The following is a 57,671-nucleotide window of genomic DNA, read 5'->3' on the forward strand; positions in this document are numbered from 1 at the left end:
TCCTGGGGCTGAAGTCGGTCCCAAGGGTATGGCTGTTCGCCATTTAAAGTGGTACGCGAGCTGGGTTTAGAACGTCGTGAGACAGTTCGGTCCCTATCTGCCGTGGGCGTTTGAGAATTGAGAGGGGCTGCTCCTAGTACGAGAGGACCGGAGTGGACGAACCGCTGGTGTTCGGGTTGTGATGCCAATTGCATTGCCCGGTAGCTACGTTCGGAATCGATAACCGCTGAAAGCATCTAAGCGGGAAGCGAGCCTCGAGATGAGTTCTCACTTTAACTTTGAGTTAACTGAAGGGCCGTTGGAGACTACAACGTTGATAGGCTGGGTGTGGAAGTGTAGTGATACATTAAGCTAACCAGTACTAATTACCCGTGAGGCTTAACCATACAACGCCAAAGTGGTTTTAGCTCAGAAGCTAATATGAACTAGAGTAGAAGTTTTAGAAATTATCAGATTTTTCCAGATTTTAACCAAATTTGCTTGGTGACCATAGCGTTTTGGAACCACCTGACTCCATGCCGAACTCAGAAGTGAAACGAAACAGCGTCGATGATAGTGTGGGTCTCCCATGTGAAAGTAGAACATTGCCAAGCACCTATTTAAAAAATAAGAATACGAACAAATTCAAAGAATTTGCCTAGTGACCATAGCGTTTTGGAACCACCTGACCCCATTCCGAACTCAGAAGTGAAACGAAACAGCGTCGATGATAGTGTGGGTTTCCCATGTGAAAGTAGAACATCGCTAGGCACCAAATTTTAGCCCCAACTCGAAAGAGTTGGGGTTTTTTCGTTTTGAGTCTTAAAAATTAAATAACAAATTATCATTCACTTTTCATTTAAACATAGTGATAATCCCACCTCACTAACCGCGAGCAAAATTTAAAGGTCACAATGAATTATATTCCCCTCAATGAATTCAAAAAGGCTTGGGTGTTTAGGCATCAAGACTTGAAAATTGCCCCGACTGATCTTGAAAAGATTAGACTTATGTCTCCGACACGTTCAGCTGTGCTTTGGTCTACTATGGTTAGTCGTGAAAAAGATCATCCAGACTTTTTCACTGAAAATGAATGGGCTGGGCAACCAAGTTCATGGCAAGAAAACTTGAACTGGGAAAAAGACTGGGAGGCGGGATTAGAAGAGCTACCAGAGAGCATAAATGAATTTCTAAAGTGGGAAAACAATACAACGGTCTATTTTTGCTTAAATAGAGACTGTGTGATTGAAACCCAGTTTGATGTTTTCAAACGTTGTTGGCAAAACTTTATGTTCCTTGCTGATGGTTGTTTATTACTTGGTAAAAAGCGCGATACGGTTGCACAGTTCTTAGAAAATGGTGATGTTAAACTGGGTAATAAACCGAAGGGCTAGCAGTAATACGTTGCACATGCTATAAAAACTGCAGTAACCAAAGAAGGGGATGTCAGTGCAGAGTGTGCAACAAGCTCAGCTATGGAACGATGAAAAAGAGCGGTTAATGTTTGCTGAGCTGGTTAATGTTTTCTACGCCAGAGAAATTCCAGCGCTTGCTGCTGTTCATAATGACCAGAAACTACGTAAATCATTGGCCAGTTTACCCTTCTATGTTGAACGCGCTGCACGGCATATAGTGCAAGGTGATATTCCGCTAGAGTTAGATTCACAAAATGGTGGTTGGCTTGCACCTCAGAAAAAGCTACCCTCTCAAGATCTAGAGCAAAACGCTTCATTTTATAAAAAACATGCTAAAACAGGATTAGTAATTCCTGTGCTAAAAGAGCATACGGGTTATCAGTCTTTGACCTTAGACTGTATTGATCAAGTTGACAAAAATAGTTTTCACAGCAACTTAAGTGGATGGTTTTTCTTTTCAGGCGCATCTCAATCCAACCCTAATCTTCAAGTACTAAAGCCAAGCAAACAGGTCATGACAGCAGCGTGCTGTGGTCATCAATGGCAATTTAATAAAGCAGTGCCTCCTAGAAGGCTTAGTTTGCGCGAGATGCTATTAGCCAGTATGATCAATTGGAAAAATGTTCGTTCTATGAAACGTAATGTTTGATTAATTTGTTATTGGGAAGTGCAGTTTTGCGTATATTTCAGTTTCTACTTCTTAGCCTTGCGCTATTTCTTCAGTATAAATTTTGGTTTGGCCATAATGGTATGCAAGATTATACGCGCTTGAAAAGTGTTGTAGACACGCATGAGATAGCGAATGAGAAATTAATTAAACGAAATAAGCTATTAAAAGCAGATATTGACGATCTTAAACTTGGTTTAGAAGGCGTTGAAGAAAGAGCAAGACATGAGCTTGGTATGATCAAGCCAAATGAAACCTTCATTAGAGTCTTACCGAATAAATAACATGAATAATTCTCCTATTATTGCTGCTGTTGTACCAGCTGCAGGTGTTGGCAGCCGTATGCAAGCAGAGATCCCAAAGCAGTATTTAAAAATAAATAATAAGTCTATTTTAGAGCACACAGTGGATAAGCTCAGCTCTATGAGTGAGCTTAACACCATCATGTTAGCGATTAATCCTGAAGATACGCTATTTAATTCTCAACAGTTTAGTACGATCAAAGTGCAAACTACTGAAGGTGGTAAAGAGCGAGCAGATTCAGTTTTAAATGCACTAAATGCACTTGAGACGCTAAACCCTGATTGGGTTTTAGTACACGATGCTGCAAGACCAATAGTGCAAATCGAAGATATACAAAAGTTGATTGCTAGCTGCTTTGAAAAGCAAGAAGGCGGTATACTTGCAGCTAAGGTCAAAGATACCATTAAACGTGGTCAACAATATAGCGAAGAGACCGTACCTCGTGTCGAATTATGGCAGGCACTTACACCTCAGTTATTTCCCTATCAGGCACTAAAAGATGCTCTGAAGACTTGTTTATCTGAATCAAAACTTATTACGGATGAAGCTTCAGCCATGGAGCTACAGGGTAAGCCAGTGTTACTCGTTGAAGGCCGCAGTGATAATATTAAAATTACCACGCCAGAAGATTTACGCTTAGCCGCGTTTTTACTAAAAGAGCAGGAAGAAGAAAATGATTAGAATTGGTCACGGTTTTGATGTACATAAATTCGGTGGTGAAGGCCCGTTAACGATCTGTGGTGAGAAAATTCCTTTTAAGCAAGGCTTTATTGCTCACTCTGATGGTGATGTTGCTATTCATGCTCTATGTGATGCTTTGCTCGGTGCAATGGCACTTGGCGATATTGGTAAACACTTTCCAGATACGTCTGCTGAGTTTGAAAATATAGACAGTCGTATTTTACTCAGACAAGTTATGGAACAGGTTACAGCGCTAGGCTATAAGCTCGGTAACTGCGATGTCACTATTGTTGCGCAAGCACCAAAAATGAGACCGCATATTGATAACATGCGTGCCAACCTTGCTGCTGATTGCCAGGCAGAACTGACTGAGGTAAATGTGAAAGCTACAACGACAGAAAAACTAGGCTTCGAAGGTCGCAAAGAAGGCATTTCAGCTCATGCAGTTGTGTTATTGGTTAAAGCATAATGGAATTGCACTATCTGTATGGCAAGCCCGAAGCAGTAGCTGATTTTAAAAGTCAGCCAGAAGATTTCATTGTAGATGAAATACTGGATATCGAACTGACCGGCGAAGGTGAACATGTCTGTTTGCATATTATTAAAAAACAGATAAACACCTTAGATGTCGCTAAGAAAATCGCAAAACAAGCTGGAACACATGTAAAAAATGTCAGTTATGCGGGACTCAAAGATCGCCATGGTGTTTGCAGTCAGTGGTTTAGTGTACCTGTTCCTATCAAGAAAGACGTTGATTTTACAGAACTAAACGATGACTTTATTTTTGTTACTCAGCAAAAGCGCCATAATCGAAAACTAAGAACAGGCTGTCACTCAGGTAACCGCTTTACGATCACACTAAGAAACATTGATAAGCCATTAGATATTTTGTCACGTATTAATGCAGTGCGTCAGGGCGTACCAAACTACTTTGGTGAACAACGCTTTGGCCATGATGGTCACAATCTTACTATGGCTGAGCGCATGTTTGCAGGTGAACATATTCGCGACAGAAAATTACGTAGCATTGTTATTTCTGCTGCGCGCTCACACATATTCAATCAACTTGTGAGTATGCGAGTAGAAGAACATGGCTTAGCTAAGACCTGGCATAGAGAAATCTTTATGCTAGAAGGCTCTAATGCGTTCTTTGAAGATGATATCAGCGATGAGAACATTGCAAGGTTAACCTCTGGAGACATTTGCTTGTCGGCGCCTCTGGTCGGTAAAGGTGAAAAAGGGTTAATTGCGCAGGAAAAAGAGTTTCTTGAAGCCTTTAGTGCTTGGCATCATGGTCTTGCCGAATTAGGATTAAAAAATGAGCGCCGCGCTCTACGATTGATCCCCATAGATCTAGAAGTGAAAACTTTGTCGTCAGACAGTATTGAATTACGTTTTGCACTACCTAAAGGGACATTCGCAACAGCAGTTCTTAGAGAGCTTGTTAATTACGTTGATGTGAATAAAAGCGCATTTGCAAATAAGGAAGAACGATGAAGATTTTACTCAGTAACGACGATGGAGTTCATGCAAAAGGAATATCCATATTGTATGAAGCCTTGAGCAAAATTGCCGATGTGACCGTTATTGCCCCTGATAGAAACTGTAGTGGCGCAAGTAACTCTTTGACATTGTTAAATCCATTGCGTGCAACACAATTAGACAATGGTTTTTACTCAGTAAATGGCACGCCGACAGACTGTGTTCACCTTGGTGTGAATCAGCTTTTAGATGAAGAGCCAGATTTAGTTGTGGCAGGCATTAACAATGGGGCTAACTTGGGAGATGATACACTCTATTCAGGTACTGTAGCTGCAGCCACAGAAGGGCGTCACTTAGGGTTACCTGCAATTGCAGTTTCTCTATGTTCAAAAAAAGAAGCGTATTATGAAACCGCAGCTGAAGTGGCGGTGAAAATAATCAAACAATTAAGTTCCCATCCGCTTCCTAAAGATCAAATTATCAATATTAATGTGCCAGATATTCCTTTAGCTGAATTAAAAGGGATCAAGGTAACGCGTTTAGGTGCACGCCATAAAGCCGACACTATGACTAAACAAATTGATCCTTGGGGGCGAAGTGTTTTTTGGTATGGCTCGCTTGGCTCTGAAAGTGATGCAGGCGAAGGCACTGACTTCTATGCTGTTAATCATGGCTATGCTGCAGTGACTCCGCTTAAGGTTGATATGACAGCGAATGAGAGCATCGATGCAATGTCTTCTTGGCTGGAAGGGGCCAACTAAGTGCTTGGCAATTATGCCCGTAGTGCAGATGCTTTAGCTGAGCAATTAAAAGCATCGGGAGTACAAGATAAAAAGGTGTTACAGGTAATCAAAAATACCCCTAGACACCTTTTCATTGATGATGTGCTAAAACATAAAGCCTATGAAAATACGGCATTGCCCATAGGTAATGGGCAAACTATTTCTCAACCATTTATTGTTGCAAAGATGACAGAAATTTTGCGACAAGTTGGTGTAAAAGGTAAGGTTCTTGAGATAGGTACAGGCTCTGGTTATCAAAGCGCGGTGTTAGCACAAGTGTTCGAACAGGTGTTCAGCGTTGAGCGAATTAAATCACTGCAGTGGCAAGCAAAGCGACGTTTACATCAACTAGACTTATACAATGTCTCCATGAAACATGGTGATGGTTGGCAAGGTTGGCAAACCAAAGGGCCATTTTCTGGGATTATTGTCACGGCAGCGGCAAAATCACTACCTCAAGCTTTACTTGAACAACTCGAAGACGATGGCGCTTTATTGCTTCCCATAGGGGAAGAAGAACAAGTATTAACGCTTGTGGTACGAAAAGGCGAGCAATTTATAGAGCATAAAATGGCACCAGTACGCTTTGTCCCGTTAATAGCGGGAGAAATTTCACTATGACCTTGCCTAACCTCTTCTTATCTTGTTATTTTTAATAAGTTAATCGTCAACTTTACTGGGTAAATGAATGCAAGCAGTGAACATGTTCATTATTTTGTTACTAATTGTGTTCATTGCAGGATGCTCATCAACGCACACACCTGCCCCCGTCACTTCTTTGACTTATGCTGATTCATTATCATCAAGAAAAATCATTATCAGAAACAATCGGTACACGGTGCAAAAAGGCGATACGCTGTTTGCTATTGCTTTTACCGCTAACAGGGACGTACGTACGATTGCAGCCCTAAATAATATCAAACCACCATACACAATTTTTCCAGGTCAAAAGTTAGTACTAGCTAAACCTAAAACGCGCAATAAAAAACGCACTCCACGCAAAGTTGTTAAAACAGAGACTATTGATAAGAAACAAAAAAATAACAACTTGGTAAAAAAAGATCTTGCGAAGCCAAAACAACGGGAGTATGTTCAAAAACAAGCCACTCAAAAAGTAAACACAGCAGCATCGAAAAAGAATGGCAAAATTGATTGGCAATGGCCGGCTCAAGGGCAAATAACCAAGCGCTTTTCTAACAAAGAGCAAGGTTATAAAGGCTTGCAGATCAAAAACAAATTAGGAACATCAGTAAGTGCGGCAGCAGCAGGGACAGTCGTATACGCAGGAAGCGCGTTGAGGGGGTATGGTAATTTAATCATCCTGAAACACAGTGATGATTACCTAAGTGCCTATGCTCACAACGATCGACTACTTGTTCGGGAGCAGCAAAGAGTTAAAGCTGGGCAGAAAATTGCCGAAATGGGAAATACGGATGCAACGCAAACGGCTTTGAGGTTTGAGATTCGCTTTAAAGGCCAAGCGGTAAATCCTAAGAAGTATTTACCATAAATGCTTTTATTACTGACTGTATGATGGATTAATACCACTCACTCGCTTGGGAGGATGATATGGCTCAAACAGCAAAGAAAGAGACTAAGAAGCTAGTCACTGCAGAAGCTGAAGTTGATGAAGCAGTACTAGATGACGAAAAAATGGAACTTTTGGAAGATGTCGAAACGGAAGATGATGTTTTTGCAAAAGAAGAAACCGTTAAGAATTTAGATGCAACCCAGTTGTATTTAGGCGAAATTGGTTTTTCCCCTCTATTAAGTGCCGAAGAAGAAGTTTATTTCGCGCGTAAAGCACTTAAAGGCTGTGAGGCTTCTCGCAAACGCATGATCGAAAGTAACTTGAGATTAGTGGTTAAAATTGCCCGTCGCTACAATAATCGTGGCCTTGCACTTCTTGATTTAATAGAAGAAGGCAATTTAGGCTTGATCAGAGCGGTTGAAAAATTTGACCCAGAACGAGGCTTTCGCTTTTCAACTTATGCAACGTGGTGGATAAGACAAACCATAGAACGTGCAATTATGAATCAGACTCGTACGATTCGCCTTCCTATCCATGTTGTTAAAGAACTTAACGTTTACCTTAGAACAGCTCGTGAACTGACACAAAAGCTTGACCATGAGCCAACTGCAGAAGAAATTGCAGAATGTCTTGACCGCCCAGTTGAAGACGTCACTAAAATGCTTCGCCTGAACGAAAAAATTACCTCTGTTGATACACCTATAGGCGGTGAGAATGATAAAGCGCTACTAGATATTATTGCAGACGAAAAGGGACACGGTCCTGAAAATGAAGTTCAAAGCAATGATATCAATAAGCATATTGTTGATTGGCTCGGTGAGCTTAACCCTAAACAACGTGAAGTGCTAGCAAGACGTTTTGGCTTACTGGGGTATGAACCTTCAACACTAGAAGATGTTGGCAGAGAAATTGGTTTAACACGCGAGCGTGTAAGACAAATTCAAGTTGAAGCCCTTAGACGTTTAAAAGATATTCTACAGCATGAAGGCCTAAATATAGATAGCCTTTTCGAGCAACAATAAGCTTAATTTAATAATAAAAAACCACTTCAACTGAAGTGGTTTTTTATTATTTATAATTGACAGATTAATTGAGTAAGCCTTTTAATTTATAAAGTAACTCATGTGCCTGGCGAGGAGTCAGATCATCAGGATCAATGTGCGCAAGTTGTCGTTCAACTTCTGACTCTTGCATAACAGGCTCTAATGGTAATTGACCTTGTGACTGAGCGGTTGGCTTTTGTTCGTCAATCACACTTTCATGTTGCTCAAGACGTTTTAACTTCTCTTTTGCCATGGCTAAAACGGGTTTTGGCACACCCGCGAGCCCTGCGACCTGCAGACCAAAACTTTTACTCGCAGCCCCATCTAATACCGTGTGCTTAAAGGCAATTGTATCGTTGTGTTCTACTGCATCTAAATGCACGTTTACAAGCCCTGTTTGTTGCTCTGCCAGCTCCGTTAGCTCAAAGTAATGTGTTGCAAAGAGGGTTTTAGCATTGAGCTTACTCGCTAGGTAGTCAGCGGTTGCATAGGCCAGAGATAAACCATCATAGGTGCTGGTACCACGGCCGATTTCATCCATTAATACTAGAGAGTTCTCGGTCGCATTGTTAAGGATCGTGGCGGTCTCGGTCATTTCTACCATGAAGGTTGAGCGACCAGAAGCAAGATCATCACTCGCGCCAATTCTTGTAAATATACGGTCAATGTGGCCGATACGCGCTTCACTCGCTGGTACATAAGAGCCAATGTGCGCCATCAAAGTGATAAGCGCCGTTTGACGCATATAAGTCGATTTACCACCCATGTTAGGACCTGTAATGATCAGCATTTTGCGTTGTTCATTGAGTTTCACTGGATTGGCAATGAATGGCTCTTGACTAACATGCTCAACAACCGGGTGACGACCATCAATGATGTCGATGCCACTTTCTAGCGTTAACTCAGGTTTGCAGTAATCGAGCGTTTGTGCACGCTCAGCTAACGTATTCAATACGTCTAAGTCAGCGAGTGCTGCAGACATTAATTGTAGTTGCTCTAGGTAAGGCGCAATATATTCGAATAACTGCTCGTACAATTGTTTTTCAAGTGCAAGGGCTTTGCTTTGACTGCCTAACACTTTGTCTTCATGCTCTTTCAGTTCAGGAATGATATAACGCTCGTTATTTTTAAGCGTTTGGCGACGAATATATTCAGGTGGCACAAGGTGAGAGTTAGCGCGGCTGATTTCGATGTAAAAGCCATGCACCTTGTTGTAGCCAATTTTAAGTGTGCTTATTCCAGTGCGCTCACGTTCACGCACTTCTAATTTTTCAAGAATATCGGTTGCACCTTGGCTCAGTGCTCGCCACTCATCGAGTTCAGCGTTATAGCCAGTTGCAATTACGCCACCATCGCGGATCAGCACGGGCGGATTATCAATAATCGCTTGCTCTAAGAGTGACTGTAGCTTAGGTAATACAGGCGATTGATCGCAAATCTGCTTTATACGTGGATCGTCTGCCTCATCGAGTAAAGCATGCAATGGTGCAAGGGCTTGCAAGGCACCGCGCAAACGCGTTAAGTCGCGAGGTCGAGCAGTACATAGCGCAAGACGCGCCACTACACGCTCAATATCGCCAATATGTCTTAAGCTGTCATAGAGCTCCATACAAATTTGGCTGTTGATCAAGCTGGCAATGGCATTTAGTCGGGCATTTAATTCGTTGCGATCACGTACCGGTGTATGAATACGACGCTTTAATAAACGTGAGCCCATCGGTGTCGCGGTTTTATCTAATACTTGTGCTAGGGTGTTTTCGATCCCGCCAGATAGGTTGACTGTGAGCTCTAAGTTTTTACGCGTTGCCGCATCTAAGATCACCGCATGTTCGTTCTTCTCAAGGGTAATGGCACGAATATGTGGCAGAGCAATGCGTTGTGTATCTTTAACATATTGCATCACACAGCCAGCAGCGATTAAGCCTGTATGTGCTTTTTCAACGCCAAAGCCGATTAGATCTTGTGTACCAAACTGCTGGCAAAGCAAATGTTTAGCAGTATCTAAATCAAATTCCCAATCAGGGCGACGACGACCGCCTTTGACTTGCTCAAGTAAAAATAGATTTTGGAATGACTCAGGGTAGAGTAATTCTGCGGGTTGTAGGCGCTGTAGCGTCGAAACCAGTGCTTCATCGGTGTTTAGTTCAACAATGTTAAAACGGCCTGAGTTGATATCAAGATAAGCGACGCCGTATTGGCCTTGTTTATTCTGATAAACGCTGGCAAGTAAGTTGTCTTGACGCTCTTGTAACAAAGCTTCGTCACTGACCGTACCCGGTGTGACAATACGTACCACTTTTCGCTCAACTGGCCCTTTGCTGGTGGCAGGATCGCCAACTTGCTCACAAATCGCTACTGACTCCCCCATCTGCACTAGGCGAGCAAGATAGTTTTCAACTGCATGATAGGGCACACCCGCCATTGGAATAGGTGCACCGCCTGCCTTACCGCGATGGGTCTGTGAAATATCGAGTAGTTGTGCTGCACGAATCGCATCGTCAAAGAACAATTCATAAAAGTCACCCATGCGATAAAACAGTAAAATGTCTTGATGATCCGCTTTGATCCGCAGATATTGCTGCATCATGGGAGTTTGTTGTTTTATAGTATGTTCTGAATATAAATCTATCGACATGCAATGACCTAAAAGGATAATGATGGAGCTACAGCAACAAGTGAGTACTCTAGCGTCAAAGTTGGGCGCTATTTTAGCTGATAAACGACTGACGATCACTACCGCTGAATCATGTACAGGCGGAGGAGTGAGTTATGCGCTTACCGATACATCGGGCAGTTCACGATATATTGACCGCTGCTTTGTCACCTACAGTAATGAAGCTAAGCAGGTATTGCTGGGGGTAACTGAAAGTACCTTACAGGAACACGGTGCAGTCAGTGAACAAACCGTGTTAGAAATGTGTGCAGGCGCTGCAAAAGCTGCCAATGCAGACTTTGCTATTGCAATTTCGGGAGTCGCTGGGCCTACAGGAGGCAGTGATGAAAAACCGGTAGGTACTGTGTGGTTTGGCCTATTTTTGTCGGGAAAACAGCATACCTATCATTGTGTTTTTACTGGAAATAGAGCAGAAGTTAGAGAGCAAGCTATTGTTTTTTCTTTAGAAAAATCAATTGAGCTATTAAATTCATAAAAATATGCTTGATACTGTAATTTCATACAGTATACTTACTGGCATTACGCAAGATTGGAGAAGCAAATGAACGACAATAAACAAAAGGCACTAGATGCCGCGTTATCACAAATTGAACGCCAATTTGGTAAAGGTTCAATCATGAAACTAGGTGATAGCCAAGCGTTAGACATTGAAGCAATTTCTACTGGCTCACTAGGTATTGATATCGCATTAGGCATAGGTGGTTTACCAACTGGTCGTATTGTCGAGATTTATGGTCCTGAATCATCAGGTAAAACAACGCTTACTCTTCAAGTTATTGCCGAAGCCCAAAAGCAAGGTAAAACATGTGCATTCGTTGATGCTGAGCATGCATTAGATCCAGTCTATGCAGAAAAGCTGGGTGTTAATGTTGACGAGCTGCTTGTTTCTCAGCCTGACACGGGTGAGCAAGCATTAGAAATCTGTGACATGCTAGTTCGTTCAGGTGCAGTAGATGTAGTGATTGTTGACTCGGTAGCAGCACTAACACCTAAAGCTGAAATTGAAGGTGATATGGGTGATGCACACGTTGGTCTTCAAGCGCGTCTAATGTCACAAGCTTTGCGTAAGCTAACTGCTAATATCAAACGTTCAAATACGCTTTGTATCTTCATCAACCAAATTCGTATGAAAATTGGTGTGATGTTCGGTAACCCAGAAACAACGACAGGTGGTAATGCGCTTAAGTTCTACTCATCAGTACGTATTGATATTCGTCGCATTGGCTCGGTGAAAGATGGCGATGAAGTAGTGGGTAACGAAACACGAGTTAAAGTTGTTAAGAACAAAGTTGCACCGCCATTTAAGCAAGCTGAATTTATTATCATGTATGGTCAAGGTATCTCTAAAGAAGGTGAATTAATTGACCTAGGTGTGAAGCACAAACTGGTTGAAAAATCAGGTGCATGGTACAGCTACAACGGCAGCAAAGTAGGTCAAGGTAAGTCTAACTCAATTAAATTCTTAAAAGAGAACGTTGAGATCGCTAACGAGATTGAAGGCAAGCTAAGAGATATGCTTTTACTTCAAGCGACTATCCAGCCTGAAGAAGGTGAAGATAAAGGTCTAGCGGAAGGCGCAGAGCTTTAACCGCCAACTAAATTCAGAATATCAAACAACATCTCCAAAGCCTGCTTAGCAGGCTTTTTTTGTTTTTATACCTTGTTGATTCTTTTTACTACAGATTGCTGGTGAATATGCCGCAGCTATACAAGTGTTAAGAAAAGTGCATAGGTAAACACCTATTCAGATTAAAGAAATTTTAAATTGGTGGTTTATCTTTTTTATAATCTCTTTAAACTTATAGTGTTTCTTATTTAAAAATAAGGTTACCGTAAGTCTATGAAAATACACCTTGGTCGTCGCGCATTTTCAGCCATGGAACTACATACTTTGTTTCATGGATATATTTACGGTGATGAAAAGCAAAAGCGTGAACAGCCAAAGCACTGGCACTTCTGGTTGCCTTTGATTGCTTATTATACCGGTGCTTATAGCGATGAAGTTGGCAATTTAACCCTTGATGATGTGGTAAAAATTGAGGGCGTGCATTGTTTTAAATTTGCGACACACCAGAAAATTCAATCTAGAGTAGTGCCTATTCATACTGCACTTTGGCAAGCTGGATTAGAACCGTATCTAGAGTTTGTAAAAAGCCAAAACGAACAGCGTTTGCTGTTTGACCTGCCAGCAAAAACAGGACGCTACAGCGAAAAAGTGCGTATTTGGTTTTCGGGTGAAGGCAAGCGATTAGGGTATTTACAAAAGTGCGATATTCCAAGTATTGATCAGCAAGGCCACAAAACGTCAGTAAGTAGCCTACGTTTGAACTTCGAACAGCAAATTCGTATTTCAGCCATTCAACACTTAAACAAACCTGCATTTCATTATTTATTAGGTCTAAAAGATAATGCTCTATTAAAAGAACCTACCCCACAGTTGTTAAAAAAGATCATTGCACCCGTGCGCGTGATCAATTCATCTGTGCATTGGCAGCGCTTTTTAGAAAGGCATTGATTTTTGTTTTTAGGTTAGTTGACATGTTTTAGTGATTGTCGGGCTAAAGCCGCGACCTACTGGTGAAAGAGAGCTTTTAGCGTAGGTGGTCATTTATGGCGACAATTTATTTAGCAATCAGGCCATAGCTAACTCTGATTTACCACCTAGCCAGCGGGCTACAAGCGGCTTCACTGTCTCAGGTTGTTGCTGCATCAAGGTAAAAGCCAGTGCGCGAACTTGAGGTAATAAGTGCTTATCACGAGTTAGGTCTGCCACTTTAAACTCGGCTAAGCCGGTCTGTTTAGTGCCAAGCACTTCACCTGGGCCGCGAATTTCTAGATCTCGCTCAGCAATCACGAAACCGTCATTACTGTCTCTCAGAACGCCTAGACGCTTTTGCGCAGTGACAGACAGTGGCGCATGATAAAGTAGTAGGCAATGCGATGCGATGGCACCCCGGCCAACACGCCCTCTTAGCTGGTGGAGTTGGGCTAATCCTAAGCGTTCAGGGTTTTCGATAATAATTAAACTGGCATTGGGGACGTCGACCCCAACTTCAATCACGGTTGTCGCAACTAATACATGGTATTCACCAGCTTTAAAAGCCGCCATGATCTCTTGCTTTTCTTGTGGCTTCATTCGGCCATGCACTAGGGCTATTTTTAATTCTGGCAGTAATTCTTTTAATTGCGCAGCGGTGTCTTCAGCAGCTTGGCATTGTAAAACCTCAGATTCATCGATAAGCGTACATACCCAATAAACTTGGCGCTGATCTTCTATACAGGCACTTTTCACCCTTTGTATCACTTGCTCACGGCGTGTATCAGGCACTGCAACTGTGGTGATTGGCGTGCGCCCCGGAGGCAGTTCATCAATGACAGACGTTTCTAAGTCTGCATAAGCGGTCATGGCTAACGTTCGCGGAATAGGTGTGGCAGTCATAACTAACTGGTGCGGATAGCAGTTATTAAATTTCCCCTTTTCTCTGAGCGCTAAACGTTGATGCACACCAAAACGATGCTGCTCATCTATGATGATCAATGCCAGATTATGAAATTCGACTTGCTCTTGGAATAGCGCATGGGTGCCGATCACCATCTGGGCTTTGCCAGAAGCGATGCTTTCCAGTACTTGTATGCGCTCTTTGCCTTTGGTTTTGCCACCTAACCAAGCGGTTTCTATACCTAAGCTACTGAACCAATTTTTAAAACTAATGCCATGTTGTTCAGATAAAATCTCAGTCGGTGCCATTAATGCCACTTGATAACCCTTGGCAATGGCAGTCAAAGCACTGAGCGCAGCAACTAAGGTTTTACCAGAGCCCACATCACCTTGGACTAAGCGCATCATAGGATAGGGCTGTTGTAAGTCTTGCTTTATTTCTGCCACGACGCGACTTTGCGCATTGGTTGGACTAAACGGTAGCTGAGCTAAAAATTCAGGTTCGAGTTTATTCGTCGGTGGTAAGGATACCGCTTGTACTGCCTGACCTTTCTGGCGCAGTTGCAATAAACTGAGGTTTTGCGCTAACAGTTCTTCAAATGCTAAACGCTGCTGCGCGGGATGCTCCCCCAATTCGAGTAAACTCAAGTCGGTATCTTGAGGTGGTCGATGAAGTTGTAATACTGCGTCTTTTAAACTCAGTTGATTAGGGCGATATTGCTGCGGTAAATATTCTTCTAAATCGTATTTATCGAGTAAGTCGAGTGCTTTGTTGGCAATGCTACGAATACTCAGTTGCTTTAGGCCTTCGGTTGTTGGGTAAACCGCGGTTAGGGTTGCGAGGTTCGGATCTTGCGGCTCAGTGGGACAACTGCGAATATTGTATTCTGGGTGAGCCATTTCAAGCCCAGCCCGTCCTCGTCTTACCTCCCCGAAACAACGGATAATTTTACCGGGTGACATGGCATTCTTTTGTGCAGCATTAAAATTAAAGAAGCGTAGCGTAAGTCTACCGGTCCCATCGTTAACGTGACAAACCAACATGCGACGTTTACCGAAGGTAATATCACTGTGCTCAATTTCAGCTTCAATACTGACATGAGTATGCGGCATTAACTCATTAATCGTATAAGTGCGTGCGCGGTCTTCGTAGCGAAGTGGTAAATGAAATAGCATGTCTTGCACAGAAGCAATGCCTAATTTAGCTAAACGTTCGGCAACTTTAGGCCCAACACCTTTGAGCTCAGTGATCGGGTAGTTGGCTAAATTAGGACTCGACATACTATTCCTTAATGATTTTTATATGACTACTTTTGCTTGAACTTAAGCGTGTTCCAGAACGCTTCATCTGCGACAATTTCACCTTCATCATCGAGTGCAGGGTAAGGTAAGCCTTTCTCCACACAGCGATTCGCAATAATAGGATGGCAGCCTTCAAACAGGAGTTTGTGTTTAACCTCAGAATCTAACATATCGTTGCGATCGTAAAGGCCTGCTTCTTCACGCTGTCTTTGTGCTTCATATAAAATCAGTGCTGCAGCCACCGATACATTGAGTGATTGCACCATACCAGCCATTGGAATAACAATGTGCTTATCGGCATGGGCAAGTGCTTTATCTGAGATACCTAAACGTTCTTGACCCACGATCACAGCCGTTGGCTTGGTGTAATCAATTTCGCGGAAATCAACGGCTTCATCGCTGAGGTTAGTTGCCAACAATTGAATGCCAGGGTTCTGCTCGCGAATTGCAGCAACCGCCTGATCAATATCATCATGCATGTGGGTCTCAACCCAGTTTTTACTGCCGCCAGAGGTGTTGTTGGTTAAACGACGCTGATCTTGTGGCCATACAGCATGTACATGGTGGCAGCCTACAGCGTCAGCTGTGCGCACAATGGCAGATAAATTATGATGTTTATGCACTTCATCTAAACATACCGTTAGGTCGGTTTGGCGTCTGTCTAAAACCTGCTTTACGCGATGAAAACGTTTATTGTCCACGGTTACTACTCTAATTCTCAAAATTGCGCCGATTATACGCGTTTATCGCGCTTAGGGCATTACTTCACGGCAAATTGGGTTTTGCAATGAAATCAGTGTTTCTGTTGATTGAATTGCTTCTATGGTTTGTATTTTATTGATCAGAACATCTTGTAGGTGATCGATTGAACGTGCCATGACTTTAATAAAAATACTGTAGTTGCCTGTGGTGTAATAAGCCTCTACAACTTCGTTAAAGCCTCTTAGCTGCTCAATGGTGCTCGGGTAGTCACCCGCATGTTTTAGGTTAACCCCGATAAAACAGCAAACGTCATAACCAAGTTGCTTTGGATCTATGGTGACTTGCGTACCAAGTATGATCCCCGCTTGCTTCATCTTCTCAACTCGAACGTGAATAGTTCCCGAACTCACAGCAAATCGTTTTGCTAATTCGGCATAAGGTGTACGCGCATTATCCATTAATGCGTGCAAAATCGATTTATCGAGATTATCGATCTGATAATTTTCCATGCTTTTAAAGGCTCATAATTTATGAATCATTAAAATTTACCTGAAATTTTTAATGAAAAATATAGCGTAAAGGTATTTTTGTTGTTGGATCTTGTTTTTATGTTCGAATTTGTTGACGATGGATTTAACAGCACAGAGCGAGCTGGGTTGCAGACTCCGTGTAATCGAATATTGGGAATGAGGAACCAAATATGAAAACAAGTTATCTAGAAACACAAAAACAGATCAGCGCCGTGAAACGTTTTTTCTCGGAGCAACTAGAAAGCCAGCTTGGCTTGTTAGAAGTTCAAGCGCCTATTTTGGCTAAAGTAGGTGACGGCATTCAAGATAACTTGAGCGGCACAGAAAAAGCGGTTTCGGTTAAGGTAAAAACATTACCAGAAGCGAGTTTTGAAGTGGTGCACTCACTGGCTAAATGGAAACGCAAAACTTTAGGCGATCATGGTTTTGCTGTCGGTGAGGGGCTATATACGCATATGAAAGCGTTGCGTCCTGATGAAGATAAATTATCTCCAATCCACTCTGTCTTTGTTGACCAGTGGGATTGGGAAAAAATCATCTGCGCTGACAGTGAGCGCTCTCTAACAAAGCTTAAATCTACTGTTGAAACATTATTTTCAGCCATTAAAGCAACTGAGAAAATGGTGGCGAGCGAGTATGGCTTAACGCCATTTTTACCAGAAAAAATTACTTTTGTGCACAGTGAAGCATTGCGCCAAATGTACCCTGACTTTACCGCTAAGCAGCGCGAAAAGGCCATTGCACAAGAATATGGTGCGGTATTCTTAATTGGTATTGGCGGTGCATTAGGTGACGGCGAAATTCATGATTTGCGTGCCCCTGACTATGATGACTGGTCTACAGCCACTTGTGATAAATATCAGGGCCTGAACGGCGATATCCTAGTTTGGAACCCAGTGCTTGAAGATGCGTTTGAGATCTCCTCTATGGGTATTCGTGTTTGCCCTGAGTCGTTAAAGCGCCAGTTAGCGATTACTTCAGATGATGCGCGTTTAGAGCAAGATTGGCACAAACAGCTGGTGGCGGGTGAGATGCCGCAAACCATAGGCGGTGGTATTGGACAATCACGCTTAGTGATGTTGATGCTACAAAAACAACATATTGCACAAGTGCAAGTAGGCGTGTGGGGCGATGAATTAAAGCAGCAAGTTGAAGGTGTGTTGTAAGCTCGGTAGCACCGACTTTACGCCGGGTTTTGTTTAGCTAGCGAGTTCTTAGGGTAAAGTTAGCGAGTTGACATGATGAATTGTAGGCGCAGGTTTACCCTGCGCTTTTTTATGCGCGACATAAAGCCGTGACCTAAAGGTGTAAAAGGGTCATTTGGTATGTCTTTATTTATGAAAATAAGTTTTATGAACCACCTAACAAAAACAAATGGAGTTTAAAACTCAATCTTTACTTCATTATCGACGAGCTTGGCTGTACAAGGAGGGTATTGTCTTTGTGTTTTATAAACGCGATCAAAAATATGGATCTCTACATCACTGTTTAAGGCTTTATTAACCGTTAATTGGGTATTGTCGAGTAAGTCATGTAAGTGGTGATCTAACTCGCTGAGCTGCTTTTCTAGTTGTTCAGCTTGTTGGCAATAATGTTGCTGAGTTGCCAAAATCTTTTGCATGATTGTTTTTTTCTTGTCAGCGTCTTTTAAATGGTCTGCTTTTTCTACCGCTTGCTGAAGGGCATTTAGCTGCTCTTCAACACCAGAGAGTTCTTTGACACATTCATCAGTTTTGGCCGTTAAAGCCATCCCGCTGCGCGCCAAGAAAATATTCATTTTGGTACCAGTTGATGTGCCAATTTCTCCTGCAATCACTTTCTGTGCATCAATGATTTCACCACCGATTAACTTACCGTTTGGTTTGTCACCATCGCCAATGGTAATAGCATCAAATGCTTTTAGGTCACAGTGGTTGCTTTGTTTGTGTACAGTAATGTTATTTGCTTCAAGGTAAGCATATTGGCCATGAGAGACCTCAATATTTCCCCCAGCTATAAGCTTACAGGTAAGTTCTTCATCATTGTGTTGATGGTCGAGATGACCAATAGCAGCTTGCTTTACTTCAATATTTCCCTTTGTTTGTATTTCGGCTGACTCTACGCTGCCAAGGATTGTGACATCACCTTTGGCGATAATTTTCATTCCTGGTGCAACACTTTTGCTGACGATCACACTGCCATCAAATTCAATGTGACCACTTTTAACACTGACTTCATCGATGGTAAAAACATCGTCCACTCTCAAGCCATTATTGATTTCGCTTGGGCAGCCCGATAGTGTAGCAATCAGTTGTAGAGGGTTTTTAGTGGAGATTTCGGTGCCTTCACCTGCTGTTAACTGAAAAGTATTACCTGGTTTGGCAGGTAAGATCTCTCCTAAAACGTTAAAGCCATCAGTGCCATTTGTAGCAGGAATTTGTGTTGCTAATAATGTACCTTTTTCGACACTTGCTAAAGCGCCAAAGTCGCGCATGTCGACGCTACCATCTTCACGAAGTTTGGGTTGTTTTAAGCGTTGTTTTAACGTGCAAACATGCAGTTTTAACGTGGCAGGCTCGCCGTTGGTTGGCATTCTTCCCTGTGCAAGCATTTCTGAAACTTCATCTCCGGGCTGAGCTAGATGTTGCTTCTTAAGTAAATTCTCAAGGTAGACATTTTTGAAACCACGGGTAACGCCAGCGGCAATTAGTGCTTTTTTAGCCTCTTCGAGCGAAATGGCCTTACCGCCATAGGCGACTGTAATTGTACCAACTGCTTGCATTTTCTCTTCACAGACATCGACTTTAAATGTGGCGTCATGCTTAATGGCGACCGCTAAAATCTTTTCTGTTTGATCGCCTTTAAAATACGCTTTAATACTCTCGTGATCGACTTCACATTGCGCAAACGGCGACTGTTTTAAGGCATCAAGAATAAAGCCTTCGCTCGGAGGCGCGGCTTGAGCGATGTCCATTAAAATTTTGCCATTGTGTGCAAGTTTAAACACGTTATCTACCTTATAAAGCGAAAACCTAATACTTTTGTTTAGTTAAATTTGTTTTAACTACCTCCAGATTGCTTAAAAGTAAGACATTAGTCAAGTGTGTAAGATCAAAGGTTTGGGTGATAGCTAAAGTAGCAAGCAGGGAGGAAAATGAAGCTGGGGAAAAGTAAAACTGTGGGCACAATGAAGATGTCATGCCCACAGTCAAAGTGATTACAACGTGAAGCTAAGCTGTAAACCAGCGCCTAAGTCGTTCTCACCAGATGTTTGTGCCATTAAGTCTAGGCGTACAACACCAAATGGGCTTAATCCAAAGCCAACACTGTAGCTGTCTTCTTTATCACCATTGAAATCGTGACGGTAACCAGCACGAATTTGTACCCAGTCAAACGCATTTAACTCTAAACCAAGACGTGCGAATTGGCTTTCTTCAGTTAGGTTTGAATGTTGAGGTGCGGTTAAATCAACATCAGCAGCAAGGGTAACGATGTCACCGTTGTAAGAGATACCAGCAATATACTCAGGCCCAACTTTGTAAGAAGGCGTGATACCTTGGCTTGTTACAGAGTCGTAGTCATTTTCGATGAGGTTTTTAGCCACGAAACCAACCGTGACTCTTTCAGTTAGCTCAGTTGCTAAGCCAATATCGAAGTTGAAGTTATTTTCTGTTTTCGTGTAATCGTTTGCATCAAAGTCATCTTCGTCAAATTCATTTACTTTTGATACGTAGTTAAATGAATCAACTTGTTGGAACTTAGGTGTGATGCTCCAATATACTTGCTTATCAGAAACAGTAAACTGATTTGCATAGGCAAAGCCGATTTCGCTAATTGCTGCACCTACAACTTGTAAGCGAGAGTTTAGCTCTTCAAGTTCTTCAGGCGTTTGTGCATTTGCAATTACATTTACATCATCACCAGAAATGAATAGATTTGCATTTGCGTCAATATCTGTATTTGCATAAAGCGCAAAACCACCAATACGACTAGGTGAAGCAAGGGCCATTGCGAGGTTTGCTTCAATATCGATACCACCGTTTAATTTATCTAAATCAGATGCTAGTTGCTTTCTAGCTCTATCTAATTGATCAACGGTAACATTACCGCCAGATTCAGCTAGTTCTAATAAGTCTGAAAGCTCGTCGAAGCTATCTTGGAAAGTATCGATGTGGTCACGCAACTCTTGCTCGTCTCGAACAAATACGTTAGCAGAAGGTAAGATTAACCCGAAGTCGTCAGTCTCATCAGAGTGGCGATTGATCAATGCTGGGTTAATTAACACTGAAGATAGGTAGTCTGCAGAAGCGACACCGACATTACCCATACCTTGAGAGCGAGTATCAGCAGCAGACACAGCCGCAGACGTTGCACTTGCTAAAAGTGCTAAAGCAATACGTTTTTTCATCTATGAAAACCTTGTTGTATTGAGAGCAGAAAAGTTACGCTTATTCTAGCAGCTTCATTGGCGTCGCATAAAAATTTTCAGTTAAAAAAATATGAAAGATTAATTGATATCAACCTTCTTAATAACTAGAAAGTAGTTAGCTCAGGCTCGAATGCGAGACAAAGGGCGTCGAGCCGTTGGGCTTCATGGATGAATAATTGGCAGTGCCCATCTCATGGTAACGAATTATTCAGAACCAGTTGGGTGAGAGCCGCCCTAAAATAGCGAAAGCGTGCAGCTATTTTAGGCTCGAACGCGAGACAAAGGACGTCGAGCCGGGCGATGCTTCATGGATGAATGATTGCTAGTGCCTATCTCATAGTAACGAATTCTTCAGAACCCGTTGGGTGTATCGCCACTACAGAATCAAAGTCTGCTTTAGTCGCGCCCATCTTCATTGCCACAGCAAAACCTTGGATCATTTCGTCAACCGCAAAACCAATACCGTGTAAACCAACGATTTTCTCGTCTTCGCCCACACAAACTAGTTTCATTTTGCAAGGTTGGCGATGTTGCGTCACAGCGGTGTACATAGCAGCAAACGTAGAAGTGTACACTTTCACATTTTCTTCTCCGTACTGTGCGATCGCTTGTGGCTCGGTTAAGCCGATTGTGCCGATAGGTGGGTGGCTAAATACCACTGTTGGTACTAGTTCATAATCCATTTTTGCATCTGGCAGTTCAGGGTTAAATAAACGCTCAGCCAGCATACGACCTGCTTTTACGGCTACAGGCGTCAGTTCAATACCGCCTTCCATAATGTCGCCCAGTGCATAGATCCTCGGTACAGAGGTGTTTTGGTATTCATCGGTTTTAATAAAACCACGCTCATTGGTTTCAACATCAGTGGCTTGTAGATTGATTAAATCAGTCACTGGCTCACGACCAATCGCCCAAATAACTTGGTCAACCGTATGAGTGTCGCCATTTTCTAAATGCAAGGTCACAGAGCCATCAGTTTCTTTTGTCAGCGCTTTTGGTGTGGCGTTGGTATGAAGTCTAGGGCCTTCTTTTTCCATCACTTCAGTGAGTGTTTCAACAACCAAGGGGTCGAAGCTACGAAGTGGTGCATGTTTACGGACAAAAAGATGTGTCTCAGTACCAAGACTATTTAGAACACCAGCAAGTTCAACTGCAATGTAGCCTGCACCAATTACAGCAACACGACGTGGTTGCTTATCTAATTCGAAAAAGCCGTTTGAGTCGATACCATATTCTGCGCCTGGAATGTTCGGAACAGAAGGGCGACCACCTACCGCGATAGAAATATGATCAGCCGTATAGTGCTCACCGTTCACTTCGATGGTTTTGTTATCAACGAATTTAGCAAAGCCGTTGATCACGGTTACGCCATTTTTTGCTAAATAACCTTCGTAACCTTTATGAATTCGGCCAATATAGGCTTCGCGGCTCTCTACTAACTTAGCCCAATCGAAGTTTTTAAGTTCAACATCAAAGCCGTAATCTGGTGCGTAAAGCTTAATTGCTTCAGCGACTTGTGCGCCGTGCCACATCACTTTTTTAGGTACGCAGCCGACGTTTACACACGTGCCGCCCATATGTTTAGCTTCAATTAAAGCGACTTTTGCGCCACGCATTGCCGCACGGTTAGCCGATGCAATACCACCGCTACCGCCACCAATGGCAATATAATCAAAATGTTGAGCCATAAAAACTCCTTAAAAATTGGTTTTATGTTCTAAGCTATTCTGTAATAGAAAGGCGAAGTATCAAGAATATTTCAGTCTAACTTGTAATTGCGGCATTTGCCCCAATTTCAATGCTAATACGGTAAATATATGACGAAAGCGCATATTTTATAAGAACAGATTAAAGGAAAGAGCATTTATGAGTAACCCACTGATCGGCCTAGAAGGTTTACCGCCATTTTCGAAAATTCAACCAGATCATGTAGTGCCAGCACTAAAAGCGGCAATTGAACATTGTCGTAAAACCATTGACGAAGTATTGGCAAAACAAGCATTCACTTGGCAAGGGCTGGTGGTGCCACTTGAAGAGGCGGATGACAAGCTTTCTCGTATGTGGTCGCCAGTATCACACATGCACTCAGTGGTTAACTCTGAAGATTTACGCAAAGCTTATGATGAGTGTTTACCACTTATTTCAGAATATTCAACCTATGTGGGTCAGCATCAAGGTTTATATGAAGCCTATAAAGCGTTAAAAGACTCAGAAGAATTTGCGTCACTGAGTATTGCCCAGCAGACCTCAATTAATAACGCGCTACGTGATTTCACTTTGTCGGGTATCGCGTTAGATAGTGATAAACAAAAGCGTTATGGCGAAATTTCAGCGCGTTTATCAGAGCTCGCTGCAAAGTTTGGTAATAATGTGATGGATGCGACACAAGCATGGCAAAAACATATCACAGATGAAAGCCAACTAGCGGGCTTGCCCGAGTCGGCAATTGCCTTAGCGGCGCATACGGCACAAAGCAAAGAACTTGAAGGCTGGGTGTTTACTTTAGATATTCCGTCTTACCTGCCTGTGATGACTTACGCTGATAACCGTGAGTTACGTGAAGAAATGTACCGCGCATTTAGCACTCGCGCTTCCGATCAGGGCCCGAATGCCGGAGAGTTTGATAACTCAGAGTTTATGGCTGAAGAGCTAAAGTTACGTCATGAATTAGCTCAGCTACTAGGTTTTGACAGCTTTGCAGATAAATCATTGGCAACAAAAATGGCTGAAAGTCCGGCGCAGGTTTTTGAGTTTTTAAATGACTTAGCGGCTAAGTCTAAACCACAAGCTGAACAAGAGTTAAAAGAGCTACAAGCATTTGCTGAGTCTGAATATCAAATGACAGATTTACAAGCCTGGGATTACGGTTACTTTGGCGAGAAGTTAAAGCAAGCTAAGTATGCCATTTCAGACGAACAGTTACGTCCATACTTCCCGGCAGATACAGTATTAAAAGGCTTGTTCACCACAGTTAATAAGCTATTTGGCATTAAAGTTACAGAGCTTTCTGATTTTGATACTTATCATGAAGATGTTCGCTTTTTTGCTGTGCACGATAAAAATGATGCTCTTCGTGGCCACTTCTACCTAGATTTATATGCTCGCGAGCACAAACGCGGTGGCGCGTGGATGGATGACTGCATGGGTCGTAAAATTCGTGCCAATGGCGAGCTGCAAACACCGGTGGCATACTTAGTATGTAACTTCAATAAAGCCGTCGGCGACAAGCCTGCTTTATTCACTCACAACGAAGTGACCACTTTATTCCACGAGTTTGGTCATGGTATTCACCATATGTTGACGCAAATCGACGCTTCAGCGGTTGCGGGTATTAATGGTGTTGCTTGGGATGCCGTAGAGTTACCAAGTCAGTTCTTAGAAAACTGGTGCTTCGAAGAAGAGGCGCTGAGCTTTATCTCTGGTCACTTTGAAACTGGTGAGCCATTACCTAAAGAGTTACTTGATAAATTATTGGCTGCGAAAAACTTCCAGTCGGCCATGCAGATGTTACGCCAGTTAGAGTTTAGTTTATTCGACTTCCATATTCATGCTGATTATAAGGCCGAAGAGGGTTGTCAAATTCAGTCTACTTTAAATGAGGTGCGTAAGCGTACAGCCGTGGTTAAAGCGCCTGAGTTTAACCGTTTCCAACATGGCTTTAGTCATATTTTTGCAGGTGGCTATAGCGCGGGTTATTACTCTTACAAATGGGCGGAAGTTTTATCGGCAGACGCGTTTTCTCGTTTTGAAGAAGAAGGCGTGTTTAACTCACAAACTGGACAAGACTTTCTGCAGAATATTCTAGAAAAAGGCGGTTCTGAAGCGCCAATGGAATTATTCAAGCGCTTTAGAGGTAGAGAACCACAAGTTGACGCATTACTCCGTCATAGTGGAATAGCGTAAGATTTTTGTAGCGCGGGGTAGACCCTGCGCCAAGATTGCAAATTTGCATAATAATTACTCAGAGTTTGATGTAGTTTTAAAAATAAAAGCGTCTTCGGGCGCTTTTATGCTTTTTGGGGTTCGCAAAATTATCATCTCCAGCTATGCTATTTAAAGACATGATTTATTAAGGGAAATGGTATGAGCAGACTGGTGCTGGCTATCGATGACGACAAGTTAGTGCATAAGATCATCGAAGACGCGTTGGCTGAAAGCTGTAAATTGATCCGAGCTAAAAATGGTGATGAGGGGTTGCGGTTAGCCCTTAAATATCAACCCGATATTATTCTTCTTGATGTAGAAATGCCTGGCATGAACGGCTTTGAAGTATGTGAAAAGCTAAAAAAAGCGTCACAAACCAAAGAAATTCCAGTGATGTTTCTTTCTTCTCGCACAGATATCTCTGAGCGTATGCGAGGTTATAACTCTGGTGCTGCAGACTACATAGTAAAACCTTTTAACCGAGAAGAGTTGCTTGCCAGAATCAATGTACTTGATGACTATCGTCAAGTGTCTCAGCGCCTTAAACAAGATATGGAGCAAGCGCAGATCACCGCCGAAATTGCGATGACAGATTCGGGTGATATGGGTCGGATTATGCGTTATGTTGGTCAGTCGTATCACGCCCATGATCTAGAAAGTTTATCGAGCTTTTTCTTCGAGTTCTTTGTGCCTTTACAGCTAGAAGTCGCGGTCGCATTTTGGCATAAACAAGGTGAGGCGTTTAAATCTGCTGAAGGTGCTATTCAGCCTATTGAGCAAGAACTGTTAGAGCAAAATCGTGAAGGTAGTCGTTTTGTCGACTTTGGTCGTCGTACCATTATTAATTACCCTAAAGTCTCTTTGCTGATCAAAAATATGCCGACCGAAGATCCTGGTATGTACGGTCGTTACAAAGACTTGCTGCCACATATTTTGGAGGCGACGAATGCCAAAATTCAAGATATGGAAGAGAGTGAGCAAGCAATCGAGCAAGTAGCGCACATAGGTCAAGTATGTGATGACATTGCGCAGCAGTTAGTTTTTTTAGATATGCACCACAGCACGCAATCAGATAACTTCCGGCAATTACTGGTCGCTGAAGAAGTTGCAAATTTAGAGCAATTAAAAGAAGTTTCTCAGCATTTCGCCTTTTTGAACGAAGAGATTGATGTCATCAAACAAAAACTCGCTTTGCTCACAGAAACGCGAGAGGCACTTCATACTAGTCTTAATAAGTTGAGTCAGCCTTGGAGTGAAGACCAAGTTGCTTCTCAAGATGATATTGAGCTTTTCTAATCCTCTGCTCTTAATTAAGTATTATGAGAGTTGGTATAAATAAGCGTTTCAACGTTATAATGGGCAAGCTGTTCTATAAGGAGTTTGCCCTTGCTAATCTATACCCCCTATCCTGAAAATCGTCCTTACCTTGATGACATCGAAAAACGCTTTGAATTAGCCAAATGGGCAGAGCAGTGTAATGCCAATGATGTGCCAAATAAAAGCTTGTTTAAGTTGCAGTTTGATGAGCATGGATTGCAGTTATTCAAAAGTGATGAACCAAAACTCGGTGCCATTCGAGTAGACTTCGTAACTGGAGCTAGTGCACACCGACGTAAATTTGGCGGTGGCAAAGGTCAAGCAATTGCTAAAGCTGTGGGGCTAAATAAAGGTGCGATACCGCATGTACTTGATGCCACCGCAGGTTTAGGTCGAGATGCTTTTGTATTAGCTGCACTAGGTTGCAAAGTGACCCTGCATGAGCGTCACCCTGTGGTTGCAGCATTACTTTATGATGGCCTTCAGCGTGCTTACCAAGATCCTGAAATAGGTGAGTGGATGAAGGCGCAAGTGGGCATGGCATTTGGTTCTAGTCACGACCTGTTAAATAGTACTGAGGTAGAACCAGATGTGGTGTATCTAGACCCTATGTTTCCACATAGAGAAAAATCGGCACTGGTGAAAAAAGAAATGCGTGTGTTCCAATCTTTAGTTGGAGACGATCATGATGCTGATGATTTGTTACCTTTTGCCATGAAATTGGCGAGTAAACGCGTTGCCGTAAAGCGCCCAGACTATGCGCCATTTCTCGATGAACAAAAACCGAGTATGCAAATCACTACTAAGAAAAATCGCTTTGATGTTTATGTTAAAGCTGCGATGAAATAAAGCACAAGTCGACCTTAACATAGGTAGAAAGTATGTTTTTAACTCAAATTGCATTTTGAGTGAGCAAGTTACATCAAACTGTCATAAAAGTTTAATACGCTAGCGCCGAATTTAGGAACCAAGGGGGTTGTATGCGTGTTTCTGTTTTTACTCGGTGGTTAGCTGTTTTACTTACTTCGGCAAGTTTGTTTTTAGCCGGCGTATTGTTTTGGGCGTCGAATTTATTAAATACCTTAGATCAGCAGAATACAGGATATAACCAACTCAAAAATACTGTGCTGGTTGAGCTATCAGGAAGCGTTGAAAGCTATCTTAGTAGCGGCGATAGTCAGTATTTAACTGAGTCTTCAGACATTATCAACAAGCTCAAACAAGCATATATTGGTCAATTACCTGATGAACTTGCTACGACGATGAGCAATAAGCTGGATACATTGGATGCTGATATTAACGGAAAGTATCGTGCGATAGGTAAATTATCTGGTAACGAAATGGCTCTATTAGATAATGCCTTGAGACAAATGAGTGGCTCAGCATCATCTTTAATTAGTTATGCATCTAAAGCAGATGACAGCCCTGTCAAAAAACAATATTACGCGTTAGCGTCTGATTACTTTCAAGCAGTGAACCAACTGAGTATTTTTACCTATCACTTATCAATCAACCCGGATGCAAATACGCAAAAGAGCCTACAAAATACCATTTCGACTTTGCAATCTATCGCCAATAAAATCGAGCGTTTAGAAAACCTAGGGGTTATGAGCGAAGTCGACGAAGACGCGTTGTTTTTTGGCGAAGAAGCAGAAGACTTAGCCGATGAAATCAAATCAGAGCTTTCTAGTTGGGCGAATCGTTTTGGCAAAGACGTACAAAATACCTTTGCGCAATCACAATCTCGTCAAGCGGGTACAAAAGCACTTCGAGCAGATATTCAAACTATTATTGATATTGTGCTATCGGCTGAAAGTGACTTAAAAGCCAGTCAAGACGATTTAAAATTGAATGTTTTGGTATTATTCAGTGTGGCAATTGGTTTGTTAATTTTACTCGCTGCAGGTGTTTATTTTGTGCAGTTAAACCAAGTACTTAATCCATTGCGACAGCTTAGAGATGGTTTTGCTGATTTGATCAATTCAAATGAAATGAAACAAATCCACAGTAAAAACCCTGACACTGAAGTGGGTGAGATAGCTGGTTACTTTAATCAGCTCATTCAGCGCCAACAACTAGAAGCACAAGAGCGCCAAGAAATGCTGACTTTAGTGAATGAGTTTATGGCCCAGATGAGCGAAAGCCTGTCACAGATCAGTCAGCAATCTGAGAACACTTATAATCAAGTCGAGCAAACTCAGGGGCTATTGCACAATATTAGAGATTTAGGCGAGCAAGCCAACGATATTAATACTCAGGTATCTGATAATGCCAATAGTACCTTTGAAGCCATGTCACACAGTGTGCAATTTGCCGATGCCATGCTTGAAGCGAGCTCTTCAACAGAGCAGCGTGTAGAGCAAGGGCAAGATAGCTTAAATGAATTATTAAAGGGTGTTTCAGACGTAGGCACAGTGGTTGAAATGATCCGTACCATTGCGGAGCAAACTAATTTATTAGCACTAAATGCAGCCATAGAGTCGGCGCGAGCGGGCGAGCACGGTCGTGGCTTTGCCGTTGTTGCCGATGAAGTGAGAAAGCTAGCACAACAAACGCAAGATTCCTTGTCTGACATTCATCAGCAGTTAAACACCCTAGGCGAAAACTCTAAAAAAGTATCTGAGCAAATGGGCGCGTTATCACAAGATGCGCAAGCCCAAACAGAGCATGCGCAAGAGTTAAAACGTAATTCTGAAGGGGTTGCAGAAAGTGCTCAGACAGCGAATCAAGTTGCAAGTCATGCCATGGAACTTGCTCAACAACAAAGTGGTTTGGTGGATGATTTCAGTCAAGCTATGTTGAGTATGAAAGACCAAGTAAATAGTTCTAGCCAGCAAGTGAGTGAGATCCAGTCGAAGTTACAGCAGCAAATGCGACAAGTGAGGCAAAGTCTCGGTTTGTCATAAAAAAGCGCGATATAAAATCGCGCCTACAATCTGGTTGTGTGGTAGGTCGGGGCTGTAGTCCGACAAAAGTAGCTCAGGGCAAAACCCTGTCGCGATAAATGACGACCTACATCGTACATATTAATTTGATCTGTAGGTCGGGGCTTTAGCCCGACAAAAGCAGCTCAGAGCAAAAAATTCTGTCGCCATAAATGACGACCTACATGGTACATATTAATTTGATCTGTAGGTCGTGGCTTTAGCCCGACAAAATCAGTTCAGAGCAAAACCCTTGTCGCCATAAATGACGACCTAGACTAACTGCACTTTATTCAGCATCACTCCAGATTTTTGCATGGTCTTTTCTATTTGCTCAATGGTCATAGGGTCACGACTCACGCCAGATTGAAACCAATTAAGCGTTTGCGCGTTATGTCTGAGTTTAGGCGTGTTATTCAATACACTATACAAGTAGTTTTCAGCGAATAATTGATGGCTTGTAATATCATTTGAGATAGCCAGCATACCCGGATGAACATGATGCATGTGTACACCTGACTCAGGAGAATGCGCAATAAATCGAGAGGCATTGTAAGCGAGTAAACGTACCTTATTTGAGATAGTTTCTTGTATGTCGCGCATCGCAAATAGGTCATCAAGCCGATTACGATATTTCTCCAAAGACTGTGGTTCAAATAAAACGTTAGCTAATCCATTTTGCGGGGAATGTATCACTCCTTCTTTATCTGTCAGTTGATCTAAGAACAGAATATGATCTGCTTGCCTTGCCTGCACCTGTACTTTCACATCTGGTAGCGCTTTGGGCATAGTCAGAGTCGACCAGTTACTATTATTAGCAACATTCACAAGTTGCGCTTTATGAAACTGCTTATCTGTTTGAGGATCTGCAATCGCTTTAAGCAATGGCGAATTACTCGCAAGCCCCTCTGGCGCATGATAGGCAATAGTAATGTGTTTTCTGTTGATGCCTTTTGATTGTAAGCGTGTCAAACAAGCGCTTACTAATTTATGATCAACACTATAAGGGAATGCTTTTTCACTCACTTGCCCTAAGATAATGAGTACTTTATCTGTTTCAGATTGTCTGAAATTAAGCGCATCCGTTAGTTGGTTGAAGAGCATATTGGTTTGTGCTTGCTCCAATAGCCCTGCATTTTTTAATTGTGCGGTGGCAACCGCGCCATTGTGATTGTTAAACACGTTGTCGAGTGCAAAGCTAGGCATGCTGCTGGCTAACAATCCCATTCCTGCACCGGTGCCTTTTAAGAAAGCACGTCTTGATAGTCCTTTGTTATTTGATGGTTCCATAATATTTAAACCTTTTCGTAAATACTGAGATATTCCGGCAGCATAGTGCTTTCTTCGAGCGGAATAACCTTTTGCACTTTGTAGCCATAGATCGCCATTTCTCTATGCCATGCATCTAAAGATTGCAGTCTGTTTCTATGCGTTTGCGCGCTCTGCCACGAGCGACCATGTAGTAAGTTTTGCCAATCATTAAATACCGAGACCAGATGTTTCTGTGCGGTGTGTTGCACGTCGAATATCGGCATGATTAACTTGCCACCAGAGGGCATGTGCTGCTTCATATTGAGCATCATGTGAGTAAACTCATTGCTTGAATAGCTGTGAGGGCCATTATAAATAGCGGCTAACTCAGCCTTAGGCGCATTTATATGACTTGCTTGAGTGAATAGCTCTGTTGGATGAATTACTCCAGTGAAATCCGCTCGTGGCAATGGTGTATATTGCTCGCTTAAGGTGTGCGTCATGGTATAAGTTGCACCATTAAAAAATGGCAAGTGATTGATTGGATCAAACTCACTATTGGGTAGACCAAAGCTGATATACCCAGAGAACCGTTGATGCTGAATTAACTCTGCCAAATATTGGCTGAAGCGCACTTGCTGATCTTGCAAACGATGCATATTAAGCAACTGTATATTGAGGTTACTGCTGGCTAGAATAGCCGACAAACGCTGGTATATCAGCGCTTCATCTTGCATGTTTGCCGCACACTTTAATGCTTGAGTGTGTATTTCAGCATCTTGATATAAGTGCAGTTGCTTTGCTAATAATGCAGTAAAATCATTAAATAAATACTTATTTAAATACAATGCATGGTAGCTATTTGATTCATTAAGCAAGGCCCTTATCCAAGGCGAAGCAAACGCATCAAGACTGGTTAATCCGGCAGCAGCAAAACCGCTTTTTAAAAAAGCGCGTCGCGACAATGTCATCCTTTTACCCTTGTGTTAACGTGGCCGGTATGATGTTTTACCGGCCGGTTTTGATTAAATACCTAAAAAGGCACGGTTTTCAGCTGGGAGATCTTTCATTGGGATCTGTGCTGCAATCACACAAGGTTGATCATCGCGGGCATGTGCATGTTGCAGTGCACCGAGTAGATCTTCATAGGTATTGACTCGAAGGCCAATGCCGCCGTTGTATACATGCGGCATATTTTCGTACTTCCAACCATTGAGCATCACGTAATCTAACGGTGCTTTACCAGGCTCAGTAAAGAACGAACCGTCAATTAAGAACTGCTCTATCGCATATGAGCCATTATCAACAATGACAATAATGGCTGGGATATTGTTCTGTACAAAGGATGAGAATGCCTGTGACACCATTTGGAATCCACCGTCACCAGTTACAATAAGTGGTCGTTTACCCGTTGCAAAATAACTACCAATGGCGGCGGGAGTGCCCTGACCAATTGAAAGCCAAATCGGGTTCGCTAAGAAGCACTGTGTATCGGTCACAGGTATATCCGCACCCGGAAAGCTTGCCAAACAGGTATCTAAACTAATGTAATAAGGCGCATGGGTGGTATTTAAGAAATCCCCGATGGCAGCAAAAATTCCATCATGCCCCAAAATGCCTGAATATGGATCGTTGGCAAATTTGCTTTGCCATTGCTCTCGGCGTTGCTGATAACTTAATCCGGCGACACTGGGTACGGTGTTACCCTGTGAGTTAAGGGATGGCAACGTATTGATGGCTTCTATTGCTGCGCCCAAAGAGAGTTTTGGCAATACATGACTGCCTACCATGGCTTTATTAAATGCCACACGGATCAGCTTTTCTTTCAGTGAGATAACCATATAACGGTGATCAATGCCAAACAAGCAGCCAAGTGCAATCACACAGTCAGATGATTCAACACCTTGTGTTATGGTTGAAGGCGCTAAATCACTGTCATACACACCGCAAAACAGAGGGTGTGATTCACTTACTAAAGACTTAGACAGCAAGGTGGTATAGAAAGGCAGTCCCTGAGATTCAACAAATTGCATTGCCTCATCAATTAGACCAAATCTAACTAGTTCAGCACCCAATAACACCACAGGCTTTTGGGCATGCGCTAGTCTGTCTTCAAGGGCGCGGACAAACTGTTGCTTACCCGCAGTGTGGCGTTTTGCTGAATAGCTTAAGTTCGCAGAGAAGTGACCAATAGGCTTTTTCCACAAATCTTGAGGGATCTCGATATACACAGGACCAGATTGCTCTAACGCAGTGATCAGCAAAGCATCTATTCTATCTGCAGCACCGTCTAATTCACGGATCTCTTCAGCGGCGAGCGTCAGCTCTTTGAACACGTGTAAATCGGTTTTACCAAACCCCGTTGAGTGCGAGAATAACACATCGTATTTGGCCTCAAGGCTTAAGTCTTTATCGGTTGGACCGCCGTTGATCACCGCCAGAGGCACGCGCTCTGTTAATGCACTGGCAATGCCGTTAGCCATACTTAACGTACCAACCCCATACGCAACTGAAACAGCACCTAAGGCGCCTTGTCGGCCATATCCGTCTGCGGCATAACCTGCTTCTAGTTCATTAACGGTATTGATGAAGTGCATGTCAGGATCGGCAACTAAGCTGTCGATAAAATCTGAACATGATGTACCCGGCACACCAAAAACATGGTGACACCCTAATTGTTTAAGTCTGAGTGTAATAAACTCAGCGACTGTATAAGACATGATATTTCCTTATTACCAAAACTTATCTTTGGCTTACTACTTTAATTGGTAAAAAATTTAAGCGTGTTTGTGAATGTATTGCACGGCCTCAAGCGCTGAGACTAACGCGCCTTGGATCCAAGAGTGATAGACAGAGCAATGCTCACCCGCGAAGCATAAGCGCTGCTCAGGTTCACGCATGAGTGCATAATAATCTTGATGATCTCTGGGGTTGAAAAAAGCATAGGCACCCGCTGAGTGAGTATGGTTACTCCAGCTCCATCGCAAGACACTTAAAATGTCATCTCGAGTGATATAGGGGTGTACTTTTTTCAGCTCGGTGTAAATCAGCTCTTTTAGCTCGAAGTTATTGAGCGTATCAATACGGCGTGCGTGTTGACCCCAAGTATAAGAGGCGAGTAGGTAACTTGCCGAGTTTGATACCGAAGTATCTTTAGCAATGGCATTATCAGCTGGATACCAAGTGTGTCCTAGACCGACATCATAGATGGTGCTACCACCATAGATCCCTTCTTTAAGCTCCCAAAAACGATTTTTTGTTCTGATCAACACTTTAGTGGCTGAATCATAGTGCACTTGTGCAAATGCACGCGCTTTCTTTGGGTTTATGCTGTTATGAAAGTCGATTTTGCCTAATACGCCAAAAGGCAGCGTACAAATAGCATAATCAGACTCTATGGTGTGTTTGTTTCTATCTCTTGACTGGTAACACACAGATACTTTATCGGCTTGATTGTTAATATCGACGACTTTGGCACCCGCCAGAAAATTAACTTTACCTGCAATACTTTGATAAAGACGTTGTGCGAGTAAATCTGTACCGCCGACGATTTCGTCAAAGCCCTCAAACCAAACTCGCTCAAGTTGCTCGCGCAAGTGCTCTGAAAAAGCAGTATGTAGTAAGGTCGAAACCCCATAAGTTGACGAGACATACTCAAGGGCTTCTGAGCTTAATCCCACTTGTTTAAAGGCATCTTTTAGCGACATAGCATCAAGTGTTTTCAGTCTGTCAGTACTTAACTCTTTGTCATATAGGGACTGCTTTTCTTTATCCGATAAAGAATTGAGTACTTCAGTGACTGCAAGATCCCACATATCATCTACGCTCATGTTGCGCTCTTTAGGGGTCAGATCGAAGGCCTGTTTTAAGCGTTCAAAACCTTCAGCACTCCGAGCGACTTTTTGGCCACGGATCATCGCGTGAGCTCTGGCATTATCCTGTACAAATGGTCTCAACTTTAAGCCCATTTCAGCGATGTAATGACGTGATAGCTGATGATGTGTTGGAATACGCATTGCGCCTAATTCGGCATAAAGCGTATCAGATTCTCGTAAGGTTCTAACGCGACCACCGATATGGCCAGGATCAGCCTCAATGATGGTCACTTTTGCACCGAGTCTTAGTAACTCGTAGGCGCTGGTTAGTCCCGCAATACCACCTCCAACAATAGTAACAGAAGGCGTTTTCGGTAAACTTTGGGCAGCAAGTGCCCTGACACTTTTCAATAGCGCCATAGGCTTGCCACTATGGGCAAGAGTATTATTCATCATTAAAAAGTCCTTTTAACGATTGATTGAGTTTATTTAAAAATTAAAGTGTTAACGCTGATTTAATCGCATCTGCCAAAGCTACAGGTTGTGTGATCATAGGCAAATGACCAGACGTAATACTGTAGGTTTTTGTCGCACCTATAGATTGAGCAATCTTTTGCTGTGTCGCATATGAGATGATTTTATCTTCTTTTGCAAACACATAGGCTTTTGGAATTGCGTCTAACTTAGTTTTGTTTAAGTACACTTTGCCTTCGCCCGTGACAGCAGGTTCATCGACAGATTGTGACCAAACTTTTGCCTTAAGAGAGTGAGATTGGGTGTTGGTAAAAGACGCAACATATTCAGCTTGGTTGGTGATTTTCATCCAGCCATCTTTATAGGTGACTCCTTTGAAGTAATTGTCTTCATCGTCTTTGTTTAGCAGTGCAAAAGGTTTAGCGCCTTCGATAGGCGCAACGGCACTGACATAGATTAAGTTACTGATCTCAGCTTTATTGCATGATGCGAGCGCTTCGTGAGCAACCGCGCCACCTTGACTGTGCATAACCCAAACCTGAGGCTGGGGTAGTGCATTAGTTCGCTCACACAGTGCATTTGCCGCGTGATTTAAAGTAATGCTTGATGGCGTAACAGTATGATCACGTCCGGGTAAATCTAGAATATGTGATGCAATTTGTGCACTTTCCAGTTCAGTTGCAACAGGCTGCCAAGCAGAGCCTCGCAAATGCGCGCCATGAATAAATACCACAGTGGCAGTAGCTTGCTCAGCGCTTAGAGCAGCCGCAGAAAGCGGTGTTGAGTTTGACGAAATACTATTACAGGCCACTAAACTGGCTGTGGCATAAAAAGCGATAAAGGTATTTTTTAACTTCATCCTAAGTCCTTCCTAATTCTGTAAGTAAAAAACGCGGGCATCTTAGCAATAAAAAATACGAAAAATAACAGTATAAAAAATAGGGACTTTTGCTTTTTAAATGCGTTAATCGAAAAAATTCAAAAATGATTTAGGTCTGCCGAAAGAGTTGAGAATTTTTATGCTAAACAGCAGTTTAACTATTCTCTTTGTTCGTGAGGTGAGCGCATTATACTTTTGTCGAATAAAAATAATTATTGTTTCTTGTAGTTAAATGGACTGTCTTATTTTTACTCAAAACGGCCTGCAATAATGTAAATATTGCGAGAGTAAGTGCACAGTTATGATTATTTCTTATCTGTCAAATTAACCTTTATCTTTCTCCCACTATTGAAATATGCAGTATTAAAGAGTTTTCTTATTGGGCACTGTTGAGGGGAGTTAAATAGTTTTTTTTATAATTTTTTTAATTATTCTATTAATTATCTTTTTAAACCTTAAACATTTTTACTAAGTTATCTTCTTTTGTAAGTTGATATCAATTAAACGTTCTATTTCTTCTGATTCATGCTCTGTAAAAGGACTATCGAAATTATCTTGGTTGATAAGCACTTTCTTTCTCAGGTCTTCAGAAATGCGCTTGTTGGCTATTTTTATCTGTTGGGTAAATTGCTCAACCGTGATTCTGTTATAAATAAATTGTCCAGCTTTCGGTTGTATCAAAGAGGAGGTGAGTAAGTCATCATGTTCTAGCAATGTAGCATGGCGAAAGATTGCCTGTGATTTTGAAAAGCAGGCTGTTTGGCTTCTCAATAATGCAGCATCAGGTATAGCCTTTATTCTGGTCGCATTTGCATTTTTTTGCCAAGTGACCCCGCATAGGCTGATATTGAATGCTGATTTTTGATTCGCAGTGTTCTTGATGGCAAGAGGAGAGTTTTCTGGCAAGAGTGAAATGTTATTTATTAGATCAGGCAGTGCTTGCATTGATAACTTTTCAAGTGTGATAGAACCACCATTAGATTCATATGTCAGCTTGAGGGTATTTTCTATGTAAAAAACTTTACCTGTGTCTTCCCATAAAGAAATAGTTTGTGGCTTTTCAGGTATTGTTTCATTGGGTTTATCTATCTTTAAAGCTTGTTTTATTTTCTTTAAAAACATATCGGTTTATCGCTTAAATATTTTATTACGCATCTCAATGTTAGTTAGATTAGTCTGAGTAAATAATTTTAGAAGTGATCTAATACCCAGCTCTATTTATATTGAGTTTAAAAAAGAGGTGCTGTTATGAATTACTTAAATACGCTCTCAATTGAAAGCTTACTACTTCTTAGAATTGCATTTGATAACAAAGGTGATGTCGTAAACCTTCATCAAGATATGATGGACTTATACCTTTTCCCAGAGCGCTTAGAGAGCAGTTATAAAGATGAGTGGCAAGCTTATATTAAAAGAGCGTTGGCAAAGGCTGAGATTAATGAAGCATCTTTGATGGAGATAATGAAAAACAGATGCACTCAAGAGACAGACCAAGTTAATGTGCTAAAAGCACGTTTATTGAGTGCTAAATCTGAGTACTTAGAGCTAAGCCAAGCATTAAGAGACGCTCAACAACAACAAGACAGCGACAATGTTAAAACAATAAAAACGCCTCTACATAATTGGTTAGAATGGGTTATCACTTAGTCGGCTTTAACTTTGCTTGCTCTAATTGCAATACAATCTTCTACTATTGATTTAAATTTTGCTTTTTATAACTGCTGGGCGTTAACTGAGTATGTTTTTTGAATGCACTATAAAACGCTGACTTAGAGTTAAAGCCCACTTGCATAGCAATATCTAAAACCGTTAGTTCTGACTCTAATAGCAACTTTTGTGCAGCTACAATGCGTTTATGATTCACATAATCAAAAAAGTTAGTCGCTAAGGTTTCATTGAGCGTTTGCGAGATATAGTTAGGCGACGTGTGAATGTGCTTGGCAAGTTTTGGTAAAGAGAGGTTTGCGTCTAAATAAAGGTTCTCTGAAGTCATCGCCACTTCAATTTTCTTCGCAATATTTTCTGCCATTTCCGCAGTGAGAGCTGAGCGTTTGTATTTTTGGGAGGAAATATTTTCAGATTCTTTAACTTGGCTGTTTTCATTATCCATAGCTAAAGACGCTTGATATTCAACGTCGACCGACTCGGTAGAAAATAGCTCTTCAAAGCCTGGTTTTTGTCTTAACCCCCAAGTAGCGACAAAGCAAACTGTAATGAGCAAAACAAACTGAAAAATATCTTGTGTATATTCACTGGCGATAAACAAATTATCGAGTAATAAATTGATTGCAGCGATAGCCCAAGCAACGCCTACAAACAGCAGTAAACCACTTAACCATCTGATCTCTTTGGCTTCAGTTGAAGCAAATACCTGCTTTAATTGAGTTCTGTAGCGTTGTAATCGCTTGACGATTTTAATCAAGTAGAAAGCTGATTGTGCAATCCAGCCCAACACCAGCACAAAAGTAATAATTAGTAATCCATAGATAAAGTTTCTAAACAGTGCCGATGTCTGTTCGAGTATCGCTGTGTCGCCTTTGCCAAGCAGGTTGTAATGAATATCTGCGGGTAACAAAAAGGTGATAAAGCTAATCAATAACCCAAGCCCTGGTAGAGCCAAATGCCGCGCATCGGCTTTTTTAAATCGCCAAGGCGCACTGTCTGTTAAGCCTTTTACATATAGCCAAAAGCAGGGCGCGATAATTAATAAAGCGGGTAATGCCAGCGTTAAGGTTGAAAGCTGTAAAGCGGGTGCGAGTACTTTTAAACTTGGCTGACAAATGACAATCGCGATACCAATAAAACTTAAAGCGAGCGGAAAATAAGTGTGGTTTTTGTCGGCTCGAACAACCAGTAAGTTTGCGCTAAAGAATAAAACACTCAAAGTCGCAATATTAATTGCCAGTAAATTTAAATCAGCGGCTGGCATATAAGTAATCCTTTTTTATCCTTACTTTACAGTTGGTTAGCTTTTTCTTCATGGTGTTCTATTTCTCATGCCTATTTAGATTAAGGTCTGCGACAAAGTCTTAATCAATAGGCTAGAACGACACATTAGCATTGATATTACAAGATTGCCTCAAGCACAGCGAGAAACAAGGCAATGTTATGAACACACACACATCAAATAATAAGCAACAAGATCTGCAACTCTTAGACTCAAAAAATCATGCTGATTCAACCTCTAGTACGTACAATAAAATACCAAGCAATTGGAAAGTAGTCAGCCTGTTATTCTTCTTAATTGGCCTGCCCGCTATACCTGCAATTTTTATTGTCGCACTGGTCTTACTCGGCCCAGATGCAATCGCTGATGCATCAAGTTTGATTAATGCCCGTTATTTTGAACTCCCAGCTGCAATTTTGGTGCATGGGGTAAGCGGTATTGTTTTCTTCTTTTCATTACCCACTCAGTTCTCAACTCGATTACGCATAACTCAACCTAAGATGCACAGAGTAATGGGGCGCTTGGCAGTTGTGTCTGCGTGCTTAATGGCAATGTCTGGTGTGTGGATGCACCTAGTATTTTCACCAACAGACATAGGTACACGATTTATCTTGCTGGTGCTTGTCGCCATCGCTATTTGTATTAGCTTCAGTACAGCTATTGTGTTTGCAATGAAGAAAAACATCGCCGCCCACAAGGTATGGATGACACGTGCCGTCGCAGTGACTTTAGCTGTGGTAACACCGCTATTTTTAGAAGTAATTTTAAGTTTGTTTATCGATGTTGCGAGCCCCATGGGAGAGCTAGCAATGAGTGTTTTACACGACTACGACCGTTTAATTGGGTTGGTTTTAAATGTGCTGGTGGTAGAGGCGTGTATGAGCAAGAAGCAGGTTAATGCACGCTTCAAAGCAAAAGCTTTGTGTAGACCTCGTGGTTAAGCAGCGCGCTTTTACCATCTCTCTGGTAAATACTGTGTGAAATACAAAGGCATCACGATATTGGTTTGTTCTAACACTGAAGAGCCTTGTGTACCCGTTAACTTAAAGGTTTTACTTGGAGCACATTTTTCAATATAGGATGCCAACGATTTTGCTCTTGTACGTTTACCACTTTTAACTTCAACAGGGACGATATCACCTTCATCGGTCGCCAAAATAAATTCGATTTCGGCGCGGGCGTCATTCCAAGAATAGCTTGGGTCAACGCCAATAGCAGTAAACTCTTGTTGCACAAAGTTTTCAGCCACATAGCCTTTGTATTCATAGTTTTGTTGCTTAATCTCTTTATAACTACTGCCCAGCATATGATTGAGCAGGCCCACATCAAACAGAAACAGTTTAACCATATTTTCTTTTTTATAGGCCGCCAGCGGAGATTTCGGTAATCCTTCAATGGGGTAGTTTGGCAAAGCTAAGCGGCAGCAGTTGAGCCAATGGATCGCGGTTTCAAAATCGCTATAACGAGATTTACGCTCATGCACATGCTTAAATTTAAAGCGTTTAACCGACTCATCGCTGACAAGTGATAGCTGTGCTGGAATGCTATTAAATACCGATTCAATCAGTGTGGCATCGACCTTGCCCGCGTACTTACCGAAATCGCGGCGATAACCCTCAACTAAATCGGCATGAATTTTTGTGACTTTTTCAACGCGCTCTAAAATGCTTGAATCCTTATACTGATACCAAGCAGAAACGGCTTCAGGCATACCACCGGTAAAAAAATAGTCGGTTAGTTTATCCATCAATTTAGTGTGTACCACCGGTGTACTTGCTTGACTATCAAATGCTTTGATCAGTGCTTGCTCGTTGGATGCATAAATAAATTCTTGGAATGTCAGTGGTCGTAAATTATATTGCTCTACCTTGCCTACAGGGAAGGTATTGAGCAAACCAATGTTCGAACCGCTGGCTGCGACAAAATAGGACGGTGCTTTCTCGGCAAAATACTTCAGCGAAGTAACGGCTCGTTCACATTCGCCAATTTCATCTAATATCAACAAGTCTGTTTCTGGGTTGAATGCTTGGTTGGTTAACAATTCAATATTCATTAGTAGCTCGTCAGGTGACAATGAGCCATCGAACGCCTCTTTGTAAGCAGGGTTTTCAAGGAAGTCGATACGAAGGATGTTGGCAAAGGTGTTACCAAACAACTCTTGCAGCAGATAGGTTTTACCTGTTTGTCTTGCGCCATCAATTAATAATGGCTTGCGCACAGATAGGTTTTTCCATGCCATTAAGTCGTTAAGTAAGTTACGCTGCATTGTTATTTCCCGCCAATTAAGACTGTTAATTGCCTGTAGTATAACTCGACTTACACTTTTATGCGCATAAAAGTGCGAAACTTCACATTTTTATGCGCATAAAAGTGTGGTGTCGTTCTAGTCGAATATAAAATAGTCCCTTAATCGTTCCCTTTATTCTTTGCTGATACCCGCTTTTTGGACAAAGCCTTAATTCACTGCGCTTTGGGGCAGTAACATTTATGCCCAGTGATTTACAGAGTGAAGCTAGCAGAGATTTTTTACGTTCTATTCGGATAGGCGCACACGATTGCTGTAGCTGTGATTAGTCCACTACTTTTAGAGGTGATTATAAGTGTGTTTATCAATGATGTGAGCCTGATGGTGAGCAAGCAATTAGTGTTTTACACGACTACGACCGTTTGATTGGGTTAGCTTTAAATATGCTGGTGGTAGAGGTGTGTATGGCTAAAAAGCGCTTTCATTTATCTGTAGAAAATATGAAATTTGTCACTCAGCTTAAGTAAAACTGCGAATATTGTTTAATAAATTTTTAGTTGTTTTGTCACTAAAGTTCTTGAGTATATTCAGCGCTGATTTTCAGCATGTTTTTTTAATTTAAGGATAAAAGCAATGAAAAAACTAGCATTAACTTTAGCGCTATGCTTGGTTTCTATAACTTCTGTACAAGCAAAAGTAGTCACTTGCGAAGATAAAATTGACTCAATTACAGTTCAACCAAACAATGATGTGTGGATTTGGTTTGAATATGAAGATACCGCAAAATTAAAGGCAAACCACTCTCGCCGTTATGAGTTACTTGGCCGAGCATATATTGCAATGGCAAATAAAGAGACGGTGCGTTTTAAAATCGATAATGGTGAGTTGAGGTCAACTAAGTGTCACGATTTAGACACTGGTTTTAGTACTTTAATTGACATCGTAAATTAATTTCTAGAATCCAGATTTTAGGATTTAAAACGAGTTTGCTTCGATTAGTACTAATTTATAACTGAAGAAAACTAAAAAAGCCCAGATAATCTGGGCTTTTATGTAATATGCTAAAGTCTTACAGCGTTATTCAATATTCTGGATCTGCTCGCGCATCTGCTCAATTAACACTTTAAGTTCAACCGCTGCATTGGTGATCTCAGTATTGATTGACTTTGACGCTAGGGTGTTTGATTCACGGTTAAACTCTTGCATCATAAAGTCTAAACGACGGCCACATGCGCCACCTTTCTTTAAGATCTTGTTTGTTTCTTTAACGTGAGACTTTAAACGGTCTAGCTCTTCAGCGACGTCTTGTTTTTGCGCAAGGTAAATAAGTTCTTGCTCAAGGCGGCCTTCGTCGATGTCTGTTTTAAGTTCATCTAAACGGCTAGTTAGCTTGTCGCGCTGCCATTTAGCCACTTCTGGCATATGACCTTCAACAATCGCTACTTGCTCGATGATGGCATCGAGACGTGTCGTGATCATGGCTTCAAGGTTTTCACCCTCACTTGCACGCGCCGCTTTGAAATCTTCAACCAGTAAATCAAAACCAGCAAGTAGCTCGCTGTTTACTGCGTCTAAATCGATTTCTTCGGCTTCCATCACGCCCGGCCAACGTAAAATATCAACTGGGTTGATGGTACTTACCGCTTGGTCGCCATTGCTCTGTGACTGAACCCACTGGGCACTTTTAATTAACTGTTGTGCCAGAGTCTCGTTGATAGACAATTCGCCAACATGGGCTGGGTTGGCTGCAAACTTTAAGAATACTTCAACCTTGCCGCGTTGTAGGTGCTTGCGAAGGCGTTCGCGTATTACCGGCTCCATACCGCGAAATTGTTCAGGTGCTCGGATAAAGGTTTCTAGGTAACGCTGATTAACTGAGCGGATTTCCCAAACCCCTGTGCCCCATTCACCTTTAACTTCTCGGCGTGCGTAGGCGGTCATACTGTGGATCATGTAAAGATTCCTAAAATCATAAAATTAAAACCGATGGCATTATAGCCACAGGGCTGGTCAGTTTGAAGTGCAATTTCTGCCCAGTCACAAAATCATCATTTTTGTTGAGAGTAAGTTATAGCTCGAATTAACACAAATGTCCGTGGCAAGATAACGCATGACCCTTTATAATATTGAAAATTTTGAATATAGGGGAACGTGGATGCGTCCAAGTGAAAGAACAGCAAATCAAATTAGGCCTGTGACCTTTACCCGTAACTATACTATGCACGCCGAAGGCTCTGTGCTGGTTGAGTTCGGCAACACAAAAGTACTTTGTACAGCAACGGTTGAAGCCGGTGTACCTCGCTTTATGAAAGGCCAAGGTAAAGGTTGGATCACAGCTGAATACGGTATGTTGCCACGTTCTACTCATACGCGTAATAACCGCGAAGCAGCGAAAGGCAAGCAAGGCGGCCGCACAATGGAAATTCAACGCTTAATCGCGCGCGCGCTTCGTGCAGCGGTTGATTTAAAAGCGCTTGGCGAAAACACCATTACAATTGATTGCGATGTGCTTCAGGCTGACGGTGGTACGCGTACGGCATCTATCAGCGGTGCATGTGTGGCATTGGTTGATGCGCTGACTAACATGCGTGCGAAAGGCATGATCAACAATAACCCGCTGAAGTTTATGATTGCGGCGATTTCTGTGGGTGTTTACAAAGGCCAAGCGATTTCTGATCTTGAATACCTAGAAGATTCAGAAGCTGAAACTGACATGAATGTGATCATGACAGAAACAGGCAAGCTGATTGAAGTACAAGGTACAGCTGAGGGCGAACCGTTCTCATTTGAAGAATTAGATGAGCTGCTAGGTTTGGCGAAGCATTCAATTCGCGAAATCATCGATATTCAAAAACAAGCATTGGCATAATTTAAGTAGGGTTAAGTTGACATGAAAGCATATCAAAAAGAGTTTATTGAGTTTGCTCTAGAGAAGCAGGTATTAAAGTTTGGTGAGTTCACTTTAAAATCTGGCCGTACTAGCCCTTATTTCTTTAACGCGGGTCTGTTCAATACAGGTCGTGATCTGGCGCGTTTAGGTCGTTTTTATGCAGCTGCACTTGAAGATGCTGGCATTGAATATGACTTACTATTTGGCCCAGCGTACAAAGGTATTCCAATTGCAACAACGACTGCAGTTGCACTGGCTGATCACTACAACAAAGATGTACCGTATTGCTTCAACCGTAAAGAAGCAAAAACCCACGGTGAAGGCGGTAGCTTAGTAGGTTCTCCACTTGAAGGTCGTATCATGTTAGTTGATGACGTGATCACAGCAGGTACTGCAATTCGTGAATCAATGGAAATCATTGCTGCAGCAGGTGCTGATCTTTCAGGTGTTTTAATTGCCCTAGATCGTCAGGAAAAAGGTAAAGCTGAATTATCTGCAATTCAAGAAGTTGAACGTGATTTTGGTACACAAGTGGTATCAATCGTGAAACTTGCTGACCTAATTACTTACCTAGAAGAGCAAGGCTCAATGGGCGAGCATTTAGAAGCAGTTAAGGCGTACCGCGACCAGTACGGCGTAGCCTAATACTCGTCGTCTTTCGTATCGTACGGGTGTTGGCTTCACATATATCGCCCAATCACATAGGAAATCTATGCTCATGGGTCTCATATGTTTGCCGCCTACGTACAATACGAAATACTTAGAGTTTGAACCTGTTCTATGTGCTGTTATAAATGCGTTTGTTTGAGAGAATAGGTACAAATATAAGATAGAAGATGCCAGTCTAAGACTGGCATTTTTTTTATTCATTTTGCCCACATTAAGTTTAAATAAAGTAATATGGCAAACCATATATTCTTCACCCAAGGTCTTGGTTTATGAGCAACAACAATAATAAACACATTCATATTTTAGGTATTTGCGGCACATTTATGGGCGGCATTGCGGCCATTGCTCAGTCTTTAGGTTATAAAGTGACAGGCTCAGACCAAAACGTTTATCCACCTATGAGTACTCAGCTTGAAGAATTAGGTATTGAGCTCACTCAAGGTTACGATCCTAAACAGCTAAATCCAGCGCCTGATATGGTGGTGATTGGCAATGCCATGAGCCGTGGTAATGCATGCGTTGAGTATGTGTTAGAGAAAGGCTTAAATTACACCTCGGGTCCTGAGTGGCTAAAGAATCATTTACTGCGTGACAGCTGGGTGTTGGCAGTGGCGGGCACACACGGTAAAACCACAACGGCGAGTATGTTGGCCTGGGTTTTAGAATACGCAGGTTTGCGCCCTGGCTTTTTAATCGGTGGCATAGTGCAAAACTTTGGGGTGTCGGCACGCGTGAGTGATACGCCGTTTTTTGTGATTGAAGCAGACGAATACGACACGGCCTTTTTTGATAAGCGCAGTAAGTTTGTACATTACCTGCCACGTACGCTGATCATGAACAATCTAGAGTTTGATCATGCTGATATCTTTGCGGATCTAAACGCCATTCAAACGCAGTTCCATCATCTTATTCGTACTTTACCGGGTAAAGGCAAAGCCATTTATCCGGCGGATGATGCACCTTTACAAGAGGTGGTTGAGCGCGGCTTTTGGAGTGAGCAAGAAACTTTAAAAGGCGATTGGGATTATCACTTACTCTCAGCTGACGGCTCGCTATTTGAAGTGCTTTTACATGGTGAAGTACAAGGGGTTGTGAAGTGGGATGCAATTGGTGAGCACAATGTAAAAAATGCCATGATGACCATAGCCGCAGCACGTCATGTGGGCATTCCAGTAGATGTATCAATTGATGCCTTAGCTGAGTTTATATCACCAAAACGCCGTATGGAGTTGATCGGTGAAGTAGCTGGTATTCGTATTTACGACGACTTTGCACATCACCCAACGGCAATTAAAACCACTTTGGCAGGCTTAAAAGCCAAAGTAGGCAGTGATGAGGTCGTTGCAATTTTAGAGCCTCGTTCTAACACCATGAAAATGGGCGTACACAAACAAACCTTGTTGGCGTCACTTGAACAAGCTGATAAAGCGTATTTATTCGAACCTGAAGGGTTAGATTGGTCGCTGAAGGCCCAAGCCCAAGAAGCAGGACGAGAGTGCGATAGCACGATTGAGTCTATTATTGAGAAGGTGTGTGCAAACGCACAGGCAGGCCAGCATATTCTTATCATGAGTAATGGTGGTTTTGCAGGTATCCATCAAAAATTATTGGCAGCGTTGCAGGCTAAATTTAGCTAGGTTGCCAACGTCGAGCTTAAAGGTTTAAAAATGAAACAGTATAAAGAGGCCATTACACTGGCTTTTAGTGGCGCATCGGGCGCACCTTATGGTCTTCGTCTACTCGAAGTGCTGGTGGCAATGAACTACCAAGTCTATGTACTTATTTCGAGCGCAGCGCGCGTGGTGCTTGATACCGAATCAAATATAAAGTTGTCTGGCAATGAGCAAAAATGCACTGAGCAGTTAAGTGAGCTGGTAAAAGCAGGGCCTGAGCAAGTAAAAGTATTTGGTAAAGATAACTGGTTTAGCCCGGTGGCTTCTGGTTCAGCGGCACCGAAAAAAATGGTGGTTTGCCCGTGTAGCGCAGGTTCTGTATCGGCGATTGCGGTGGGCGCATCGGATAACCTATTAGAGCGTGCGGCTGATGTAGTGATTAAAGAGCGTGGACAACTGATTTTAGTGCCTCGCGAAACGCCATTTAGCTCAATTCACTTAGAGAACATGCACAAACTGAGTCAGATGGGCGTGACCATCATGCCTGCGGCTCCGGGTTTTTATCATAAGCCTGAATCAATCGACGATCTTGTCGACTTTATGGTGGCGCGAATTTTAGACCACCTTAATATCGAACATACACTCACTAAACGTTGGGGTTATGGAGACGACAAATAACATGACCATCGCATTAAATATTCAAGGCTTACGCAAAGTCTATAAAAATGGCGTCGAGGCGGTAAAAGGTATCGACTTGCAAGTAGAGCAGGGCGATTTTTTCGCGCTGCTTGGCCCTAATGGTGCAGGTAAATCAACCACCATTGGCGTCATCTCATCATTGGTAAATAAAACCGCAGGCACAGTTGAAGTTTTTGGTCATTCAATTGATACAAAACTGGAAGACGCGAAACAAGAACTAGGTCTTGTGCCGCAAGAGTTTAACTTTTCCCAGTTCGAAACTCTGAACCAAATTTTAGTGAACCAAGCGGGTTACTATGGTGTGCCACGTAAACTTGCCCATGAGCGTGCCGAGAAATATTTAAAAAAGCTGGGCCTGTTCGATAAGAAAGACAAGCAAGCGCGTACGCTTTCGGGTGGTATGAAACGTCGCTTGATGATTGCGCGCGCATTAATGCACGAACCTAAGTTGCTTATTTTAGATGAGCCAACCGCGGGTGTAGACATTGAACTACGTCGCTCAATGTGGGATTTCTTACGTGAAATCAACGAGCAGGGGGTAACGATTATTCTGACAACTCACTACCTTGAAGAGGCGGAGTTATTGTGTAAAAACATCGCCATCATCGACCAAGGTACGATTGTTGAAAACACCACAATCAAAGCTTTACTTGCTAAGTTAGACAAAGAAACCTTTGTGCTCGACTTACAGTCACCTGTGAAGCCCGTTATCTTAGAGGGTTATGAGTTCGTTATGACTGACGACCACACATTAGAGGTTGAAGTGGCAAAATCTCAAGGGTTAAACGAGGTGTTTTCACAGTTATCAGCGCAAGGTAATACTGTGCTGAGTATGCGAAATAAAGCCAACCGATTAGAAGAATTGTTTGTAAGTTTACTAGAGCAGGGGCGTGAAGCATGAGTTTAAGTCGTTATTCAGTCGCGTTAAAAAGTATTTGGATAAAAGAATGTATCCGCTTTTTACGTATTTGGGTGCAAACCTTAGTGCCACCTGCGATCACCATGACGCTGTATTTTGTGATCTTCGGTAGTTTAATCGGCTCGCGCATTGGCGAGATGGGCGGCTTTAGCTATATGGAGTTTATTGTTCCTGGTTTGATCATGATGTCGGTGATCACCAACTCCTATTCAAATGTGGCATCAAGCTTCTATTCGACTAAATTCCAAAAGAGCATTGAAGAGCTGTTAGTTGCACCTGTGCCAAATTACATTATTGTGCTTGGTTACATGGGCGGCGGTATGGCTCGTGGCATGCTAGTAGGTTTAATCGTCACAATTGTGTCTTTGTTTTTCGTTGATATTCAAATTCATAATGTGTTTGTGATCATTGCCACTGTGGTACTGACATCGGCGGTTTTTGCGTTAGGTGGCCTTATCAACGCTGTTTATGCAAATAGCTTTGATGACATCAGTATTATCCCAACGTTTGTCCTGACGCCACTGACATACTTAGGTGGGGTATTTTACTCTATCACGCTGTTGCCTGAGTTTTGGCAAGGTGTGTCGCAAGCAAACCCGATCATTTATATGGTGAACGCATTTAGATTTGGCTTTTTAGGTGTGTCAGATGTCAGTATTTACACCTCATTTGCGGTATTATTAGTGCTAATTACTGGTTTATTTATTACGGCACTGACATTAATTCGCCGTGGAATAGGATTACGTCACTGATGAGTGAAGCAAATTCGAGAAGCATTGTTTCAAACCAACCTGGGCTACATGAAAAGCTCGATGAAATAGTACAAAAACACCTAGCGGCAGAGTTTAAAAAGCCCATTGCCGAACATACGCAAAAAGCGTTTGATGAGGTCAATGAAAAGGTTCAGGCTTTTAACGGGCCTTTGATTTTAGACTCATGCTGCGGAGTAGGTGAAAGCACCGCCAACTTAGCTAAGCTGCACCCAGATGCCTTGGTGATTGGTATCGATAAGTCGTCGCATCGCTTAGATAAACATGATGTGGAATATAAGCAAACTGAATCAGGGCATTATATTTTAGTGCAAGCTGACCTAAACGACTTTTGGCGCCTTGCGCTAGAAGCTGGTTGGCAGCCAACGCACCATTACTTGTTATATCCAAATCCTTGGCCAAAAGCCAAACACATTGGCAGGCGTTGGCATGGTGCACCCGTCTTCCCATTTATTGTGAAATTAGGCGGTATATTAGAAGTACGCTCTAATTGGGATATTTACGTTAAAGAGTTTGCACGAGCACTTGAGCTATCAGGCCACCCAGTTGCGGTTGAAGCTTACGAGAGTGACACAGCTATCACGCCGTTTGAGCGAAAATACTGGGCAAGCGGGCAATCAAGTACGCGTTTGAAACTAGATTTATCTCGCTAAGGTAATACCAATTCGCAATAACACTTAATCATTTTGAGGGATTTAAACCTGATGAAAGCCGCGTTAAATATTCCTCATTTAGAACAACTAAATAACGAAATATTTGCCTAGCTAGCAACAAGTTTTCTTGCCTCAAAATAGACCTCTTAGTTAAGCGGGTTGGTATAGGCTGTTTTCAAACTCATTAAAAAAGGGCTGTCTAGCCCTTTTTTACATTGAGACTCAAAGGTCTATGCACTCGCCTGATATGTCGCATGCTCTTCTGGGCATTTGATATGCGGCGTGGCCTTGCCAATATAACCCCCTTGTAAGTAAGTAACACCAGCTGCACTGAGTAGTTCGTACTGTACTTCGGTCTCTACATTACCGACGATCAAGTGCATTTCTCTGTCTTTACACAAACGTGCTAAATGCTCGATAAAAGATAGCACCTGTTCATCACTTTCTAAGTGTGAAGAAATGCCATCATCGAGCTTGATAGCATCAATGCTGAGTTTCATCACTCTACTTACGGTCAGCAAACCACTGCTCACTGAGTTCGCCAAAATTTTCACGCCCTTACTCTTTAATATATTGATGGCAACCGCCATGGCATTAAAGTTATCTAGAATATCTTGTTCATCAAGTTCGAAGGTGATTAAGCTTGGTTGCGGGTAGCGGCGCAGCTCTTGTGTAATAAAGTCAATTAATTGAGGATCAGAGGCGTCTTGGTAGCTTAATCCAATCGACCAAGCTGTACGAGATTTTCTAAAGCGAGTTACACATTGAGAAAAAATATGTCGTGTGAGTTGCCCTTCCATGCGGGATTGTTTCACCACTTCAGAAAAAGCGTTGTCGGTAATGATACCGCCTTGCTCATCGAGTACACGGGCATTACATAAATACTGGCAAATATTGTCATGGTTCGGCGCGCAGCGCGGGGTAAAATAAACAACGACACGATTTTGAGAAAAGGCATCATTAAGTGTTTTAGCCATTGCTAGGCGAGCATGTTGCAGCTGTTTAGCCTCGTGCTTATCAATACTGTAAATACACACTAACTCTTTTTGCTGAACCGCTTGTCGACAAGCAACATAGGCGTTTTCTAAAAGTAGAGATTTATTCCCTTCTGCTATGCCTGCATTAAGCTGAACATAAAGGTGAGGCCGACTTAACACGGGAGAACTGGCAGGAAACTGTTGTACCAAATTACTTAAAAAGTGTTCGCCACGCTCACTGTCACAAAATAACACTAACTTTGATGTTGCGAGCCGATAAACATACACTGAGCTGGATTGTGCAGCAAAATAACTCATCACTTTACTCATCACCTGATCGCCCACATTTGCACCATAAAAGCTGACAATATTCTCTAGCTCATGTATCTCGACGATAGCGAGGCTTAAGTGCTGGCTTTTGTGCTGTTTGATATCGTACTCAAGAGCAATGCGATTACCAAAACCTGTGCGAGGATCTGTGGTGAGTGACTTTCGATGTAAGATAAAGTAAAAGCTGGCCACCAAAATAGCGATGAAAAAGAAAAAGCTGCCACTGAGAATGGCACGCGTGACGCTGGCATTGAGCTGCGCTTGTACAGAATCCATTGTTATGTCAGCACCTACGAGGTAAGTTTTACCTGTATTGCTCATATAGGGCACAAGAATTGTTTTAAAACGCCCCCACTGGTCTTCTGAAATCTCAAATACAGGCTCAGTGGAGCGAAAAGCACTTTTATTTATGACTGTCGCTTCTGGATAGGGGTCCAAAAAGCGAGTAAGCATGTTCGTTTGTACATCTTCTTTGGTATAGCTTGATGTTGTAAAAAGCACAAAAGGCTTTTCATACACCATGCTATACACGTACTCGACATTGAGCGTATCAGCCAAAAGCGAGAGTTGTTTGCTTAAACGTTGGTATTGTTCAGGTTGAATTGTTGCTAAATCAGCATGATACTGTTCACCAATTAAAAGCTGTGCACTTTTAGCCGCATGTAGCAAGCGTTCATCAATATCGCTAATAATTGCTGTGCGCGTTGTTTCGTAGGTGTAATAAACATAACCTACTAAACAAGTTAGAAATATAAAAAAGCCTGCAAAGAGAATATTTGCTGGCGAGGTCCTTCTGATCATTGTTAGTCCTTATTCTAAAAAGCAAAAAAGCTTTTAAGAGTGATCATCATTTTTCACAAATATTAGGCAAATATCTGACTTAAGTCCACTTCAAGATTGCGTCTTTTACACTAGTATAGAAAGCGCGTTTAAGTTTTATGGCGCAAAACGAGACTTTAATGAAAACTTAAAGTACAGTTAGCGGTTTAGTCATATAAGAATTATAAGGCCAGTGAGGATATTTACATCTATCGTTGGCTTGTTTAACTAGGTAGAAACATGGGTCCTAAGCGTTGTGCTGTAGCTTCTGATGAAACTTTAATGCGTATATTTACGGTGCCGGAAGCGCCAGATTCAACTTTAAGCAAGATTGAACTGGAAATCTCCAATAATTTGGTGGGCTTTTTAAACGAGAATATTGCTGCAATTGAAAAACCTTTGCACGAAGTGGAAAAAGATTTTCAGTCGGCTGCTATTCCAGAACAGCCTATGTTTGTATCTGACTATGCTCAAGACATAATGGAGCAGCTCGTTGCGCATTCAGTGCATACGGCTTCCCCGAGTTTTATTGGGCATATGACATCAGCACTTCCTCATTTTGTTTTACCTCTGTCAAAACTGATGGTGGGGTTAAATCAGAACCTAGTAAAAATCGAAACCTCGAAAGCATTTACACCATTAGAACGCCAAGTGTTGGGTATGATGCACCACCTTGCTTACGGTGCCGATGAATCTTTCTATAGCAAATGGATGCACAGTGCAAAAACGTCGTTAGGAGCGTTTTGTTCAGGTGGAACCGTTGCCAATATTACTGCACTTTGGATCGCCCGAAATCGCTTATTAAAACCACAAGGTGATTTTAAAGGCATTAATAGCCAAGGTCTGGTTGCAGCTATGATGCATTATGGCTACAAAGGCTTGGCGGTTTTAGTGTCTGAACGAGGACACTACTCACTCGGTAAAGCCGCTGATGTTCTAGGTATTGGCCGCGACAATTTTATTGCCGTTAAGACCAGTGATAATAACAAGGTTGATGTTCAGGCCATGCGTGAGAAAGCGTTAGAGCTTGAAGCGCAAGGCATTAAGGTGATGGCATTAGTGGGGGTTGCTGGCACAACGGAGACAGGTAACATCGATCCTCTTAGTGATATGGCAGATTTGGCTCAAGAACTAAACTGTCACTTCCATGTTGATGCTGCTTGGGGTGGCGCCACCTTATTGTCGAGCAATGCGCGTCCATTATTAGCTGGCATTGAGCGTGCGGATTCAATTACCATTGACGCACACAAACAAATGTATGTGCCTATGGGCGCAGGTATGGTGCTGTTTAAAGATCCGCATGCCACAGATGCCATCGAACATCACGCTGAATATATTCTTCGTAAGGGCTCTAAAGATTTAGGGAGTCATACGCTAGAGGGAAGCCGTCCAGGCATGGCGATGCTGGTGCATGCGTGTTTGCGTGTGATTGGTCGTAAAGGCTATGAAATGCTGATCGATAAGGGCATTGCGAAAGCAAAGCACTTTGCCGAGCTTATCAAACAAGATGAAGATTTTGAGCTGGTATCAGAGCCTGAGCTATGTTTATTAACTTACCGTTATGTACCTAAGGCAATTAAGCAGGCAATCGCCAATGCGAATGAAGACAAGAAAATCGACATTTATGCTGCATTAAACCGATTCACGGCAAGCATGCAAAAGCGTCAGCGTGAAGCTGGGCGCTCATTCGTCTCACGTACACGCCTTACACCTGTTCAATACGATAAGCAGCCTACAGTTGTTTTCAGAGTGGTCTTAGCCAACCCATTAACCTCGGAAGCTATGCTTAAAGAAATTCTAGACGAGCAAAAGCAATTGGCGAAAACAGACCCTATCTTTAAAAAGTACTTAGCTAAGTATATTTAACTTTATATAACTAAACGCTATTTATAAATTAAAGCCAACTGAATAAGTTGGCTTTTTTATACCAATACTCTTAATTAAGTGAGCTATTTTAAGGCAAGGAAAGCTTGTCGATAAGAAGGCAAAAATCTTGTAATTTAGTTACTCTAAATAAGAGATTTTTAACGCAGTTAGCGACAGCTTTAGTCCCTGAAAATGATTAGGGTCTGTTGATCTTTCAAATTCAATTTTGCAGCAGTTTGATTGGTATTTAAACAAGGCAGAGCCTGTGTAGCATGGTTATTCCATGTGAATCAGGCGATAACGTAGTAGAAATACCAATCAAGCGCTGCCCGAAGGGCTCTTCTGAGCGAACTTTGTTCATTGTTGCTCGAATTGTACTTAGCCCACTAAGCATCAAACCGAGCGCCGTGATCAAAGCCCGCTCAAAAAGAGCAAAACTCGAAGAGCAAAGAACAACAGACCCTATGTACTATTGAGGATTGGTATTTTGCTGTTCAAATAGTATGCTTAGTTTAAGCGATTTTTAATCTACTTCTGAACATGCAGTATTTAAAAACAATCATTTATGTCGACTCAGTTGAAGAGGCGTTAGATTTTTACTATCAAGCTTTTGGTTTTGCGACTACTGCGCTGACTGAAGCGGCTGATTATGGTGAGTTAGATACAGGTATGGTGACACTTGGCTTTGCCTCACACCCTTTGGCGCAAGCGCAGTTTAAGCAAAGTTATATTCGTAGCCACCCAAAGCAGCCCGCACTGGGGTTTGAATTGTGTATTGAGTGTGAAAATGTGATTGAGAGTTATGATAAAGCGGTTGAAGCCGGCGCAGAGCCGCTGATGCCACCAATTCATAGAGGAGAGCACACACAAGCTTATGTGCGTGCTATCGAAGGAACTTTGATTGCGTTAGTCACACAAAGCGCGTGCTAAGCCAGTAGGCTCGATTTCTACACACACGTTCTCATCGTTCCAGTTTAAGCCAAATAGTGCTTGGTCTTCGTTTAAATCTTCAACCCACTCGTCTAGTAACTCGTCTAGGTCGATGGCCATAGGCGAGTATGCTTGCCACTCGTCTTTACATTGTGCTTTTGCTTTTTCTTCACTATCCCATAGCAAAAGGACATCCGCATTTTCAAACTGGTTTGACTCGCAAACAACGACGCCACCATCTTCTGCGCCTAAAGCCCAAACTTGCGCTCCAAGGCGGGCTTGCTCAACAAATGTGACTAATTCTGATTCAATTTCGATTTCGCTCATCATCTTATCCTGTTTAAGCTATCAAGAATGTCTAGGATCAGTTTGTGCTACACCAGGCAAATTACTTTGTACTTGATGGAATGCCACCAAGGCTGCAAAGTCTTGCAAATTATAGAGATCACGAAACAAGATCCAATCTAGCAGGCAGTATAAACTGATCTTGAGATAACTGCTTTCTAAAAACGCTTCTTTCACACATTGTTCATTTAAATAGGCCAAAAGTGCAGCAATGCGTTCATATTGAAGGTTGAAGAATAGTTTGTTTTCAGAGGTATCAAAGCCTGAACGATGGCAAAGTAACAATTCAATTAATGAGTCATTACAAGCATCGACTTGAACTAGTTGGTTAGCTTGCCACCAAGTCATTTCAGGGATCTGATATTGTTCAGTTAAATAACGCATGATGAACCCCGAGTCCGCGATGTTTAACTCACCATCAGTTAGAAATGGGATTTTCCGGGTCGGGTTGTGTTCAATCATGGTTTGTCGATCTGCTTGCGTAAATATATCAAGACAAGTGTAAGGTAAATCAAATTGGTGATACTGGGCAAACATACGAATGCGGCGCGCGTAGGGAGAGGTGTCAGAACCATACAAGTGCATAAATCGGCTCCTATCTTTTATGCTTATTGAAAAAATACCTTTGAAATAGGTATAAAAAAAGCCGCTAAAGCGGCTTTAGAATATACTGATGTTTATTCAGTTCGGCTTGTTACTTCTAGTAAATGGTAACCAAACTGAGTTTGCACTGGTCCTTGTACTTGATTAACCGGTGCAGAAAAAACGACTTTATCGAATTCTGGTACCATCATACCTGGTCCAAATTCGCCTAGCTCACCACCATCTTGGCCTGACGGACAGCTTGAGTGTTTTTTTGCAAGTTCTGCGAAGTCTGCACCTTGCTCTATTTCTGATTTCAATTCTAAGCAAAGCGCTTCGCTTTCAACTAAAATATGTCTTGCACTGGCAACTGTCATACATTCTCCATAATTCTAAGTCTGAGCAATATTTACTCATAGTTTATTCTAGTATAGATAGAATTTTTTCTCGCGCAACGGTTATAGTGAATTTTCAATTGCTTGAGTTAAATTTTCCGAAAGCGGCTTAGTTCGGCTATTAAAGCGTTGCACCGTTTTTCTGTTTGCTGAAACAAGATATTTATAGAAGTTCCACTTTGGTGAACTTGTCTCTGCATTAAGGTGTTTGAAAATAGGGTTTGCATCATCACCGCGAACGGCTGTTGTTGAGAGCATTGTGAATGTTACCCCGTAATTTACGTAACAGACTTCAGCGGTATCTGCTTCATCGTTTTCTTCTTGGAAAAAGTCGTCGCTAGGAAAACCAATTACTACTAGGCCTTTGTCTTTGTATTTTTGGTGCAGGGCTTCAAGTTCTTCAAATTGGCCTGTAAAACCACAATTACTGGCCGTATTCACAATCAGCAGTGGTTTATCTTTAAATTCACAAAAATTTACTGACTCCTCAGAGTGCAGTTTTCGCATTGTGACATTCGTGAAGTCATCGCAGCTATTTGCCTGCACTGGCGTTGTTAGCAGCGCATAGCACAAAATTATTAAACTTAATAAATACTTACACATATGTTTTCCCATTTTTTATTTGATTAGTTTAAGATACGAATTCTTCGTTTACCACGATCATTGTAGAGTAAAAGTAATGAATATTCGCTATGCACAAGCATCCGATTTAGAGGCGATAGTTGCCATTTACAACGAAACCATTGCCGGCCGTATGGTGACAGCTGACACCGAGCCCGTGACTGTTGAGTCTCGAATAGCTTGGTTTGAAAGTCATAATAAGCGCTCGCCTATTTTTGTTTGTTACGATGGTGAAGATGTACTTGGGTGGTTAAGTTATAAAGACTTTTATGGGCGACCGGCATACCAGAATTGCAAAGAAATTAGTATTTATATTACTCACAATGCACGTGGTCAGGGGTTGGGCAAAAAGCTGCTCGAATTTGCGGAAGAACATGGTCGAGAGATAGGCCTAAAAGTATTACTTGGTTTTGTATTTTCGCATAACACCCCAAGTATTAAGCTATTTAAACAGCATAGCTATGCTGTATGGGGCGAGTTTCCTCAAGTGGCAGAAATGGATGATCAGACTTATAGTTTGACTATTCTAGGGAAGCATTTGTGATTGTCATAATTAATCACAGATTTGCTCAAGTGTGAGTTTGCTCAGTCAATATGTGGTTGGCTGAAAAATAGAGTCTAAGAACGAGCTATGTCTAATAAAATACTGATAATTGATAGTAACAGTGTATTGGCCATGCGCCTTAAAGTGCTATTTGAGCTACTAGGTGGTGAAGTAGAACATATTCATTATCGCATGTTAAATGAAGAGTTTGATTTCAACCAATATGATGTTGTTGCCATTGCGCATGGGATCCCCAGTGAATATCTAGATAGCTTGTCTGTTTTACGAGCGCATTCTAAGCTCATCTTACTTGCTCCAAAGCCAGATAATACAGAGCATTTGCAAGTTTTTAGTCAATTTAATCGCGCTTTACCTAATGGTATTGTGATTTATCCCTTCTTTGCTAATAAAGAAATTACCAACCTATTAGAGCGAGTCTTAGAGATTGGCATTGATTCTCGGCTCGTATTACCAAAAGTGTTGTTGGTTGACCATTTTCACGAACGACTTGAATCTTTGGCAACCAGTCTACGCGGCGCTCAACTCCAAGTGTTAACAGCGCATTGCAAAGAAGAAGCCTTAGAGCTTGCCAAAGATAATGATATTGACTTGCTGATCAGTGACTTTAATTTGGAGCAAGGCACAGGGCTTGAAGTATTTAATGCGCTTAAAATGGTATATCCACACTGCCGATGTCTGTTGTTTACCTCTCGAGCAAATCAAGTTGATATGATGGAAGCCATTCGTCAAGGCGTTGAAGATGTACTGATCAAACCTTTTGATGAAAGTGAACTACTGCAATCATTGCATAAATTATGGCAAACCGAACTGCTCAAACGTCATAACCAAGAGCTGGTTGAACGACTGCAAGACACCGTTGATGCCTTAATAGAAAGAGACAGCTTACTTCGAGTTATCTATAAGCATACGCCTGATCCTATTATGCTGTTTTCTCGAAATGGCAAAATCATTGAAGCGAATGATGCCTGTGGTGAACTATTAAAACTGTCTCCTGAAGACTTACCGGAACATTCTATTTTCGAGCTATTTGATAAAGAGACTGCTTCAGGTCTTAAAACGGCGATCCAAGGTGTGGGTGCTCATAGACATTTTGATTTTGAGTTATTGTTACCCAGAGAAAGCGGCGCGGTGCCACTTATGGGCACTTTTACCGAAATTGACCATCATGGTGAAATGGCATTTGCAGTGATATTAAAAAATGTCACGCAACTAAAGAAAAAGCAACAATTATTAGAAGAAGCGAAAGAAGTATTAGAAGTTGAAGTACAAGCGCGTACTGCACAGTTACAAAAAGCAAAAGATGACGCTGAAGC

The 57,671-nt window shown here is 42.1% G+C and carries 54 protein-coding genes and 3 rRNA genes (1 of these 57 running past the window's edge); 36 read left to right on the forward strand and 21 right to left on the reverse strand.

Going from position 1 to position 57,671, the window contains the following annotated elements; translation table 11 throughout:
• The 13 genes from ABMY35_RS05630 to rpoS form a co-directional block, all read left to right on the forward strand.
• A 23S ribosomal RNA gene (locus ABMY35_RS05630) occupies positions 1 to 386 on the forward strand; the annotation flags it as partial.
• 93 nt (positions 387 to 479) lie between these two features.
• Positions 480 to 593 (forward strand): 5S ribosomal RNA (rrf, locus tag ABMY35_RS05635).
• A 43-nt stretch (positions 594 to 636) separates the two neighbouring features.
• A 5S ribosomal RNA gene (rrf, locus tag ABMY35_RS05640) occupies positions 637 to 750 on the forward strand.
• Between the two features lie 143 nt (positions 751 to 893).
• Positions 894 to 1,373 (forward strand): DUF2947 family protein, encoded by a 480-nt coding sequence (locus tag ABMY35_RS05645; RefSeq protein ID WP_349285381.1) that lies wholly within the window; start codon positions 894 to 896, stop codon positions 1,371 to 1,373.
• A 49-nt stretch (positions 1,374 to 1,422) separates the two neighbouring features.
• Positions 1,423 to 2,043, forward strand: a complete 621-nt coding sequence (locus ABMY35_RS05650) for a hypothetical protein (protein WP_349285382.1) — start codon at positions 1,423 to 1,425, stop codon at positions 2,041 to 2,043.
• Positions 2,044 to 2,069: 26 nt separating this feature from the next.
• Entirely contained in the window at positions 2,070 to 2,345 is a 276-nt protein-coding gene (gene ftsB, locus ABMY35_RS05655) for a cell division protein FtsB (protein ID WP_349285383.1), read from the forward strand.
• A gap of 1 nt (position 2,346) precedes the next feature.
• On the forward strand, positions 2,347 to 3,045 hold the full coding sequence (gene ispD / locus ABMY35_RS05660) for a 2-C-methyl-D-erythritol 4-phosphate cytidylyltransferase (RefSeq protein WP_349285384.1): 699 nt from the start codon (positions 2,347 to 2,349) through the stop codon (positions 3,043 to 3,045).
• Complete coding sequence (ispF, locus tag ABMY35_RS05665) at positions 3,038 to 3,514, forward strand: 2-C-methyl-D-erythritol 2,4-cyclodiphosphate synthase (RefSeq protein ID WP_349285385.1); 477 nt, start codon at positions 3,038 to 3,040, stop codon at positions 3,512 to 3,514. The genes ispD and ispF overlap by 8 nt, the downstream gene beginning before the upstream one ends.
• A complete protein-coding gene (locus ABMY35_RS05670; RefSeq protein WP_349285738.1) occupies positions 3,511 to 4,542 on the forward strand; it encodes a tRNA pseudouridine(13) synthase TruD in 1,032 nt (343 codons plus the stop codon). Before ispF ends, ABMY35_RS05670 begins: the two co-directional genes overlap by 4 nt.
• Complete coding sequence (surE, locus tag ABMY35_RS05675; protein WP_349285386.1) at positions 4,539 to 5,288, forward strand: 5'/3'-nucleotidase SurE; 750 nt, start codon at positions 4,539 to 4,541, stop codon at positions 5,286 to 5,288. Before ABMY35_RS05670 ends, surE begins: the two co-directional genes overlap by 4 nt.
• Positions 5,289 to 5,930 (forward strand): protein-L-isoaspartate(D-aspartate) O-methyltransferase, encoded by a 642-nt coding sequence (locus ABMY35_RS05680; RefSeq protein WP_349285387.1) that lies wholly within the window; start codon positions 5,289 to 5,291, stop codon positions 5,928 to 5,930.
• An 82-nt stretch (positions 5,931 to 6,012) separates the two neighbouring features.
• On the forward strand, positions 6,013 to 6,819 hold the full coding sequence (locus tag ABMY35_RS05685) for a peptidoglycan DD-metalloendopeptidase family protein (protein WP_349285388.1): 807 nt from the start codon (positions 6,013 to 6,015) through the stop codon (positions 6,817 to 6,819).
• 59 nt (positions 6,820 to 6,878) lie between these two features.
• Positions 6,879 to 7,862, forward strand: coding sequence for an RNA polymerase sigma factor RpoS (gene rpoS / locus ABMY35_RS05690; protein WP_349285389.1), 984 nt, complete (start codon positions 6,879 to 6,881; stop codon positions 7,860 to 7,862).
• Positions 7,863 to 7,926: 64 nt separating this feature from the next.
• Here the strand turns inward: rpoS and mutS are convergent, their stop codons facing one another.
• Positions 7,927 to 10,518: a DNA mismatch repair protein MutS gene (mutS, locus tag ABMY35_RS05695; protein ID WP_349285390.1), complete on the reverse strand. Its 2,592-nt coding sequence runs from the start codon at positions 10,516 to 10,518 to the stop codon at positions 7,927 to 7,929.
• Between the two features lie 22 nt (positions 10,519 to 10,540).
• On the opposite strand from mutS, the gene ABMY35_RS05700 reads away from it, so the two are divergent.
• The 3 genes from ABMY35_RS05700 (at position 10,541) to ABMY35_RS05710 (ending at position 13,072) form a co-directional block, all read left to right on the forward strand.
• Positions 10,541 to 11,032, forward strand: coding sequence for a CinA family protein (locus ABMY35_RS05700; RefSeq protein WP_349285739.1), 492 nt, complete (start codon positions 10,541 to 10,543; stop codon positions 11,030 to 11,032).
• 66 nt (positions 11,033 to 11,098) lie between these two features.
• Complete coding sequence (gene recA, locus ABMY35_RS05705) at positions 11,099 to 12,145, forward strand: recombinase RecA (protein ID WP_130254550.1); 1,047 nt, start codon at positions 11,099 to 11,101, stop codon at positions 12,143 to 12,145.
• 252 nt (positions 12,146 to 12,397) lie between these two features.
• Positions 12,398 to 13,072: a hypothetical protein gene (locus ABMY35_RS05710; protein ID WP_349285391.1), complete on the forward strand. Its 675-nt coding sequence runs from the start codon at positions 12,398 to 12,400 to the stop codon at positions 13,070 to 13,072.
• A gap of 117 nt (positions 13,073 to 13,189) precedes the next feature.
• On the opposite strand, the gene recG is transcribed toward ABMY35_RS05710, so the two are convergent.
• The 3 genes from recG to asnC are packed head-to-tail and all read right to left on the reverse strand — an operon-like array spanning position 13,190 to position 16,509.
• Positions 13,190 to 15,277 carry an ATP-dependent DNA helicase RecG gene (gene recG, locus ABMY35_RS05715; RefSeq protein ID WP_349285392.1) on the reverse strand — a complete coding sequence of 696 codons (2,088 nt, stop codon included), beginning with the start codon at positions 15,275 to 15,277 and terminating at the stop codon, positions 13,190 to 13,192.
• Positions 15,278 to 15,303: 26 nt separating this feature from the next.
• The gene (gene trmH / locus ABMY35_RS05720) at positions 15,304 to 15,999 is read right to left on the reverse strand and encodes a tRNA (guanosine(18)-2'-O)-methyltransferase TrmH (protein ID WP_349285393.1); all 696 of its coding nucleotides are present in this window, start codon (positions 15,997 to 15,999) and stop codon (positions 15,304 to 15,306) included.
• Positions 16,000 to 16,050: 51 nt separating this feature from the next.
• Positions 16,051 to 16,509, reverse strand: a complete 459-nt coding sequence (gene asnC / locus ABMY35_RS05725; protein WP_058031017.1) for a transcriptional regulator AsnC — start codon at positions 16,507 to 16,509, stop codon at positions 16,051 to 16,053.
• 191 nt (positions 16,510 to 16,700) lie between these two features.
• Between asnC and asnA the strand changes: the two genes are divergently transcribed.
• Positions 16,701 to 17,696 carry an aspartate--ammonia ligase gene (gene asnA, locus ABMY35_RS05730; protein WP_349285394.1) on the forward strand — a complete coding sequence of 332 codons (996 nt, stop codon included), beginning with the start codon at positions 16,701 to 16,703 and terminating at the stop codon, positions 17,694 to 17,696.
• Positions 17,697 to 17,911: 215 nt separating this feature from the next.
• On the opposite strand, the gene ABMY35_RS05735 is transcribed toward asnA, so the two are convergent.
• The 3 genes from ABMY35_RS05735 to gorA form a co-directional block, all read right to left on the reverse strand.
• Positions 17,912 to 19,516, reverse strand: coding sequence for a FapA family protein (locus ABMY35_RS05735; RefSeq protein ID WP_349285395.1), 1,605 nt, complete (start codon positions 19,514 to 19,516; stop codon positions 17,912 to 17,914).
• 210 nt (positions 19,517 to 19,726) lie between these two features.
• On the reverse strand, positions 19,727 to 20,917 hold the full coding sequence (locus tag ABMY35_RS05740) for a conjugal transfer protein TraF (RefSeq protein WP_349285396.1): 1,191 nt from the start codon (positions 20,915 to 20,917) through the stop codon (positions 19,727 to 19,729).
• A 350-nt stretch (positions 20,918 to 21,267) separates the two neighbouring features.
• Entirely contained in the window at positions 21,268 to 22,626 is a 1,359-nt protein-coding gene (gorA, locus tag ABMY35_RS05745; protein ID WP_349285397.1) for a glutathione-disulfide reductase, read from the reverse strand.
• Between the two features lie 178 nt (positions 22,627 to 22,804).
• Here gorA and prlC point away from each other — a divergent pair, with 178 nt between their 5' ends.
• From prlC to ABMY35_RS05765, 4 genes are all read left to right on the forward strand, one after another.
• A complete protein-coding gene (gene prlC / locus ABMY35_RS05750; RefSeq protein WP_349285398.1) occupies positions 22,805 to 24,841 on the forward strand; it encodes an oligopeptidase A in 2,037 nt (678 codons plus the stop codon).
• 180 nt (positions 24,842 to 25,021) lie between these two features.
• The gene (locus tag ABMY35_RS05755; RefSeq protein WP_349285399.1) at positions 25,022 to 26,158 is read left to right on the forward strand and encodes a response regulator; all 1,137 of its coding nucleotides are present in this window, start codon (positions 25,022 to 25,024) and stop codon (positions 26,156 to 26,158) included.
• Between the two features lie 90 nt (positions 26,159 to 26,248).
• Positions 26,249 to 27,028, forward strand: a complete 780-nt coding sequence (locus ABMY35_RS05760; protein ID WP_349285400.1) for a class I SAM-dependent methyltransferase — start codon at positions 26,249 to 26,251, stop codon at positions 27,026 to 27,028.
• Between the two features lie 131 nt (positions 27,029 to 27,159).
• On the forward strand, positions 27,160 to 29,085 hold the full coding sequence (locus ABMY35_RS05765; protein WP_349285401.1) for a methyl-accepting chemotaxis protein: 1,926 nt from the start codon (positions 27,160 to 27,162) through the stop codon (positions 29,083 to 29,085).
• Positions 29,086 to 29,376: 291 nt separating this feature from the next.
• Here the strand turns inward: ABMY35_RS05765 and ABMY35_RS05770 are convergent, their stop codons facing one another.
• The 6 genes from ABMY35_RS05770 to ABMY35_RS05795 form a co-directional block, all read right to left on the reverse strand.
• Positions 29,377 to 30,393, reverse strand: a complete 1,017-nt coding sequence (locus ABMY35_RS05770; protein ID WP_349285402.1) for a hypothetical protein — start codon at positions 30,391 to 30,393, stop codon at positions 29,377 to 29,379.
• Between the two features lie 5 nt (positions 30,394 to 30,398).
• Positions 30,399 to 31,325, reverse strand: coding sequence for a hypothetical protein (locus ABMY35_RS05775; protein WP_349285403.1), 927 nt, complete (start codon positions 31,323 to 31,325; stop codon positions 30,399 to 30,401).
• Positions 31,326 to 31,379: 54 nt separating this feature from the next.
• The gene (locus tag ABMY35_RS05780) at positions 31,380 to 33,074 is read right to left on the reverse strand and encodes a thiamine pyrophosphate-binding protein (RefSeq protein WP_349285404.1); all 1,695 of its coding nucleotides are present in this window, start codon (positions 33,072 to 33,074) and stop codon (positions 31,380 to 31,382) included.
• Positions 33,075 to 33,131: 57 nt separating this feature from the next.
• Complete coding sequence (locus ABMY35_RS05785; RefSeq protein WP_349285405.1) at positions 33,132 to 34,625, reverse strand: FAD-dependent oxidoreductase; 1,494 nt, start codon at positions 34,623 to 34,625, stop codon at positions 33,132 to 33,134.
• Positions 34,626 to 34,665: 40 nt separating this feature from the next.
• Positions 34,666 to 35,502, reverse strand: coding sequence for an alpha/beta hydrolase (locus tag ABMY35_RS05790; protein ID WP_349285406.1), 837 nt, complete (start codon positions 35,500 to 35,502; stop codon positions 34,666 to 34,668).
• Between the two features lie 489 nt (positions 35,503 to 35,991).
• Entirely contained in the window at positions 35,992 to 36,645 is a 654-nt protein-coding gene (locus ABMY35_RS05795; RefSeq protein WP_349285407.1) for a hypothetical protein, read from the reverse strand.
• A gap of 126 nt (positions 36,646 to 36,771) precedes the next feature.
• Here ABMY35_RS05795 and ABMY35_RS05800 point away from each other — a divergent pair, with 126 nt between their 5' ends.
• A complete protein-coding gene (locus ABMY35_RS05800) occupies positions 36,772 to 37,170 on the forward strand; it encodes a hypothetical protein (protein ID WP_349285408.1) in 399 nt (132 codons plus the stop codon).
• A gap of 43 nt (positions 37,171 to 37,213) precedes the next feature.
• On the opposite strand, the gene ABMY35_RS05805 is transcribed toward ABMY35_RS05800, so the two are convergent.
• A complete protein-coding gene (locus ABMY35_RS05805) occupies positions 37,214 to 38,452 on the reverse strand; it encodes a helix-turn-helix transcriptional regulator (protein ID WP_349285409.1) in 1,239 nt (412 codons plus the stop codon).
• Between the two features lie 179 nt (positions 38,453 to 38,631).
• On the opposite strand from ABMY35_RS05805, the gene ABMY35_RS05810 reads away from it, so the two are divergent.
• Entirely contained in the window at positions 38,632 to 39,411 is a 780-nt protein-coding gene (locus ABMY35_RS05810; protein ID WP_349285410.1) for a DUF2306 domain-containing protein, read from the forward strand.
• An 11-nt stretch (positions 39,412 to 39,422) separates the two neighbouring features.
• Here the strand turns inward: ABMY35_RS05810 and ABMY35_RS05815 are convergent, their stop codons facing one another.
• Positions 39,423 to 40,736: an AAA family ATPase gene (locus tag ABMY35_RS05815; RefSeq protein ID WP_349285411.1), complete on the reverse strand. Its 1,314-nt coding sequence runs from the start codon at positions 40,734 to 40,736 to the stop codon at positions 39,423 to 39,425.
• Between the two features lie 612 nt (positions 40,737 to 41,348).
• On the opposite strand from ABMY35_RS05815, the gene ABMY35_RS05820 reads away from it, so the two are divergent.
• Positions 41,349 to 41,666, forward strand: coding sequence for a hypothetical protein (locus ABMY35_RS05820; protein ID WP_058031004.1), 318 nt, complete (start codon positions 41,349 to 41,351; stop codon positions 41,664 to 41,666).
• 126 nt (positions 41,667 to 41,792) lie between these two features.
• Here the strand turns inward: ABMY35_RS05820 and ABMY35_RS05825 are convergent, their stop codons facing one another.
• Positions 41,793 to 42,668 carry a YicC/YloC family endoribonuclease gene (locus ABMY35_RS05825; RefSeq protein ID WP_138630017.1) on the reverse strand — a complete coding sequence of 292 codons (876 nt, stop codon included), beginning with the start codon at positions 42,666 to 42,668 and terminating at the stop codon, positions 41,793 to 41,795.
• 202 nt (positions 42,669 to 42,870) lie between these two features.
• Here ABMY35_RS05825 and rph point away from each other — a divergent pair, with 202 nt between their 5' ends.
• The 7 genes from rph (at position 42,871) to ABMY35_RS05860 (ending at position 48,928) form a co-directional block, all read left to right on the forward strand.
• A complete protein-coding gene (gene rph / locus ABMY35_RS05830) occupies positions 42,871 to 43,584 on the forward strand; it encodes a ribonuclease PH (RefSeq protein WP_058031002.1) in 714 nt (237 codons plus the stop codon).
• Between the two features lie 21 nt (positions 43,585 to 43,605).
• Positions 43,606 to 44,250: an orotate phosphoribosyltransferase gene (gene pyrE, locus ABMY35_RS05835; RefSeq protein WP_058031001.1), complete on the forward strand. Its 645-nt coding sequence runs from the start codon at positions 43,606 to 43,608 to the stop codon at positions 44,248 to 44,250.
• 293 nt (positions 44,251 to 44,543) lie between these two features.
• Positions 44,544 to 45,911 carry a UDP-N-acetylmuramate:L-alanyl-gamma-D-glutamyl-meso-diaminopimelate ligase gene (gene mpl, locus ABMY35_RS05840; RefSeq protein WP_349285412.1) on the forward strand — a complete coding sequence of 456 codons (1,368 nt, stop codon included), beginning with the start codon at positions 44,544 to 44,546 and terminating at the stop codon, positions 45,909 to 45,911.
• Positions 45,912 to 45,941: 30 nt separating this feature from the next.
• Complete coding sequence (locus ABMY35_RS05845; protein ID WP_349285413.1) at positions 45,942 to 46,565, forward strand: flavin prenyltransferase UbiX; 624 nt, start codon at positions 45,942 to 45,944, stop codon at positions 46,563 to 46,565.
• A 1-nt stretch (position 46,566) separates the two neighbouring features.
• Positions 46,567 to 47,487 (forward strand): ABC transporter ATP-binding protein, encoded by a 921-nt coding sequence (locus tag ABMY35_RS05850; protein WP_349285414.1) that lies wholly within the window; start codon positions 46,567 to 46,569, stop codon positions 47,485 to 47,487.
• Positions 47,484 to 48,257 (forward strand): ABC transporter permease, encoded by a 774-nt coding sequence (locus ABMY35_RS05855; RefSeq protein WP_138477977.1) that lies wholly within the window; start codon positions 47,484 to 47,486, stop codon positions 48,255 to 48,257. The genes ABMY35_RS05850 and ABMY35_RS05855 overlap by 4 nt, the downstream gene beginning before the upstream one ends.
• Positions 48,257 to 48,928, forward strand: a complete 672-nt coding sequence (locus ABMY35_RS05860) for an SAM-dependent methyltransferase (RefSeq protein WP_349285415.1) — start codon at positions 48,257 to 48,259, stop codon at positions 48,926 to 48,928. Before ABMY35_RS05855 ends, ABMY35_RS05860 begins: the two co-directional genes overlap by 1 nt.
• Positions 48,929 to 49,158: 230 nt before the next feature.
• On the opposite strand, the gene ABMY35_RS05865 is transcribed toward ABMY35_RS05860, so the two are convergent.
• The gene (locus ABMY35_RS05865) at positions 49,159 to 51,036 is read right to left on the reverse strand and encodes a GGDEF domain-containing protein (RefSeq protein ID WP_349285416.1); all 1,878 of its coding nucleotides are present in this window, start codon (positions 51,034 to 51,036) and stop codon (positions 49,159 to 49,161) included.
• 258 nt (positions 51,037 to 51,294) lie between these two features.
• Here ABMY35_RS05865 and panP point away from each other — a divergent pair, with 258 nt between their 5' ends.
• From panP to ABMY35_RS05880, 3 genes are all read left to right on the forward strand, one after another.
• The gene (gene panP, locus ABMY35_RS05870; RefSeq protein WP_349285417.1) at positions 51,295 to 52,920 is read left to right on the forward strand and encodes a pyridoxal-dependent aspartate 1-decarboxylase PanP; all 1,626 of its coding nucleotides are present in this window, start codon (positions 51,295 to 51,297) and stop codon (positions 52,918 to 52,920) included.
• A 272-nt stretch (positions 52,921 to 53,192) separates the two neighbouring features.
• A complete protein-coding gene (locus ABMY35_RS05875; RefSeq protein WP_349285418.1) occupies positions 53,193 to 53,396 on the forward strand; it encodes a hypothetical protein in 204 nt (67 codons plus the stop codon).
• 64 nt (positions 53,397 to 53,460) lie between these two features.
• A complete protein-coding gene (locus ABMY35_RS05880) occupies positions 53,461 to 53,850 on the forward strand; it encodes a VOC family protein (protein WP_138477985.1) in 390 nt (129 codons plus the stop codon).
• On the opposite strand, the gene ABMY35_RS05885 is transcribed toward ABMY35_RS05880, so the two are convergent.
• From ABMY35_RS05885 to ABMY35_RS05900, 4 genes are all read right to left on the reverse strand, one after another.
• Positions 53,827 to 54,177 (reverse strand): DUF2750 domain-containing protein, encoded by a 351-nt coding sequence (locus tag ABMY35_RS05885; protein ID WP_058030992.1) that lies wholly within the window; start codon positions 54,175 to 54,177, stop codon positions 53,827 to 53,829. The two genes, ABMY35_RS05880 and ABMY35_RS05885, sit on opposite strands and share 24 nt — an antisense overlap.
• 21 nt (positions 54,178 to 54,198) lie before the next feature.
• Positions 54,199 to 54,780, reverse strand: a complete 582-nt coding sequence (locus ABMY35_RS05890) for a glutathione S-transferase family protein (protein ID WP_349285419.1) — start codon at positions 54,778 to 54,780, stop codon at positions 54,199 to 54,201.
• A 92-nt stretch (positions 54,781 to 54,872) separates the two neighbouring features.
• The gene (locus ABMY35_RS05895) at positions 54,873 to 55,154 is read right to left on the reverse strand and encodes a peptidylprolyl isomerase (RefSeq protein ID WP_349285420.1); all 282 of its coding nucleotides are present in this window, start codon (positions 55,152 to 55,154) and stop codon (positions 54,873 to 54,875) included.
• An 81-nt stretch (positions 55,155 to 55,235) separates the two neighbouring features.
• Positions 55,236 to 55,775, reverse strand: coding sequence for a glutathione peroxidase (locus ABMY35_RS05900; RefSeq protein WP_349285421.1), 540 nt, complete (start codon positions 55,773 to 55,775; stop codon positions 55,236 to 55,238).
• Positions 55,776 to 55,851: 76 nt separating this feature from the next.
• Here ABMY35_RS05900 and ABMY35_RS05905 point away from each other — a divergent pair, with 76 nt between their 5' ends.
• Both ABMY35_RS05905 and ABMY35_RS05910 read left to right on the forward strand, forming a co-directional pair.
• Positions 55,852 to 56,337 carry an N-acetyltransferase family protein gene (locus tag ABMY35_RS05905; protein WP_349285422.1) on the forward strand — a complete coding sequence of 162 codons (486 nt, stop codon included), beginning with the start codon at positions 55,852 to 55,854 and terminating at the stop codon, positions 56,335 to 56,337.
• A gap of 87 nt (positions 56,338 to 56,424) precedes the next feature.
• On the forward strand, positions 56,425 to 57,671 hold the 5' portion of the coding sequence (locus tag ABMY35_RS05910) for an ATP-binding protein (protein ID WP_349285423.1). 715 nt of this gene lie beyond the right edge of the window; only the first 1,247 of its 1,962 coding nucleotides appear in the window; the start codon lies at positions 56,425 to 56,427; its stop codon lies beyond the right edge, outside the window.

The sequence above is a fragment of the Pseudoalteromonas sp. BZB3 genome (assembly GCF_040104455.1).
In the GTDB taxonomy this organism is placed as follows: domain Bacteria; phylum Pseudomonadota; class Gammaproteobacteria; order Enterobacterales; family Alteromonadaceae; genus Pseudoalteromonas.

Bases quoted from the DNA above. Each gene is read 5' to 3' on its own strand.
- ABMY35_RS05775 (WP_349285403.1), bottom strand. From the start codon at position 31,325: ATGACATTGTCGCGACGCGCTTTTTTAAAAAGCGGTTTTGCTGCTGCC.
- ABMY35_RS05865 (WP_349285416.1), bottom strand. From the start codon at position 51,036: ATGATCAGAAGGACCTCGCCAGCAAATATTCTCTTTGCAGGCTTTTTT.
- ABMY35_RS05795 (WP_349285407.1), bottom strand. From the start codon at position 36,645: ATGTTTTTAAAGAAAATAAAACAAGCTTTAAAGATAGATAAACCCAAT.
- ABMY35_RS05845 (WP_349285413.1), top strand. From the start codon at position 45,942: ATGAAACAGTATAAAGAGGCCATTACACTGGCTTTTAGTGGCGCATCG.
- ABMY35_RS05770 (WP_349285402.1), bottom strand. From the start codon at position 30,393: ATGGAACCATCAAATAACAAAGGACTATCAAGACGTGCTTTCTTAAAA.
- pyrE (WP_058031001.1), top strand. From the start codon at position 43,606: ATGAAAGCATATCAAAAAGAGTTTATTGAGTTTGCTCTAGAGAAGCAG.
- ABMY35_RS05820 (WP_058031004.1), top strand. From the start codon at position 41,349: ATGAAAAAACTAGCATTAACTTTAGCGCTATGCTTGGTTTCTATAACT.
- mpl (WP_349285412.1), top strand. From the start codon at position 44,544: ATGAGCAACAACAATAATAAACACATTCATATTTTAGGTATTTGCGGC.
- ispD (WP_349285384.1), top strand. From the start codon at position 2,347: ATGAATAATTCTCCTATTATTGCTGCTGTTGTACCAGCTGCAGGTGTT.
- ABMY35_RS05780 (WP_349285404.1), bottom strand. From the start codon at position 33,074: ATGTCTTATACAGTCGCTGAGTTTATTACACTCAGACTTAAACAATTA.
- rpoS (WP_349285389.1), top strand. From the start codon at position 6,879: ATGGCTCAAACAGCAAAGAAAGAGACTAAGAAGCTAGTCACTGCAGAA.
- recA (WP_130254550.1), top strand. From the start codon at position 11,099: ATGAACGACAATAAACAAAAGGCACTAGATGCCGCGTTATCACAAATT.
- ABMY35_RS05825 (WP_138630017.1), bottom strand. From the start codon at position 42,668: ATGATCCACAGTATGACCGCCTACGCACGCCGAGAAGTTAAAGGTGAA.
- ABMY35_RS05880 (WP_138477985.1), top strand. From the start codon at position 53,461: ATGCAGTATTTAAAAACAATCATTTATGTCGACTCAGTTGAAGAGGCG.
- ABMY35_RS05900 (WP_349285421.1), bottom strand. From the start codon at position 55,775: ATGTGTAAGTATTTATTAAGTTTAATAATTTTGTGCTATGCGCTGCTA.
- surE (WP_349285386.1), top strand. From the start codon at position 4,539: ATGAAGATTTTACTCAGTAACGACGATGGAGTTCATGCAAAAGGAATA.
- ABMY35_RS05855 (WP_138477977.1), top strand. From the start codon at position 47,484: ATGAGTTTAAGTCGTTATTCAGTCGCGTTAAAAAGTATTTGGATAAAA.
- ABMY35_RS05765 (WP_349285401.1), top strand. From the start codon at position 27,160: ATGCGTGTTTCTGTTTTTACTCGGTGGTTAGCTGTTTTACTTACTTCG.
- ispF (WP_349285385.1), top strand. From the start codon at position 3,038: ATGATTAGAATTGGTCACGGTTTTGATGTACATAAATTCGGTGGTGAA.
- ABMY35_RS05805 (WP_349285409.1), bottom strand. From the start codon at position 38,452: ATGCCAGCCGCTGATTTAAATTTACTGGCAATTAATATTGCGACTTTG.
- ABMY35_RS05755 (WP_349285399.1), top strand. From the start codon at position 25,022: ATGAGCAGACTGGTGCTGGCTATCGATGACGACAAGTTAGTGCATAAG.
- ABMY35_RS05905 (WP_349285422.1), top strand. From the start codon at position 55,852: ATGAATATTCGCTATGCACAAGCATCCGATTTAGAGGCGATAGTTGCC.
- ABMY35_RS05685 (WP_349285388.1), top strand. From the start codon at position 6,013: ATGTTCATTATTTTGTTACTAATTGTGTTCATTGCAGGATGCTCATCA.
- mutS (WP_349285390.1), bottom strand. From the start codon at position 10,518: ATGTCGATAGATTTATATTCAGAACATACTATAAAACAACAAACTCCC.
- ABMY35_RS05850 (WP_349285414.1), top strand. From the start codon at position 46,567: ATGACCATCGCATTAAATATTCAAGGCTTACGCAAAGTCTATAAAAAT.
- ABMY35_RS05860 (WP_349285415.1), top strand. From the start codon at position 48,257: ATGAGTGAAGCAAATTCGAGAAGCATTGTTTCAAACCAACCTGGGCTA.
- ABMY35_RS05650 (WP_349285382.1), top strand. From the start codon at position 1,423: ATGTCAGTGCAGAGTGTGCAACAAGCTCAGCTATGGAACGATGAAAAA.
- asnC (WP_058031017.1), bottom strand. From the start codon at position 16,509: ATGGAAAATTATCAGATCGATAATCTCGATAAATCGATTTTGCACGCA.
- gorA (WP_349285397.1), bottom strand. From the start codon at position 22,626: ATGGCTCAACATTTTGATTATATTGCCATTGGTGGCGGTAGCGGTGGT.
- ABMY35_RS05790 (WP_349285406.1), bottom strand. From the start codon at position 35,502: ATGAAGTTAAAAAATACCTTTATCGCTTTTTATGCCACAGCCAGTTTA.
- ABMY35_RS05885 (WP_058030992.1), bottom strand. From the start codon at position 54,177: ATGAGCGAAATCGAAATTGAATCAGAATTAGTCACATTTGTTGAGCAA.
- ABMY35_RS05815 (WP_349285411.1), bottom strand. From the start codon at position 40,736: ATGCAGCGTAACTTACTTAACGACTTAATGGCATGGAAAAACCTATCT.
- ABMY35_RS05810 (WP_349285410.1), top strand. From the start codon at position 38,632: ATGAACACACACACATCAAATAATAAGCAACAAGATCTGCAACTCTTA.
- asnA (WP_349285394.1), top strand. From the start codon at position 16,701: ATGAAAACAAGTTATCTAGAAACACAAAAACAGATCAGCGCCGTGAAA.
- ABMY35_RS05890 (WP_349285419.1), bottom strand. From the start codon at position 54,780: ATGCACTTGTATGGTTCTGACACCTCTCCCTACGCGCGCCGCATTCGT.
- ABMY35_RS05710 (WP_349285391.1), top strand. From the start codon at position 12,398: ATGAAAATACACCTTGGTCGTCGCGCATTTTCAGCCATGGAACTACAT.
- prlC (WP_349285398.1), top strand. From the start codon at position 22,805: ATGAGTAACCCACTGATCGGCCTAGAAGGTTTACCGCCATTTTCGAAA.
- ABMY35_RS05740 (WP_349285396.1), bottom strand. From the start codon at position 20,917: ATGAAAAAACGTATTGCTTTAGCACTTTTAGCAAGTGCAACGTCTGCG.
- recG (WP_349285392.1), bottom strand. From the start codon at position 15,277: ATGTCGAGTCCTAATTTAGCCAACTACCCGATCACTGAGCTCAAAGGT.
- ABMY35_RS05895 (WP_349285420.1), bottom strand. From the start codon at position 55,154: ATGACAGTTGCCAGTGCAAGACATATTTTAGTTGAAAGCGAAGCGCTT.
- ABMY35_RS05645 (WP_349285381.1), top strand. From the start codon at position 894: ATGAATTATATTCCCCTCAATGAATTCAAAAAGGCTTGGGTGTTTAGG.
- panP (WP_349285417.1), top strand. From the start codon at position 51,295: ATGGGTCCTAAGCGTTGTGCTGTAGCTTCTGATGAAACTTTAATGCGT.
- ABMY35_RS05800 (WP_349285408.1), top strand. From the start codon at position 36,772: ATGAATTACTTAAATACGCTCTCAATTGAAAGCTTACTACTTCTTAGA.
- ABMY35_RS05700 (WP_349285739.1), top strand. From the start codon at position 10,541: ATGGAGCTACAGCAACAAGTGAGTACTCTAGCGTCAAAGTTGGGCGCT.
- rph (WP_058031002.1), top strand. From the start codon at position 42,871: ATGCGTCCAAGTGAAAGAACAGCAAATCAAATTAGGCCTGTGACCTTT.
- ABMY35_RS05875 (WP_349285418.1), top strand. From the start codon at position 53,193: ATGGTTATTCCATGTGAATCAGGCGATAACGTAGTAGAAATACCAATC.
- ABMY35_RS05785 (WP_349285405.1), bottom strand. From the start codon at position 34,625: ATGATGAATAATACTCTTGCCCATAGTGGCAAGCCTATGGCGCTATTG.